This is a genomic window from Thermanaeromonas sp. DSM 22490 (assembly GCF_056378755.1).
In genome coordinates this window covers 1-57,671 of sequence record NZ_JBJHHE010000003.1, presented here as the reverse complement: position 1 = coordinate 57,671, position 57,671 = coordinate 1, and the positions used below count along the sequence as shown (strand labels likewise).

General features: G+C 50.6%; 55 protein-coding genes, 5 tRNA genes, 1 pseudogene, 1 riboswitch and 1 other annotated feature. Of the genes and pseudogenes, 1 reads left to right on the top strand and 60 read right to left on the bottom strand.

Annotated elements, in window-relative coordinates; all coding sequences use genetic code 11:
* Positions 1–4: 4 nt before the first annotated feature.
* From rpsT to AC1BI1_RS02830, 59 genes and pseudogenes are all read right to left on the bottom strand, one after another.
* Positions 5–274, bottom strand: a complete 270-nt coding sequence (gene rpsT / locus AC1BI1_RS03120) for a 30S ribosomal protein S20 (protein ID WP_476715810.1) — start codon at positions 272–274, stop codon at positions 5–7.
* Between the two features lie 57 nt (positions 275–331).
* The gene (gene uppP, locus AC1BI1_RS03115; RefSeq protein WP_476715809.1) at positions 332–1,117 is read right to left on the bottom strand and encodes an undecaprenyl-diphosphatase UppP; all 786 of its coding nucleotides are present in this window, start codon (positions 1,115–1,117) and stop codon (positions 332–334) included.
* Positions 1,118–1,207: 90 nt separating this feature from the next.
* Positions 1,208–1,831, bottom strand: a complete 624-nt coding sequence (locus AC1BI1_RS03110) for a ComEA family DNA-binding protein (RefSeq protein ID WP_476715808.1) — start codon at positions 1,829–1,831, stop codon at positions 1,208–1,210.
* A 48-nt stretch (positions 1,832–1,879) separates the two neighbouring features.
* Complete coding sequence (locus AC1BI1_RS03105; protein ID WP_476715807.1) at positions 1,880–3,337, bottom strand: sodium:proton antiporter; 1,458 nt, start codon at positions 3,335–3,337, stop codon at positions 1,880–1,882.
* 176 nt (positions 3,338–3,513) lie between these two features.
* Positions 3,514–3,840 (bottom strand): MTH1187 family thiamine-binding protein, encoded by a 327-nt coding sequence (locus AC1BI1_RS03100; protein ID WP_476715806.1) that lies wholly within the window; start codon positions 3,838–3,840, stop codon positions 3,514–3,516.
* A gap of 20 nt (positions 3,841–3,860) precedes the next feature.
* Positions 3,861–6,359, bottom strand: coding sequence for a leucine--tRNA ligase (gene leuS, locus AC1BI1_RS03095; protein ID WP_476715805.1), 2,499 nt, complete (start codon positions 6,357–6,359; stop codon positions 3,861–3,863).
* 19 nt (positions 6,360–6,378) lie between these two features.
* Positions 6,379–6,726 carry a ribosome silencing factor gene (gene rsfS, locus AC1BI1_RS03090; RefSeq protein ID WP_476715804.1) on the bottom strand — a complete coding sequence of 116 codons (348 nt, stop codon included), beginning with the start codon at positions 6,724–6,726 and terminating at the stop codon, positions 6,379–6,381.
* A gap of 18 nt (positions 6,727–6,744) precedes the next feature.
* Entirely contained in the window at positions 6,745–7,302 is a 558-nt protein-coding gene (gene yqeK / locus AC1BI1_RS03085; protein ID WP_476715803.1) for a bis(5'-nucleosyl)-tetraphosphatase (symmetrical) YqeK, read from the bottom strand.
* Positions 7,303–7,350: 48 nt separating this feature from the next.
* Positions 7,351–7,977 (bottom strand): nicotinate-nucleotide adenylyltransferase, encoded by a 627-nt coding sequence (gene nadD / locus AC1BI1_RS03080; protein ID WP_476715802.1) that lies wholly within the window; start codon positions 7,975–7,977, stop codon positions 7,351–7,353.
* 44 nt (positions 7,978–8,021) lie between these two features.
* Positions 8,022–9,278: a glutamate-5-semialdehyde dehydrogenase gene (locus tag AC1BI1_RS03075; RefSeq protein WP_476715801.1), complete on the bottom strand. Its 1,257-nt coding sequence runs from the start codon at positions 9,276–9,278 to the stop codon at positions 8,022–8,024.
* A gap of 19 nt (positions 9,279–9,297) precedes the next feature.
* Positions 9,298–10,434, bottom strand: coding sequence for a glutamate 5-kinase (proB, locus tag AC1BI1_RS03070; protein ID WP_476715800.1), 1,137 nt, complete (start codon positions 10,432–10,434; stop codon positions 9,298–9,300).
* A gap of 18 nt (positions 10,435–10,452) precedes the next feature.
* Positions 10,453–11,721 (bottom strand): GTPase ObgE, encoded by a 1,269-nt coding sequence (obgE, locus tag AC1BI1_RS03065; protein ID WP_476715799.1) that lies wholly within the window; start codon positions 11,719–11,721, stop codon positions 10,453–10,455.
* A 96-nt stretch (positions 11,722–11,817) separates the two neighbouring features.
* Positions 11,818–12,375, bottom strand: coding sequence for a Spo0B domain-containing protein (locus AC1BI1_RS03060; RefSeq protein ID WP_476715798.1), 558 nt, complete (start codon positions 12,373–12,375; stop codon positions 11,818–11,820).
* Positions 12,376–12,436: 61 nt separating this feature from the next.
* Entirely contained in the window at positions 12,437–12,718 is a 282-nt protein-coding gene (rpmA, locus tag AC1BI1_RS03055) for a 50S ribosomal protein L27 (protein WP_476715982.1), read from the bottom strand.
* Positions 12,712–13,056 (bottom strand): ribosomal-processing cysteine protease Prp, encoded by a 345-nt coding sequence (locus AC1BI1_RS03050; protein WP_476715797.1) that lies wholly within the window; start codon positions 13,054–13,056, stop codon positions 12,712–12,714. The genes rpmA and AC1BI1_RS03050 overlap by 7 nt, the downstream gene beginning before the upstream one ends.
* Positions 13,057–13,061: 5 nt before the next feature.
* Entirely contained in the window at positions 13,062–13,376 is a 315-nt protein-coding gene (rplU, locus tag AC1BI1_RS03045; protein WP_476715796.1) for a 50S ribosomal protein L21, read from the bottom strand.
* Between the two features lie 11 nt (positions 13,377–13,387).
* Positions 13,388–13,468, bottom strand: a sequence feature (ribosomal protein L21 leader region).
* 272 nt (positions 13,469–13,740) lie between these two features.
* A complete protein-coding gene (locus AC1BI1_RS03040; RefSeq protein WP_476715795.1) occupies positions 13,741–14,394 on the bottom strand; it encodes a TIGR03936 family radical SAM-associated protein in 654 nt (217 codons plus the stop codon).
* A complete protein-coding gene (locus tag AC1BI1_RS03035; protein ID WP_476715794.1) occupies positions 14,378–16,267 on the bottom strand; it encodes a TIGR03960 family B12-binding radical SAM protein in 1,890 nt (629 codons plus the stop codon). Before AC1BI1_RS03035 ends, AC1BI1_RS03040 begins: the two co-directional genes overlap by 17 nt.
* Before the next feature lie 61 nt (positions 16,268–16,328).
* A complete protein-coding gene (locus AC1BI1_RS03030) occupies positions 16,329–17,198 on the bottom strand; it encodes a M50 family metallopeptidase (protein WP_476715793.1) in 870 nt (289 codons plus the stop codon).
* A gap of 6 nt (positions 17,199–17,204) precedes the next feature.
* The gene (locus tag AC1BI1_RS03025) at positions 17,205–17,951 is read right to left on the bottom strand and encodes a M23 family metallopeptidase (RefSeq protein WP_476715792.1); all 747 of its coding nucleotides are present in this window, start codon (positions 17,949–17,951) and stop codon (positions 17,205–17,207) included.
* An 81-nt stretch (positions 17,952–18,032) separates the two neighbouring features.
* Positions 18,033–19,430, bottom strand: coding sequence for a [FeFe] hydrogenase H-cluster radical SAM maturase HydG (gene hydG / locus AC1BI1_RS03020; protein WP_476715791.1), 1,398 nt, complete (start codon positions 19,428–19,430; stop codon positions 18,033–18,035).
* A gap of 13 nt (positions 19,431–19,443) precedes the next feature.
* The gene (locus AC1BI1_RS03015; protein ID WP_476715790.1) at positions 19,444–20,226 is read right to left on the bottom strand and encodes a thiazole synthase; all 783 of its coding nucleotides are present in this window, start codon (positions 20,224–20,226) and stop codon (positions 19,444–19,446) included.
* A 322-nt stretch (positions 20,227–20,548) separates the two neighbouring features.
* Positions 20,549–20,749 (bottom strand): sulfur carrier protein ThiS, encoded by a 201-nt coding sequence (gene thiS / locus AC1BI1_RS03010; RefSeq protein WP_476715789.1) that lies wholly within the window; start codon positions 20,747–20,749, stop codon positions 20,549–20,551.
* Positions 20,750–20,768: 19 nt separating this feature from the next.
* Positions 20,769–21,371, bottom strand: a complete 603-nt coding sequence (gene thiE, locus AC1BI1_RS03005; protein ID WP_476715788.1) for a thiamine phosphate synthase — start codon at positions 21,369–21,371, stop codon at positions 20,769–20,771.
* A gap of 103 nt (positions 21,372–21,474) precedes the next feature.
* A riboswitch (TPP riboswitch) is annotated at positions 21,475–21,584 on the bottom strand.
* Positions 21,585–21,775: 191 nt separating this feature from the next.
* A complete protein-coding gene (gene groL / locus AC1BI1_RS03000) occupies positions 21,776–23,389 on the bottom strand; it encodes a chaperonin GroEL (protein ID WP_476715787.1) in 1,614 nt (537 codons plus the stop codon).
* A gap of 25 nt (positions 23,390–23,414) precedes the next feature.
* Complete coding sequence (gene groES, locus AC1BI1_RS02995; protein ID WP_476715786.1) at positions 23,415–23,702, bottom strand: co-chaperone GroES; 288 nt, start codon at positions 23,700–23,702, stop codon at positions 23,415–23,417.
* Between the two features lie 115 nt (positions 23,703–23,817).
* Positions 23,818–24,954 (bottom strand): rod shape-determining protein RodA, encoded by a 1,137-nt coding sequence (rodA, locus tag AC1BI1_RS02990; RefSeq protein ID WP_476715785.1) that lies wholly within the window; start codon positions 24,952–24,954, stop codon positions 23,818–23,820.
* Positions 24,955–25,133: 179 nt separating this feature from the next.
* On the bottom strand, positions 25,134–25,430 hold the full coding sequence (gene minE, locus AC1BI1_RS02985; protein ID WP_476715784.1) for a cell division topological specificity factor MinE: 297 nt from the start codon (positions 25,428–25,430) through the stop codon (positions 25,134–25,136).
* A 14-nt stretch (positions 25,431–25,444) separates the two neighbouring features.
* Entirely contained in the window at positions 25,445–26,239 is a 795-nt protein-coding gene (minD, locus tag AC1BI1_RS02980) for a septum site-determining protein MinD (RefSeq protein WP_476715783.1), read from the bottom strand.
* Positions 26,232–26,672 (bottom strand): septum site-determining protein MinC, encoded by a 441-nt coding sequence (gene minC / locus AC1BI1_RS02975; protein ID WP_476715782.1) that lies wholly within the window; start codon positions 26,670–26,672, stop codon positions 26,232–26,234. Before minC ends, minD begins: the two co-directional genes overlap by 8 nt.
* A gap of 169 nt (positions 26,673–26,841) precedes the next feature.
* Positions 26,842–28,920 carry a penicillin-binding protein 2 gene (gene mrdA, locus AC1BI1_RS02970; RefSeq protein WP_476715781.1) on the bottom strand — a complete coding sequence of 693 codons (2,079 nt, stop codon included), beginning with the start codon at positions 28,918–28,920 and terminating at the stop codon, positions 26,842–26,844.
* On the bottom strand, positions 28,887–29,390 hold the full coding sequence (gene mreD, locus AC1BI1_RS02965) for a rod shape-determining protein MreD (RefSeq protein WP_476715780.1): 504 nt from the start codon (positions 29,388–29,390) through the stop codon (positions 28,887–28,889). Before mreD ends, mrdA begins: the two co-directional genes overlap by 34 nt.
* Positions 29,317–30,234 carry a rod shape-determining protein MreC gene (mreC, locus tag AC1BI1_RS02960; RefSeq protein WP_476715779.1) on the bottom strand — a complete coding sequence of 306 codons (918 nt, stop codon included), beginning with the start codon at positions 30,232–30,234 and terminating at the stop codon, positions 29,317–29,319. Before mreC ends, mreD begins: the two co-directional genes overlap by 74 nt.
* Positions 30,235–30,249: 15 nt before the next feature.
* On the bottom strand, positions 30,250–31,290 hold the full coding sequence (locus AC1BI1_RS02955; RefSeq protein ID WP_476715778.1) for a rod shape-determining protein: 1,041 nt from the start codon (positions 31,288–31,290) through the stop codon (positions 30,250–30,252).
* 47 nt (positions 31,291–31,337) lie between these two features.
* A complete protein-coding gene (radC, locus tag AC1BI1_RS02950; protein WP_476715777.1) occupies positions 31,338–32,009 on the bottom strand; it encodes a RadC family protein in 672 nt (223 codons plus the stop codon).
* Positions 31,927–32,619, bottom strand: a complete 693-nt coding sequence (locus tag AC1BI1_RS02945) for a Maf family protein (protein WP_476715776.1) — start codon at positions 32,617–32,619, stop codon at positions 31,927–31,929. Before AC1BI1_RS02945 ends, radC begins: the two co-directional genes overlap by 83 nt.
* Before the next feature lie 2 nt (positions 32,620–32,621).
* Positions 32,622–33,275, bottom strand: a complete 654-nt coding sequence (locus AC1BI1_RS02940; protein ID WP_476715981.1) for a redox-sensing transcriptional repressor Rex — start codon at positions 33,273–33,275, stop codon at positions 32,622–32,624.
* A 64-nt stretch (positions 33,276–33,339) separates the two neighbouring features.
* Complete coding sequence (locus AC1BI1_RS02935) at positions 33,340–34,662, bottom strand: bifunctional folylpolyglutamate synthase/dihydrofolate synthase (protein ID WP_476715775.1); 1,323 nt, start codon at positions 34,660–34,662, stop codon at positions 33,340–33,342.
* Positions 34,663–34,674: 12 nt separating this feature from the next.
* On the bottom strand, positions 34,675–37,323 hold the full coding sequence (locus AC1BI1_RS02930; RefSeq protein ID WP_476715774.1) for a valine--tRNA ligase: 2,649 nt from the start codon (positions 37,321–37,323) through the stop codon (positions 34,675–34,677).
* Positions 37,324–37,416: 93 nt separating this feature from the next.
* A complete protein-coding gene (gene lon / locus AC1BI1_RS02925; RefSeq protein WP_476715773.1) occupies positions 37,417–39,807 on the bottom strand; it encodes an endopeptidase La in 2,391 nt (796 codons plus the stop codon).
* A 107-nt stretch (positions 39,808–39,914) separates the two neighbouring features.
* A complete protein-coding gene (gene lonB, locus AC1BI1_RS02920; RefSeq protein ID WP_476715980.1) occupies positions 39,915–41,549 on the bottom strand; it encodes an ATP-dependent protease LonB in 1,635 nt (544 codons plus the stop codon).
* A gap of 203 nt (positions 41,550–41,752) precedes the next feature.
* The gene (clpX, locus tag AC1BI1_RS02915) at positions 41,753–43,015 is read right to left on the bottom strand and encodes an ATP-dependent Clp protease ATP-binding subunit ClpX (RefSeq protein ID WP_476715772.1); all 1,263 of its coding nucleotides are present in this window, start codon (positions 43,013–43,015) and stop codon (positions 41,753–41,755) included.
* Positions 43,016–43,038: 23 nt separating this feature from the next.
* Entirely contained in the window at positions 43,039–43,638 is a 600-nt protein-coding gene (clpP, locus tag AC1BI1_RS02910; protein ID WP_476715771.1) for an ATP-dependent Clp endopeptidase proteolytic subunit ClpP, read from the bottom strand.
* Complete coding sequence (tig, locus tag AC1BI1_RS02905) at positions 43,598–44,938, bottom strand: trigger factor (protein ID WP_476715770.1); 1,341 nt, start codon at positions 44,936–44,938, stop codon at positions 43,598–43,600. Before tig ends, clpP begins: the two co-directional genes overlap by 41 nt.
* A 331-nt stretch (positions 44,939–45,269) precedes the next feature.
* Positions 45,270–45,345 (bottom strand) — tRNA-Lys (locus AC1BI1_RS02900).
* Positions 45,346–45,362: 17 nt separating this feature from the next.
* Positions 45,363–45,437, bottom strand: a tRNA-Gln gene (locus AC1BI1_RS02895).
* 17 nt (positions 45,438–45,454) lie between these two features.
* Positions 45,455–45,531, bottom strand: a tRNA-His gene (locus AC1BI1_RS02890).
* 40 nt (positions 45,532–45,571) lie between these two features.
* Positions 45,572–45,648 (bottom strand) — tRNA-Arg (locus AC1BI1_RS02885).
* A gap of 18 nt (positions 45,649–45,666) precedes the next feature.
* Positions 45,667–45,740: transfer RNA gene (locus AC1BI1_RS02880), tRNA-Gly, on the bottom strand.
* 77 nt (positions 45,741–45,817) lie between these two features.
* A complete protein-coding gene (locus tag AC1BI1_RS02875; RefSeq protein WP_476715769.1) occupies positions 45,818–46,429 on the bottom strand; it encodes an XTP/dITP diphosphatase in 612 nt (203 codons plus the stop codon).
* Complete coding sequence (gene rph, locus AC1BI1_RS02870; RefSeq protein WP_476715768.1) at positions 46,389–47,171, bottom strand: ribonuclease PH; 783 nt, start codon at positions 47,169–47,171, stop codon at positions 46,389–46,391. The genes AC1BI1_RS02875 and rph overlap by 41 nt, the downstream gene beginning before the upstream one ends.
* 31 nt (positions 47,172–47,202) lie before the next feature.
* A complete protein-coding gene (murI, locus tag AC1BI1_RS02865) occupies positions 47,203–48,012 on the bottom strand; it encodes a glutamate racemase (protein WP_476715767.1) in 810 nt (269 codons plus the stop codon).
* A 220-nt stretch (positions 48,013–48,232) separates the two neighbouring features.
* Positions 48,233–50,107, bottom strand: coding sequence for an N-acetylmuramoyl-L-alanine amidase (locus tag AC1BI1_RS02860; RefSeq protein WP_476715766.1), 1,875 nt, complete (start codon positions 50,105–50,107; stop codon positions 48,233–48,235).
* A gap of 151 nt (positions 50,108–50,258) precedes the next feature.
* The gene (locus tag AC1BI1_RS02855; protein WP_476715765.1) at positions 50,259–50,864 is read right to left on the bottom strand and encodes a GerMN domain-containing protein; all 606 of its coding nucleotides are present in this window, start codon (positions 50,862–50,864) and stop codon (positions 50,259–50,261) included.
* A gap of 70 nt (positions 50,865–50,934) precedes the next feature.
* The gene (gene hisC / locus AC1BI1_RS02850; protein WP_476715764.1) at positions 50,935–52,044 is read right to left on the bottom strand and encodes a histidinol-phosphate transaminase; all 1,110 of its coding nucleotides are present in this window, start codon (positions 52,042–52,044) and stop codon (positions 50,935–50,937) included.
* 15 nt (positions 52,045–52,059) lie between these two features.
* On the bottom strand, positions 52,060–52,491 hold the full coding sequence (locus AC1BI1_RS02845) for an ACT domain-containing protein (protein WP_476715763.1): 432 nt from the start codon (positions 52,489–52,491) through the stop codon (positions 52,060–52,062).
* A 15-nt stretch (positions 52,492–52,506) separates the two neighbouring features.
* Positions 52,507–53,805, bottom strand: coding sequence for a phenylacetate--CoA ligase family protein (locus AC1BI1_RS02840; protein WP_476715762.1), 1,299 nt, complete (start codon positions 53,803–53,805; stop codon positions 52,507–52,509).
* Positions 53,806–53,873: 68 nt separating this feature from the next.
* Positions 53,874–55,121: pseudogene (locus AC1BI1_RS02835) on the bottom strand (SpoVR family protein); the annotation flags it as partial.
* Entirely contained in the window at positions 55,121–55,318 is a 198-nt protein-coding gene (locus AC1BI1_RS02830) for a hypothetical protein (protein ID WP_476715761.1), read from the bottom strand. The gene AC1BI1_RS02830 and the pseudogene AC1BI1_RS02835, both read right to left, overlap by 1 nt.
* A 211-nt stretch (positions 55,319–55,529) precedes the next feature.
* Between AC1BI1_RS02830 and AC1BI1_RS02825 the strand changes: the two genes are divergently transcribed.
* Positions 55,530–57,047 (top strand): recombinase family protein, encoded by a 1,518-nt coding sequence (locus AC1BI1_RS02825; RefSeq protein WP_476715760.1) that lies wholly within the window; start codon positions 55,530–55,532, stop codon positions 57,045–57,047.
* 88 nt (positions 57,048–57,135) lie between these two features.
* Here the strand turns inward: AC1BI1_RS02825 and AC1BI1_RS02820 are convergent, their stop codons facing one another.
* Complete coding sequence (locus AC1BI1_RS02820; protein WP_476715759.1) at positions 57,136–57,576, bottom strand: sensor histidine kinase; 441 nt, start codon at positions 57,574–57,576, stop codon at positions 57,136–57,138.
* Positions 57,577–57,671 lie beyond the last annotated feature (95 nt).

Sequence of the window (57,671 nt, the reverse complement as noted above, 5' to 3'; positions counted from 1 at the left end):
ATTTTTAGCTAGCAACTGTACGGTTAAAGCGCAGCTGTAATCGGGATTTTTTCCTGGCCGCCGTATTGGGATGTAAAACGCCCTTGGTGACTGCTTTATCGATGGTCCGGATAGCTTGCCTTAGCGTCTCCCTAGCCTGCTCTATTTCACCGCCAGCTAGCGCTACCTCAAATTTTTTAATGGCCGTTTTTACCATAGATTTAATGGATTTGTTGCGCAAAGTGCGCTTCCGTATAATCTCGATGCGCTTTTTTGCCGATTTGGTGTTGGCCACTAATATGTCACCTCCTCCGGTGTATTTTATCACGCCTGGATTCCCTGCGCAACGGGGTCAGCCACGCCAGACTTCTACTATTAAAACCAAGGCAGCGAGTAAAAGGCGATACCAGGTGAAGAGTACATAACTGCCACGGCGCAAGTATTGTAAAAGAAACTTGATGGCCAGGAACCCCACTACAGCGGAAGTAATTACACCCACGGCAAAGGCTGCATTTATCTCCTGCCAGGCTAGATTTCTAAATTCCCATAGGGCTGCACCCGCAATAATGGGGATGGACATTAAGAAGGAAAAACGAGCTGCAGTTTCCCGGGTCATTCCCGTAAGAAGCCCCGCCGTCATCGTTATACCGGAGCGAGATACGCCGGGAATTATAGCCAACGCTTGGGAAAGGCCCACCAGGACACTATCTACTAGGTTAATCTCCTCTAGCTTTCTCCTTTTAGAACTTATACGGTCGGCTGCCCAGAGACCAATACCCATTAGGGAAAGGGTCAAGGCTATTAACATAGGGGTTCGAAAAACTGTTTGCGCCTGTTCTTCTAGCATTACTCCGAAAAGGGCTCCGGGAACAGAAGCCAGAACTATATAATAGAGCAGGCGCCCATCCCGATTGTGGGGCTGGCTTAAACCCTTACCTATTATCTCCAGCAATTCACGCCAGAAATGGGCCACCACCGCTACCAGAGTCCCCAGGTGAAGGGCCACATCAAAGGTGAGGCCGGGATCAGGCCAGCGAAAAAGAAAGCGAACTAATACCAGGTGAGCCGAACTGGAAATAGGTAAAAACTCTCCTAAACCTTGAATAAGGCCTAACACCAAGGCCTGCAAAATAGTCATTCTGCTTAACCCTTCCTCTTTTAAGACAAAATCACAGAGACAGTTTAGCTTGCTTTTAAGGGAGTTGTCAAGAAAAGACGAGCTAAAGCTCTACTGAACAGTAATCAAATCCTTTAATTCTTCAAACCGCTTGGCCCCGATGCCCGACACGTTTTGCAGGTCTTCTATAGAACGGAAAGGGCCATGCTGCTGGCGGTAGTCCAAGATCCGCTGGGCCAGTGCGGGTCCGATCCCAGGAAGACTGTCCAGTTCCTCCAGCCCAGCCGTATTAATGTTGACTTTACCTTTAGATTTATTACCTGTCGAACCGGGAGCCGCATCGGTACTCGCTTCTTCTCCTGCCCGCGGTACAATAATTTGCTGGCCATCTTTTAAAGGTGCAGCCAAATTCAAAGCATGAGGATTGGCTTCTGGCAGCGGCCCGGCCAGCTGGACTGCTTCGCTTACCCGGGCACCTGCCGGTAACTGGTAAACTCCTGGCCGCCCTACGGCTCCTGCTACGTGGACTGTTATGGTACCCTGTTCCTCTTTATTTTCCTTAGGCGTAGCCCCCATTTTATCCCCGGCAACCGATGACCCTTGCCCCTTCTCCACCACCGGCACCGTGGCTTCCTTCCCCAGGCGCCAGCGGTCATACTGCACGCCGGCTCCAAAGAGCAGGGCTGCTATGACCAGCAGCCCCGCCCAGCGCACTCGGTTATCCCACTCCCACATGCCCTTCACCCCGAGCCATAATAGTAGAGCCTTCCTCATTATACGTCATTACCGGAAAAATAGCAGGGTATCCAGGATAAATAACGGTATAAGAATAGAGATCGACCATCCCATGTAACCGAAGAAACTGGGCATCCTGATTTTGTTTTCCTCGGCGATGGAGCGCACCATGAAGTTGGGTGCGTTACCAATATAAGTGTTCGCTCCCATGAAAACCGCTCCGCAGGATATGGCCAGGAGCATCTTGGGGTCTACCAGGCCCAGAGTAGTCTGCACACCCGCGGTAGCCCCCAGGCTGGTGGCTGTGGTGAGGAATACCAGGTAAGTGGGCGCATTGTCCAGGAAGCTAGAGAGAGCTCCCGTGGCCCAAAAGAAGTGGGCTGGCTTGGTAAGCCCAAGCTCTGCCCCGCGGGCATGGAGGATAGCCAGGGCAGGAATCATGGTCATAAAAATTCCCGCAAAGAGGGTAGCCACTTCCTTAATTGGCCCCCAGGTGAAGCGGTTATCCTGGCGGATAACGTAGGGTGTAGTCCTGAGGGAGAGATAGGCGGCCAAGAGTATAACAATATCGCGGATGAGGTTAATATAGGGTAAAGTCAAGGTTTCCTCCCCATGGCGCCATAAACCGATACCATATAATTCTCCGGTCTTCTGGTCGGCGAAGGCCGGATTCTTAGCCAAAAAACCGCTTAGAATGACGGAACCCACAATCATGCCCAGGTAAAGGAGATTGTGCAGGCCTTCTACCCGGAGAGGTTCAGGGAATTGAGCCTTTACGGGAATATTTTCTTTGCGGTAATAATAACTATCTAGCAGGAAGTAAAGGGTCAGGAGGATTATGACGTTGAAGCCCATGGGTACTATAAGCTTCATGGTCCAGAAGAAGGGGACACCCCTTAGGAAACCTAAGAAAAGCGGCGGGTCCCCCAAGGGGGTCAGAGAACCGCCGATATTGGACACCAGGAAGATAAAGAAAACAATAATATGCGTCTTGTAGCGCCGCCATTCGTTGGCCCTTATGACGGGCCTGATCATCAGCATGCTGGCACCTGTAGTACCTACCCAGCTAGCAAGAAGGGTGCCTACCAGGAGGAGAAGGGTATTCACCGCCGGTGTACCTTGCAAAGTACCGCGCAAAATTATGCCACCGGATACCACAAAGAGCCCGAATAGAAGGATGATAAAAGGTATATAGTCGAGCAAGTAAACCTCTACTGCCTTAACAAGGGCGGTCTCTGCACCAAAATAAATTAAAAAGGGTACAAAAAAGACCAGGGACCAAAAAAGACTAACCTTGCCCATGTTATGCTCCCACCAGTGGGGGTTCAGCAGGGGGCAGATAGCAATGGAGAGCAACATGCCCACGAAAGGAAGCACACTCCATAAGGGTAGCAGATGCCCTAATTCCGTACCCCCTGAGGCCCAGGCCACACCTGGTACCAGTAGAGCAGCCCCCAAAGCAGCCAACGGTGGAGCTACAAAGAAGGCAAGGTGTCGACTATTCATGCTTGACCAATCCTCCCTAAGGTAATAAAGTTTGCTTTTCAATAGTTATTCCGCAATCCGTATATTAAAATTTTTGGGGCCTAGCCCAAAAGGCGCACAAGATTATTTAATTCTACTTTCGAGAAGAAAATCCTGCTTTTTTCCTCAAATTTCCTTAAATATAAGAAAAAGCGGGATTATATCCCGCCTTCTCCACCTTCTGCCAGCTTCTTTTGTACAGAGGCCACTTTCCCTTCTATAGTTACTTTTTTATCTACACGCTCATCAATACTAATGTTGGTCACTACCCTGAGGGCGCCTTTCTTAAAGGGCAGTTCGTGCATACGCCGAAAGACTGCAAAGAGCACATCTAATTCGCCCTCAATAATGGTAGACATGGGCGTAAGCTGGTATTTAATCCCTTCTACCTGGCTCAAAAAGCGGTGCAGGTCGGCCACATAGGAGCTCAGGCTGGGTGAACCCGGTGCTCCTATGGGTATGACCGTTATCTGGGCCACCGGCATATTAATCAACTCCTCCTTCTTTAGCCTGCTTTACGCACCACCAAATTCACCAATTTGTCGGGCACTACTATTATCTTAACCACCTGCTGTCCCTTCAAGAAAGCCGCCACCTTTTCCCTGGCCAGAACAGCCTGCTTCAGTTCTTCTTCCTCAAGCCCGGCAGGCACCTGAATACGATCCCGCACCTTGCCGTTGATCTGTACTACCACGGTTACTTCTTCGGTTACCAAAGCCTGCGGGTCATAGTCCGGCCAGCTTTCTAGATGCACGCTGGTTTCCTGGCCTATTCCCTGCCACAGCTCCTCCGCAATATGGGGAGCAAAGGGAGCTAGCAAGGTAATAAGCTTCGTTAAACCTTCCTTCACCAGAGGTAAGTTTTGTTCTTCTTCCGGCACGCTATCCTGATAATGGTAAAAGCCGTTTACCAACTCCATAATGGCGCTAATAGCCGTATTGAAGTTAAAGCGTTCCTCAATATCCTCGGTCACCTTCTTTATAGTGGCATGCAGCAGGCGGTACAATTCTTTATCCGCTTGGCTGGCCAAACTTATTTCACCTTTAGTTGGCTTTATCCCCCGCACCTTGCCGCTATAATTATAAATTAAGCGCCATACCCTATTTAAGAAGCGATAGCATCCCTCTACGCCCTGATCGCTCCATTCCAGGTCTCGCTCCGGCGGGGCCGCAAAGAGGATAAAGAGGCGTGCGGTATCGGCTCCATACCGCTCAATAATCTCTTCCGGGCTGACCACATTGCCCTTGGACTTGGACATCTTGCCGCCGTCTTTAAGAACCATCCCCTGGGTTAACAAGTTCTGGAAGGGCTCCTCCACCCCTACCAGGCCGAAATCATACAAGGCTTTGGTGAAGAAGCGGGCATACATGAGGTGGAGAATGGCATGTTCTACCCCCCCGATGTACTGGTCTACATTCATCCAGTAGTCAACCTTATCCCGCTCAAAAGGTTTATCCTGGCTGTGGGGGCTGGCGTAGCGCAAGAAATACCAGGAAGAGCAGACAAAGGTGTCCATGGTATCTGTCTCCCGGCGCGCCGGCCTTCCACAGGTGGGGCAAGTGGTATGGACGAACTCAGGACAATTCTTTAAAGGTGATTCCCCCGTGGGTTTAAATTCCACTCCTTCGGGCAGGATCACGGGCAAGTCTTCCTCGGGAACGGGCACTATCCCGCAATGGTCGCAGTAAATTATGGGGATGGGCGCCCCCCAGTAGCGCTGCCGGGAAATCAGCCAGTCACGCAGCTTATAATTAATTTTTTTGCTGCCTATTCCTTTTTCCTCTAGATACTCAACTATCTTCCGCTTACCCTCTTCGCTGGGCAGGCCGCTAAAAGGGCCAGAATTGACCATTATACCGGGCTCTACATAGGCTTCGCTCATGGTGGCACTGTCCAGTTCCTGGCCCGGCGGCTGAATTACTACCCTTATGGGCAGTCCATACTTGCGGGCGAAAGCGAAATCCCGCTCGTCGTGGCCAGGTACGCCCATTACTGCACCTGTACCGTATTCTATGAGGACGTAGTTAGCAATCCATATGGGAATCTTTTCCCCGTTGATGGGGTTAACGGCATAAGCCCCAATAAATATGCCTTCCTTTTCTTTTTCTGTAGCCGTACGATCTAAGGCGCTCAAATGGCGGGCTGCCTCTACAAATTGCCTCACCGGTTCTTCATAGGGCGTCCCCTTGGTCAGCTTCTCCACCAGAGGATGCTCCGGGGCCAGAACCATATAGGTTACACCAAAAAGGGTATCCGGCCTGGTGGTAAACACGGGAATCTTTTCCCCGCTACCGTGGACCTGGAAGACTACTTCAGCACCTATACTTTTGCCGATCCAATTTTCCTGCATGACCTTAACCTTTTCCGGCCAGCCGGGCAGTTGCTTAAGGTCGGCCAGCAGCCGCTCAGCGTAATCAGTGATGCGGAAAAACCACTGTTCCAAGTCCCGGTGGGTGACCAGCGTGCCGCAGCGTTCGCAGGCGCCGCCCACCACCTGCTCATTGGCCAATACTGTGGCACAGGAGGGGCACCAGTTGACGGCCGCTTTCTTCCGGTAAGCCAGGCCATGTTTATACATTTGCAGGAATAGCCATTGGGTCCATTTATAATAGCTGGGGTGGCAGGTGGCTATCTCCCGGTCCCAGTCGTAGCTTATACCCATGGCCATAAGCTGCCGGCGCATATTGGCAATGTTCTTCCATGTCCATTCCGCTGGATGGATGCCATGCTTTATAGCCGCATTTTCTGCCGGTAGGCCAAAGGCGTCCCAGCCCATAGGATGGAGGACGTTAAAACCTTTCATGCGCTTAAAGCGGGCTACTACATCCCCTATAGAATAGTTGCGCACGTGGCCCATGTGCAAGTTCCCCGAAGGGTAAGGGAACATTTCCAGGCAATAAAACTTGGGCTTGGAATCATCTTCGGTGACTTTATAAAGTTCGCTGGCTTCCCAGCGGCGCTGCCATTTGGGTTCAATCTCTTTAAAATTATACCTGGCCTCCATGATGCACCTTTTCACTCCTTTATCCTTCAAGTTCTATAACCTCAGCATCGCCCCAGAGGCGTTCCAGGTCATAAAACCGGCGGTCTTCTTCCAGAAAGACGTGGACCACCACGCCACCAAAATCCAGGAGAATCCAGCGCGCGGAGGCAAAACCTTCCCGGCGCAATAGCTCTCCTCCTGCCTCAATCACCTTCTCTTCTACTTCCCGAGCAATGGCCTGTACCTGAGTGGTAGAAGTGCCATGGGTGATAACAAAGTAATCGGCTATTAAAGAGATTTTCCGTATGTCAAGGATGACCACCTGCTGACCCTTTTTATCTCGAGCAGCCCGGGCAGCCACTTGAGCCACCCGCAATGTGTCCGTCAACCAAGCTAAACCCCCTTTTTATTTTAGCAGCAAGTAATTACGCGCCTCCACGGTGGCCGGATGCAAAGGCTGGCCCTTTTTAAGCACATAAAGGATGCTGCTTTCCAGGGCCTTGAGCAACCCCTGGTCCAGGTCTTCTTCGGCCAGGCGGCGCAGATCCTCTACTCCGGGATATTGACGACCCGGTTCTAAGGCATCAGCTAGATAAACAATTTTATCCAGTAGGCTCATGTCCGGGGCACCTACTGTATGCCGGCTAATGGCCTGTAAAATCTCCTCATCTTCGAAACCCAGTTCTGTCCTCAATAACCACGCGCCTACCGGTGCGTGTAAGAGTACCGGAAACCTTTTTTCTATCTCATGGGTAATTAGGCCCGCTTCCTCTCCTTGAGCCAGTAGTTCTTGCTCTGGCAGGTCTCGGGCATAATCATGCATCAAACCGGCCAGTTTAGCTTTATCTTGCGCAATTCCGTATTTAGCAGCCAGTTTCACCGCGTAAGCTGCCACCCCCTGGCTGTGGCGCCAACGCTGGGGTGACAACTTTTGGGCTAACAGCTCGGTATAATACTTTAACATTTTTAAGCAGCTCCTGCTTGAAGAAAAACCCCCTATTAAAATAGGAGGTTAAGCTAAGTATAAACCTTCTTGCCGTATATATTCTTCCACCGCCTCAGGTAAAAGATATTTTATTGTTTTTCTTGCCCTTACCCGCCGGCGAATGTCAGTAGAAGAAATGGCCAGAGCTGGCACCTCGATAATATGGATGCGGTCCCAACTCTCAAGGGGTAATTGGGGTTTCAAATCCTCAAGTTTTTCTAAAGGAAAACCGGGACGTGTGGCAGCTATGAACCGGCATTTTTTAAGGAGCGCACCCACGTCTTTCCAGTGTAAAATTTCTAAAATGGCATCGGCACCAGTAATAAAATAGAGCTCGGGTTCTGGACCCAGTAACTGGCGAAACTCTGTCACTGTATCTATCGTATATGACATACCTGCGCGTTCGATCTCTATCCGCGAAACTTCAAAAAAGGGATTGCTAGCTGTAGCCAGCACTGTCATGCGGTAGCGATGTTCGGCCGCGGTCACCTGGTAATCTTTCTTATGCGGAGGGTGGCCGGACGGAATAAAAATCACTTTATCCAGGCTAAATTCGCAGCGAGCGGCCTCTGCTGTAACCAAATGGCCGTAATGAATGGGATCAAAAGTCCCTCCCATTAACCCTATACGCTGTAAACCAGTAGTGGCGGCCATCTTTTCCTCCGGATCTACCTGCAGTACAAGTAGTATTTTAACAATTACTGGCGAATCTGTCCACTGCCCAAAACAATATATTTAAAGGTGGTAAGCTGCTCCGGCCCCATGGGTCCCCGGGCATGAAGCTTCTGGGTGCTGATGCCGATTTCCGCACCGAAGCCGTACTGGAAACCGTCGGTAAAGCGGGTAGAAGCATTTACATAAACTGCCGCTGCATCGACCCGGCGCAGGAACTCCATGGCCTGGGTATAATTATTGGTGACGATAGCCTCGGAATGCTTGGTACCATAGGTAGTTATATGCTCAATGGCTTCCTCCAGGTCCCTGACTACTTTAATAGCCAGGATCAAATCGAGGTACTCCGTAGCCCAATCCTCTTCCGTAGCTTCTTTAGCAAACGGAACCAAAGACCGCGTCTGTTCGCAACCGCGCAGTTCCACACCCAAATCCTTTAATTTTTCCGCCACTACCGGCAGGAAAGCCGGAGCTATATCCCGGTGTACCAGGAGGGTTTCCATAGCATTGCAAACTCCGGGACGCTGGGTTTTGGCATTAATGACTATGTTGGTAGCCATATCCAAATCCGCGTCTTTATCTACGTAGACATGGCAGTTGCCCACACCTGTTTCAATAACAGGTACAGTGGCATTCTCCACTACCGTACGAATAAGCCCGGCACCACCGCGGGGAATTAAAACATCGATATATTCGTTGAGGCGCAACATTACCTGTACCGCCTCGCGGTCGGTAGTCTCCACCAACTGAATGGCTCCTTCAGGCACGCCGGCAGCAATAGCTGCTGCGCTTATAATTCTGGCTATGGCCCGGTTGGAATTGATGGCTTCCGAACCGCCCCTCAGGATAACTGCATTGCCCGTCTTTAAGCAGAGGCCCGCTGCATCTACCGTCACATTAGGCCGGGCTTCATAAATTATGCCTATTACTCCCAGGGGCACCCGCATGCGGCCGATCTGGAGGCCGTTAGGGCGTGTCCACATGGAGGTTATCTCCCCTACCGGATCGGGAAGATTGATGAGGGCTTCCAGTCCCTCGGCCATCTCTTGTATACGCTTTTCATTAAGCAGCAGGCGATCCAGGAGGGCCCGGGAGAGCCCCTGGGCAGATCCTGCCTCCATGTCCACGGAATTGCTTTGAAGGATTTCGGCCGATCTCTCCCTTAAAGCGTCAGCCATGGCTTTCAGGGCTCTATTTTTAACTTCTGTATTTAAGGTAGCCAGCTTTTGGGCTGCTGCTTTAGCCCTTTTGCCCAGGGCTATTATTTCTTCCCGTACCGTCATTGCCTTAAAGCCACCCCCGTTATACCAGTACAATTAAATTATCCCGGTGTACTACTTCATCATAATCCTTATGGCCAAGAATTGCAAGAATTTCGCTTGTTTTCTTCCCCTGTATACGCCGTATCTCTTCCGCCGAATAATTGGTCATACCCCGGGCAATCTCCTTGCCTCCAGGTTCCACAATGCTCACTAAACTTCCCTGTTCGAATTCACCTTCCACCGCTGTTATGCCGCTGGGAAGAAGGCTTTTACCGCTGTGAACAATGGCCCGGGCGGCACCCGCATCCACCTGTATTTTGCCCTGAACCACCGGTCCATAGGCCAGCCACTTTTTACGCCCATGGGCCTTATGTTCCCGCGGCAGAAAAAGGGTGCCAACTTCCTCGCCCCGTAAAATGGCCGCTATCTGGCCGGGCAGCAGGCCGCTGGCAATAATTACAGGTATACCAAAGTTAGTGGCCAAGCGGGCGGCCTGTAATTTGGTGATCATGCCCCCGGTGGCCCAGGTGGAACCTGACCCGCCGGCCAGGGCCTCCAATTCCGGGGTAATTTCTTCTACCGCAGGAATAAGTTTGGCTTCCGGACAGGAGTGAGGGTCAGCGGTGTACAACCCCTGGTTATCCGTCAACAAAATCAATACATCAGCGTCTACTAAGCCTGCTACCAGGGCGGACAGGGTATCGTTGTCCCCTACACGGATTTCGTCTACGGCCACCGTATCGTTCTCATTGACGATGGGGAGGACACCTAAGCGCAACAGGGTGCCCAAGGTATGACGGGCATTGAGGTAACGCCGGCGATCGGCCAGGTCATCCCTCGTTAGCAAAACTTGAGCCACAATTAGCCCGTATTCCGCAAAAAATTTCTCGTACATATGCATCAACATACCCTGACCTACAGCAGCCGCCGCCTGTTTTTCCGGCAGGGTGCGCGGACGTTCCTTGAATCCCAGACGACCCATACCGGCTCCCACAGCACCGGAAGTAACCAGAATTACCTGCCGCCCGGCATTGACCTGATCAGCCAGCTCCCGTACCAACCGTTCTATGCGTTCCAAATTGAGCTTACCCGTCTGGTGGGTAAGGGTGCTGGTGCCCACCTTAACCACCAACCGCCTGCTTTCCGCCAGGGTCCGCCGACAATCACCTGCCGTCAAGGATTTCCCTCCCCTAATTTAGTCCTCCAGTTGAAACTCCTGGTCGCGGATGCGAACGGTATCGCCCGGGCGGGCGCCGGCGCGGCGTAAAGCTTCTTCTACTCCCAGCCGTTTCAAAGCCTGCTGCAAGCGCCGAACAGCCGCCTCATTGTTAAAATCGGTCATGGCCACCCTCCGCTCTACCTCGCGACCCGAAACTATAAAGACGCCCTTCTCCCGGGTGATGGTAAAAGGTTCTGTTGGAACCACCAAAGTTTTAGGAGTATCCACTTCAATTGCGGTTTTTGTTTCCGGCAAAGTATCCAGTAGCTCGGCTAAATACCACAAAAGGGGCTCGATTCCCTCGCCCTTTAATGCCGAAAGGGGGAAAATACGGTAGTTATCCCCCAGCTTCTGGGCGAGATACTTTACGTTTTCCTTCCCTCCTGGCAAGTCTATCTTGTTGGCGGCAATAACCTGGGGTCGCTTGAGGAGTTCGGGGCTGTAATGTTCTAGCTCTTTATTTACAATTTCCAAGTTACGCAACACCTCTTCTCCGCTGGTCAGCCCCACGTCCAAGACATGAACCAAAACTTTGGTTCTTTCAATATGGCGCAAAAACTTTAAACCCAGGCCTGCACCCCGGTGTGCCCCTTCGATAAGACCGGGAATATCGGCCACCACAAAGGAGCGTTCTTCATCCAGGCGGACCACGCCTAAGTTGGGAGTTAGGGTGGTAAAGGGGTAGTCGGCAATCTTGGGCCGGGCCGCCGATATGCGGGAAATCAGGGTAGACTTTCCGGCATTGGGGAGGCCTATAAGGCCCACATCAGCCAATAACTTCAATTCTAACAGAATCCAGCATTCTTCTCCCGGTTCCCCCTTTTCGGCAAAGGTTGGGGCTTGCTCCCGAGCATTAGCAAAGCGGGCATTTCCCCTCCCGCCCCGACCACCGGCAGCGACCACTGCCCTCTGGCCAGGGGTAACCAGATCGGCCAGTACTTCACCTGTATGGGCATCGCGGACCACGGTGCCTACAGGCACCCGTAAAACTAAGTCGGGCGCGCTCCGGCCGTGCTTGTTCTTGCCCTGTCCGTGTTCACCTCGCTCCGCCCGGTAATGGGTACGGTAGCGGAAATCGACCAGCGTCCGCAGGCCCGGATCTGCTTCCAGAATTACACTACCGCCCCGTCCGCCATCCCCACCGCTGGGACCACCTCGGGGCACGTATTTTTCCCGGCGGAAGGCAACGGCGCCGTTGCCTCCATCGCCACCGCGCACATAAATTTTAGCTTCGTCGTAAAACACGGGCTATTATCCCCCGTTCCAGGGCTTAAGCACTGAACTCTCCCCGCTTTTGGACCCAAGCAGGCCTCGCCAGCGAAAAATGCTGATAAACCTGGCTTAAGCAGCATTTCGTGGTAAAACTAAGGTCAGTTCAAAAATCTGGGGAGACCAAGTAAAGGGAACACCATATTCCTCCGCCCGGTCATTTAACTCGGCCAGAACAGGAGCGACTTCCTCCCCGGCCGGTCCCGGCACTCCCGCAAAGCGCCAGCTATAACCCTCTTCTGTTTCCTTGATCTCCAGGGTTAAAAGCCCTTCCCCTTCTTTTCCTTGGGCGGCCAACAAGGCTAGATCCCAGGCGATATCCAAAAGCCTGGTCGCTTCTTCCCCGTTCAAAAGCAGACGATCCATTTCCGTATCCATTTCCACTTCTACTTTAATTTGTCGCCAGGCCGCCTCTTCCAGCTTAAATTGGCTCTGCAAAGCCAGTTCCGGCGGTTTTAAGCGCATCAGCCGCCCAAGTTTCTCTAGCCGCGAAGCAACCTCTTTAGTATAGGCCAACGCCCGTTCGGGCTTGCCCAGCTGCAAAAAGCCGGAAATCACCTGTAGGTGATTGAGGAAGTCGTGTTTCTGCCCCCGCAGTAGCCGCAAGATATCCCCGGTCTCCCCTAGCATAAATAATACACCCCAAAGTATTTATTGACCCCTGGAAAGTTTCCAGGGGTCTCAAGAAGCTTTAAGCATAAGCATAAACGCTGACTTGCTTTCTGTCTTTGCCTTTGCGCTCAAACTTCACATAACCATCGATGAGGGCGTACAAGGTATCATCTTTACCTATGCCCACGTTGCGGCCCGGGTGGATTTTGGTCCCCCGCTGGCGCACGATGATGTTTCCTGCGGTAACAAATTGTCCATCGTATCTCTTGACACCTAAACGCTTGGATTCGCTATCACGACCGTTGCGGGAACTGCCTACACCCTTCTTGTGGGCAAATAGCTGCAGGTCCATTTTCAACAGCACCTTTTACACCTCCTCGTTTTAACCTGAACAAAACGTCCATAGCTTTCAGCTATGGCCTTAAGTCCCAGTTCCAAAGTCCCTAAAATGATCTCTGCCTTGTCTCGATCCGCTGGTGACAAGTTCTCGGGCAGGAGGCATTTAAGTCTCCCTTCCCCGATCTCTACTTCTGGCGTTATACTTAAAAATTCTTCCAGCCCCATAACCGCTGCCTGGGCCAGGGCCGATACTGCAGCGCAAACTATATCCTGCCCCCGCGGGCGATAGCCGGCATGGCCGCAAACCAAGAAACCTACCGGCCGGTCTCCCTCATCACGCCAAAGGGTTACCTGGATCATTTTAGTTAAGAGATCTCAATCTTTTCAATCCGCAGAGCAGTAAAGGGTTGACGGTGTCCCTGCTTGCGCCGGTAGTTCTTTTTAGGCTTGTACTTAAAGATAATAATCTTTTCCCCTTTGCCGTGGGCTTCCACTTTGCCTATAACTTTAACGTTGGCCAGGTAAGGTCTGCCGACCTGTAAACCGTTATCGTCCTTCACTGCCAAAACTTTGTCCAAAACCACAGTTTCTCCGGCAGCAACCGGTAGTTTCTCTACCTTAAGAACATCTCCTTCACCAACCCGGTATTGCTTGCCGCCTGTTTCAATAATAGCGTACATTCCCTTTCTCCTCCCAAGCTAAGACTCGCCGGGATAAGGTATCCTGCCAGGAACAGGAGTTTGCCACCTCTCCCGAGCGGTTTAAAACTTGAGCTATGCTCGCTTTTGCAGTGTAGCATATTTGCTAAATGCCTGTCAAGCCAATGGCGCGCTGGGAAGCTGTCAAGTGTATCTAGGTAATTTTTTGATTGTAGATCAACAGTTAGTGGGCTCTGGTAAATATCTTTTTCGCTGAATCTATTTCGCTAGATAGCGAAGACCCTCTCCGCTTCCACTCCGCTTCAACTCCCCTTTCACTCAAGTACTAGCGAAAAGTGTTTTCGTAAATACTGACGGTCCTAGGCCCTAACCAAGTTTATCCAGGCTAATCCAGGGGAGTGGTCAGCCCGTTGTTACACACGGTATACAGTTCAGTCCGCCGGATATTTTTAATCTTTAACTCGGGCGCCAGCGCCCTCACCACTTCCTCCGGCCGCACAGTACCTTGAGGGCTACAGGCTAAAAGCATTTCCAGGACATTATCCCCTTCCAGCTCCAGCCGGTAGAGGCCGGGCCGGATATCAATCTCACGAGTACCGTTTTTAGTGCGCCGCCATACCAGTACTTGGTTTTTCCCCAATAGCTCCTTTATAGCTTGCTGTAATTCTAAGGGAGATAATCCCTCTACCTCTGCCCGGTACTCCGCGCACCGTATAGCTTCGGTCAAGGCCAGCGCTCCGGGTGGAAGGGCTTTAACTGCTAATACTTCAAGGCCTACCGGCAGTTGCCGGGCCAGGGAATTTAGTACCTCACTGGCAGACCGGGGCTCTTTCAATTCCAGGTCCAAGTATTCCGCCTCGCTTTCGATACCCACCGCCAGGGCGGGGCCGAAGGAAAAACGGGGATGGGGGTTAAAACCCTGGCTGAAAGCCAGGGGCAAACCCGCCCGGCGCGCAGCCCGGTGAAAGCTGCGCATTACTTCCAACTGACTCAAGAACCGGCCTACTCCTGTCTTGGCAAATTTAATCCGCAGCCGCAAAACTTCTGGCCTCCCCCTTGAGCTTCAAGCTCACCTTTAATCCCGGACATACTCCACAGCTCGCACAGCGGCCAGAGCGGCAGTCGATGGTTATTTTACCCTCTAGCGCTCGCCGGTGCTCATCTATAAGAAATTCTTTGCTCACACCAAAGTCCAGGTGATCCCATGGCAGCTTTTCTTCGTAGTCCCGGCGCCGGTAAGCGTAGAAGGCCGGGTCTATGCCGCAACTCTCAAAGGCCCTCTGCCAAACATCATAGCGGAAGTGCTCGGACCAGCCTTCCAGTTTAGCTCCTCCCTGCCAGGCCTGCAGCAGCACCTGCGCCAGCCTCCGGTCCCCCCTGGCCAAAACCGCTTCTAAGAAACTCATCTCCGGCTGGTGCCAGCTAAATTGTAACCCCGGCCCTTTGAGACGTGAGCGCAAGAAATTCTGTTTTTCTTTAAGTTCGGCAAGCCTGGCCTGGGGCTCCCACTGGAAGGGAGTATGGGGTTTAGGCACAAAGGAGGAAACGCTCACTGTGACTGTGGGTTTTTTGCCTCTATGCAAGCGCCGCCCCTGTTCCAGCACCTGCCGGGCGAGATCCACTATATTTTCCAGGTCCTCCTCTGTTTCCGTGGGCAACCCGATCATAAAGTAAAGTTTGATATTATGCCAGCCGGCGGCAAAGGCCTCTCCTGTCGCCGCCAGCAGGTCCTCGGCCGTCACCCCTTTGTTGATGACATCCCGCAAGCGCTGGCTGCCGGCTTCCGGAGCAAAGGTAAGGGTGCTTTTTTTACGGAAGCGTTGGAGGGCTTGAGCTAATCTAACACTGAAGGCATCCACCCTTAAGGAGGGAAGGGAGATGCTTACCCCTTGCTCGGCATAAGCCTCGGCCAGGGCCCGGGCCAGAGCTTCTACGCAAGAATAATCGGCCGTGCTCAAAGAAGTAAGGGAGATCTCTTCGTACCCGGTATGCCGGACCAGCTCGGCCGCCTGGCGTAATAGGACCTGTACATCCCTTTCCCGTACCGGCCGGTAAATGGCCCCTGCCTGGCAAAACCGGCAACCCCTGGTACACCCCCGCATAACTTCCAGCATAATGCGGTCATGGACTACATCCAGGAAGGGTACGATAGGCCTGGTGGGAAAGTAAGCCGTATCCAGATCGCCGACTACAGCTTTTTTTACGGTCTCCGGAGCTTCCGGCCTTAAGGGTTTTATTTCGGCTATGGTTCCCTCTTCTTGATAGCTAACCTCATAAAAAGACGGAATATAAACGCCTGGCAATCCAGCTGCGCGGCGTAAAAACTCCTTCCGGTCAACTCTGGAACCAGGAGAACCCTTTAGTTCTCCAAGGAGTTCCAGTATTTGCGGTAAAACTTCTTCCCCGTCTCCTAGGACAAAACAATCGAAGAAGGGCGCCAGCGGCTCGGGATTACACGCTCCCGGGCCTCCGCCGATGACCAGCGGATGCTCGGGGCGGCGTTCCGCTGCCAGCAAGGGTATACCCCCCAGATCAAGCATATTGAGAATAGTAGTATAACTCAGCTCGTACTGGAGGGTAAAACCGATAATATCAAAGTCGGCCAGCGGCCTGCAAGACTCCAGGGAAAACAAAGGAAGCCCTTCTTCTCGCAAGATGGCTTCCAGATCTGGCCCGGGGGCAAAGGCGCGCTCCATAAGCATGCCTTCCCGTTCATTGACCAGGCCATAAAGGATAGCCAGGCCCAAATGGGACATGCCCACCTCATAAAGGTCGGGAAAGGCGAAGACCATGCGTACCGGTGTTTTTTCCCAGTCCTTATGTACGCTGTTCCATTCTGTCCCCAAGTAGCGGGCCGGCTTCTCTACCCGGGGGAGTATTTTTTCTATTATATGGTCTCGCAATAGCCTCATTCTCTCCTTTAAAGAAGTTCGTTTCTAGTATAGCAAAGATCTTTCAATGAATATACCCTAATTAAAGTAGTTTCTCTACCGGTTCAGCGGATTGGCCATTTAAGAGGGCCCGGAGGATCTGCCCCTCTCCTACCAGCCCTTTTACCTGGCCGCCGGGCCCTATAACTACCACCAGATTATATTTCCCAGGCTTAAACCGCTTCACAATATAGGCCAGGGGTTGTTCTCCGGTGACGGCCAGCCAGAAAGCCTCCCCCAGTAACCCCTTTTCTTCCGGTTGGCGCCCTCGCCAAAACTGCCGCCAGAACAAGTAAGGATAAGCCTCCTTTTCCCTTGTAGCCTCGCGGAAAATAAAAAAAGCCAGGATGACACTCTGCAAATCTGTCACCCGCAGCCAAAAACCTATTATACCGCCAATAACCAAACACGCCGCCAGGACCTGTCCCAAGGCAGCGCTTTCCCACGTAGCCCGACCTGCACCAGCATGCAGGCTGCGCCAAGCGCGGTAAAGGCGCCCGCCGTCCAGGGGTAAGCCGGGAAGAAGATTAAAACATCCCAGGAATAGATTTACCTGAAGAAAAAACTGAAGCCACGCAGCCTCCCCGTCCAGTATCCAAGTAACTATGCCCATAAAAAGGGCTAAACCTAGACTCCCCAGGGGACCGGCCAGAGCTATTCTGGCCTCTCGGGAAGGATGAAAAGCCAGAGGGACCGAAAAACGGGCTACACCGCCAAAGGGAAATAATTCTAGACTGCTAGGGGGAAAGCCTACTTTAAAGGCCGCAAGAACATGACAGAATTCATGCCAGGCCACGGCGGCAAAAAGCAACAGAGCTTGGGGTAACACGCCCAGTAAAAAGTAAACACCTAGGAGTAAGACAAAATAATCGTTAAAGATAATGTCCAGTCCTGCCATTTTCCCCAGGCGCATGGCTTTTTAGATCTCGTCGGTAAGTGCCAGATAAGGAAGGGGGTCCACGGTCTGCCCGTTCCTTCGAACTTCAAAATGAAGCTGAACAGCCTGGCCGGACGCCAAGATTGCTATAGTATCTCCCTGGCGCACCAATTGTCCCGGGCGCACATAAATCTTTCCCAAGGTACCATATACAGTGACTAAACCTACCCCGTGATCTATCTCTACTACTTGGGCCAGAATAGGGTCTTCACCGGCCCGGATAACCCGCCCATCCAAGACGGCCTTCACAGGGCTCCCTCCCCTGGCCTTGATATCAATACCGTTATGAAAATACTTCCCTTCTGCCCCCTGCACCCAGCCATAAGTCTTAATAATTTCTCCGGAAACAGGTACGGCCATCTGGGGATAATCTTTCATTTTATCTTCTGGCTTAAAGGCCGGCACCGAATTGTTTTCCGGCTTAAAACCATGGAAAACCCACCGATCGTAGGTATCTAGCCACAGCACATTTTTAATGACTTCGGCCACCTTGGGGGTCTGGTCGGCAGCCGGGTCCCTTAAGTAATAACGCAGGGATGCTTGCAGCCGGCCGGCTCCGGTTCCTTCCAGCCGAAAAACAAAAGTAATGACCAGGAAAAGTAAGCCGGCAGCCAATGTTTGCTTTAGAAGCTGCCGGGGAAAACGAGAAGGAGGCAAGGAGCGCCCCGGGCCTTTCACTTCCCCCAGCGGCGCACCTTTAAATTCTTCCCAATTCCAGTTATAGCGCATTATCTTTAGCCCCCCTGGACAGGCATATTTCTACCTAAATGTTTATGCATGTCCCTCAGGGGTATGACTATAGTAGTTAAATCAAAAATGAAGATCCCTTTGTCCTTGCTCAACTTGTTCCAGTTTTTCTTCTGTAGCCCGGCGTAAAGCGCCATCCTCAATTTCCGCCAGGGCAGCCTGAATGACTGCTTCCCCTCGTTGCCGCAAATGAGCAGGTGCCCTTTCTAAAAGATACTCTTTAAAGCTTAAAAGAGCATTGGGCAGGCAGAAGCGCTGAATGTCGCCCTGGCGGGCAAGACTGGTAAAACGAGAGCCCGTACGCCCCACACGATAACAAGCCGTGCAGAAGCTGGGAAGGTAACCCCGCTCGAGGATAACCTGAACAATTGCTTCCAGCGGCCGGTGATCGTCCACTTCAAATTGGGCCGCCAGTTCTTCCGCCTGGGCATAACCGCCCGGGCTTACGCAAGAGCCGGCTGACATTTGGGAAACCCCTATATCGATCAATTCATCTCGCAGCTCCGGGCGTTCCCGGGTCGAAAGCACCAGCCCTACATAAGGAAGGGCCAGGCGGTAGATGGCCACAACTTTGCGGAAGTCAGTGTCGGTTAAAGGATGGGGAATATCGGTCAGGGCTGCGCCGAGGGCTGGGCGGAGCCGCGGTACCGACATGGTATGCGGGCCCGCTCCAAACTCCCTTTCCAGAGCCGCAGCATGGCTTAAAGCGGCCAGGACCTCAAAGCGGTAATTATAAAGCCCCAGTAAAGGGCCCAGGCCCACATCGTCAAATCCCGCTTCCATGGCCCTATGCATAACTGTCAGGCGCCAGCCGTAATCAGCTTTAACCCCGCTGGGATGCATGATTTTATAAGTATCCGGGTGATAGGTTTCCTGGAAGCACTGGTAAACCCCTGCTCCGGCTTCCTTTAACCGCCGGAAATTGGCCACCGACTGCGGTGCCACATTGAGGTGAACTATTCTTAAAGGTGAATAGCGGTAGACAGCCTTAATGGCCTCCACCAAATAGTCCACATCAGATCCTTCCCGGCCTTCCCCTGCCACCAGAAGCACGCGCTGGAACCCTTTTTCGGCTAAAGCCTTAGCTTCTTTACCTATTTCCTCCGGAGTTAGGCTTTTGCGCTTAAGGGAAAGGTTGTCGCGCCGGAAACCGCAGTAAAGGCAATTATTGCTGCACCGGTTGCTGATGTACAAGGGAGCGAATAAAACTGTACGGCGTCCGTATACTTTTCTTTTTACTTCACCTGCGGCAGCATAGACCGAGGTTAAAAGATGGTCATCTTCTAAATTCAGCAAAGCTGCGGCCTCTTCCAGGCTTAATCCCTTAAGATTTCTGGCTTTCCTTAAGATATCATTAAGGGCTGTCGGTGCAGGCGGCGGTGTAGTCAACAACTCTTCAATTTCTTGGGGATTAACTATAGAAGTAAGTTCCCGGTTAAGGCCTTCTACTACTACGGCCACAAGTTATCCCCCCTTAAGCCTTGGGCCGGCCTATCATCCCCTCGGTGGGGCTGCTGGGACTGGCGAAGGTCCTCTTGGGTATGCGGCCGGCTAAAAATCCCTTGCGCCCGGCTTCCACCGCCAGCTTCATGGCCTCGGCCATGAGGACTGGATCTTTGGCCTGGGCAATAGCCGTGTTGATAAGGCAGGCATCCGCACCGATTTCCATGGCCAAAGCTGCGTCAGAAGGTGCTCCGATACCCGCATCTACTATTACAGGTACATTCACCCGGTCAATGATCAGCTTAATATGCTCGAAGTTGGGCAATCCCTGACCGGAACCTATGGGAGAACCCAGGGGCATAACGGTAGCTGCCCCGACTTCTACCAGGCGCCGGGCCACCACCGGGTCTTGGGTGGTATAAGGTAAAACAATAAATCCTTCCTGCACTAAAATTCGGGTGGCTTCAATAGTAGCTACGGGGTCGGGGAGCAACGTCTCTTCATCCCCTATTACTTCCAACTTTATCATGTCCGAAAGACCGGCTTCCCGCGCCAGCCTGGCCAGACGCACTGCCTCATCCACGGTATAAGCGCCGGCTGTATTGGGCAAAAGGGTGATCTTTTTTAAGTCTAGATAATCCAGGATGGAAGGCTCGTTGCTACCCAAATTTAACCGCCGCACGGCTACAGTAACGATTTCAGCTCCCGAAGCCTCAATGGCTTTCTGCATAATCTCCATACTGGCATATTTTCCGGTGCCCACCATGAGCCGGGAGTTAAACTCCCTACCGGCAATAACCAATTTATCGCCCATCGCTGTTACCTCCTGGAAAAATTCTCTTCAAATATTCAAAAACCTGAGTTATCCCCACTTTTTCAGGGCAGGCCTGCTTGGGCTTGGAAGCGAGCGACTAAACCCGAGCGGTAGCCAAACTTAACGAAGCCGAAAGCGGAGGCGGACCCGAGGCCATGGATGGCCGAGGCCGGCAACTGAGACAGGATGTCGAATTTGCCGGGAAGTCCGCCGGAGCTTGAGGCTGAGTGATAGTTTGGCCCGCGAGGGTTTCCGGAGCGAGCGAAAGCCAAGCAGGCCTAGGATCAAAACTGGGGATACGCCAGTTCAAAAACCCTTGGGCTTAACCCCCGCCTACAAAGCGAACAATTTCTATCTCATCCCCTTCTTCTAAAATTACTTTGTCATAATCCTGCTTGGGCACAATGGCACGATTGCGTTCCAGGGCCATATAACGATAATCTATCCCCAGTTCCTTCAGTAAATCGGCTACCGTCATCCCCGGGGGGATTTCTCTTTTTTCCCCATTAAGAAGAATCTGCACTTCGCTTGTGCACCTCCTTTTATTCCTGATCTAAACTTTTGCGGAACTCCTGTACTGCTCCTTGGGGATCAGGAGCTGCCATAATAGCCGACATGACAGCTACGCCTTTAGCACCTGCCGCGAGGCAGGCGTGAACCTTATCTACTGTAATCCCTCCTAAGGCCAAGACTGGTATACCAACACGGCGCACAACTTCCTCTAACGCTTCTAACCCCCGGGGTGGTACATCCTTCTTAGAATCGGTGGCAAAAACATGTCCGAAAAGGAGGTAATCGGCTCCGGCTGCGGCAGCTACTAATGCTTCAGGCACATTATGCACCGAGACTCCTATCAATTTACCAGGACCTAAGAGTCTGCGGGCCACTTCCACCGAGAAAGAGCGTTGCCCTAAGTGGACTCCATCAGCATTGGCAGCCAAGGCTATGTCTACCCGGTCATTGATTAAAAGCTTAGTAGTGGCAGGTAAAGCTTTTCTTAACTTACAGGCTAGGCTGTATAGCTCGTTTCCCGGCAAGTTTTTTTCCCGCAACTGGAAAAAATCCACTCCGTGCATTTGACCTGCCATCACCTCCAGGGGATATCTCGTAAGATCCTGGTTGCTTATTACATAGAGCCAGCCCATGGGATAAGACCCCCTCGATTTACAGGGAAGAGGTGAACCTCACAGAGAAAGCGCGGGGCTAAAACTAAAAAGGGTGCACCTCCGCAAGGAAAATGCACCCTTAATAGCTAGGCCCTTTTTTCCCTCCGCAGGCATTATCCTGAACAGGTTCAGCGGGTCAGGTGCTTACTAGCCCTTTCTCAGCCCCTAACAGGAGCTCCCCGTTGTTTTATTATTAGTAGTATTATTATAAACTGCCTTTTTCTCTTCAGCAAATTCTTTTTACGAGTACCATAAATTATTTTTGGACTTCCTAGGAGCTTTATGGCACTATTGCATCATTTTGTACGTTATTTTATTGATTCTTGGCAAGTAAAAGAGGATACCCTACCTCAGGGTATCCTCTCCTTAAAGCTTGCTCTCTTTTAGTAATCCATGTTAGGTGGCATGGGAGGGTTCTTCTCTTCCTTCGGAATTTCTGAGACCAGCGCTTCTGTGGTGAGAAGCATAGAAGCGATACTAGCTGCATTCTGGAGAGCGCTCCGGGTGACTTTTGCCGGATCCACAATACCGGCCTTGATCATATCCACATACTCTTCGGTGACCACGTCAAAACCGATGGAAGACTTTTCATTCTTCACCCTTTCCACAATCACCGAGCCTTCCAGGCCGGCATTGGCGCAAATCTGACGCAGCGGTTCCTCCAGCGCCCTCTTAACAATCTTTACGCCCACAGCCTCGTCGCCGTCAGCTTGAATGTTATCGAGCACCGAGATGCAGTGGACCAAAGTCGCGCCTCCGCCCGGTACGATACCTTCCTCTACTGCCGCCCGGGTAGCAGCCAGGGCATCTTCCACACGGTGTTTCTTCTCTTTAAGCTCGGTTTCCGTAGCTGCACCAACCTTAATAACAGCTACGCCGCCAGCTAATTTGGCCAGGCGCTCCTGCAATTTTTCCCGGTCATAATCGGAATCGGTCTCTTCAATCTGCTTCTTAATCTGGGCCACCCGGCCAGCCACCGCTTCCTTACTGCCATAACCTTCCACGATGGTGGTCTTTTCTTTAGCAATCTTGACTTTCTTAGCGCGGCCGAGCATATGGAGTTCTACATTTTCCAACTTAACTCCCAGGTCTTCGGAGATAAAGGTACCGCCCGTCAAGATGGCAATATCTTCTAACATGGCCTTACGGCGATCACCAAATCCAGGAGCTTTTACCGCAGCGCAAGATAAAGTACCGCGCAATTTGTTGACCACCAAGGTGGCCAGGGCCTCGCCCTCTACATCTTCCGCAATAATCAATAAGGGCTTGCCCGTGCGCACTACCTTTTCCAACAGGGGGAGGAGGTCATTGATAGCCGAAATCTTCTTTTCGTGAATAAGTATATAGGGATCCTCCAGCTCGACTTCCATGGCCTCGGGATTGGTAACGAAGTAAGGGGAAATGTAGCCGCGGTCAAATTCCATACCTTCCACTACTTCTACCGTAGTGGTGGTACCTTTAGACTCTTCGACGGTAATGACGCCGTCTTTGCCCACTTTCTCCATGGCTTCGGCTATGAGTTCACCGATGCCCGTATCGTTAGCCGCAATAGAAGCTACATGAGCAATACTTTCCCTGGATTCTACCGGGATGCTCATCTTCTTAATCTCTTCTACCACCGCCTCCACGGCACGATCGATGCCCCTCTTGATGAAAATGGGGTTAGCGCCAGCCGTGACGTTCTTTAAGCCTTCGAGCATGATAGCCTGGGCCAAAACCGTGGCTGTAGTAGTACCGTCGCCCGCCACATCATTGGTTTTGGAGGCTACTTCCCGGCAGAGCTGAGCACCCATATTCTCAAAGGGATCCTTAAGCTCGATCTCTTTGGCTACAGTCACGCCGTCTTTAGTAATTACCGGCGAACCAAATTTGCGCTCCAGTACTACATTACGGCCTTTAGGACCCAGCGTAACCTTTACCGCTTGGGCAACAGCGTTGACACCCCGCTCCAGGGCTCGCCGCGCTTCTACATCAAAGGCTAATTGTTTGGCAGCCATTGTTCGCCAACCTCCTTTAAGCTATTTATTTTTCTTTCACCGCCAGAATATCGCTCTCGCGAATTATTAAGTATTCTTCTCCATTCACCTTTACTTCAGTACCGCTATACTTGGCAAAAACTACCCTGTCACCCACCTTAACTTCCGGTGCAATTCTAGTACCGTTATCCAGGACCCTGCCCGGACCTACAGCTACTACTTCACCTTCCTGGGGTTTTTCCTTGGCAGTGTCCGGCAGAACGATGCCTCCTTGGGTCTTCTCTTCCGTAGAAACTACCTTAAGTACTACCCGGTCACCAAGAGGCCGGAGCATGGAGCTATGTCCTCCCTTCAGCATATATATTTGTTAGCACTCACCTAAGGTAAGTGCTAACAGCCAAGTATTATAATAATACAAGGATTTTTTGCTTGTCAATAGGTTGGAGGGTTTAAAAAAGAATTTTTTGCCTCCGGAGGTTAACATTGATGACTAGGCCCAACGCCAGCAAATTGGTCAGCATAGAACTCCCTCCGTAACTGAACAAAGGGAGGGGAATACCGGTAACGGGCATAATGCCGATAGTCATACCCACGTTCACCAGCAAGTGGAAAGTGAACATGGAACAAATACCGACAACCAAGAGCACACCAAAATAATCCTTGGCTTGGTAAGCAATCCGAATCATCCGGTAGAGGAGGAGAAAATATAATCCCAAGAGCCCCACGGTGCGGAAAAAGCCCAGCTCCTCTCCCACTACGGCAAAGATAAAATCAGTATGGTGTTCCGGCAAGAAATTGAGCTGCACCTGGGATCCTTGGTACAAACCCTTGCCCCAGAGTCCGCCAGAACCAATGGCGACCTGGGATTGAATGATGTGGTAACCTGCGCCACGGCCCCCTTCACCGTCATTGTAGGGGTTTAGCATTACCACTAACCTTTTGAGCTGGTATTCCTCCAGGGGCAGGGGTAGGCCCCAGCGAAAGTGGGCAAAAAGGGACAAAACAACGGCCAGCGCGCCGCCGCTCACCAAGCCCCAAAAAAGACGAGTGTTGACGCCACCCACATATAGCATACCGCAAAAAATGGCCATAAATACCAAGGCTGTCCCCAGGTCTGGCTGTTTTAGAACTAGGAGCATGGGCACTACCACATGCAAGAAGGGGATAAGCAAATCTCGCAAACGGTTTAATCGGCCCTGGCGGCTTTCTAACAAACGGGCCAGAGTAATAATTACTATTAACTTGCTAAACTCCGAGGGTTGAAAAATAAAGGGGCCTAGACTTATCCATCGCTGGGCTCCTTTAGCTTCGCTACCTACTACCAGCACGGAGGCCAGAAGCAAGAGATTGAGGATATATAAGGCCAGGTGGTAGCGTTTAAGCTGCTGATAATCTATGGAAAGAATTACCAGCATACCGAGTAGCCCTATGACAATCCATAGGATCTGCTTTTTTACATAGTAATCTGGACGAGCGGTAATGCTCGCGGCTGCGCTATCCAGAACTAAAAGGCTTATACTCAAAATAGCTGCCACTGTAAAGACCAACACATAATCCAGATTACGCCAAAGCTTACGATTAAACATGTCCTTCGCCTCACCGCTTCCATTATACAAAAAAATAAGCCCTGCCGGTAGCTCAGCAAGGCCAGAGGCATCCTCAATTTTTAGCCCCCTTTGGCTCCAGAAGAAGCCCAGGTCAAGCAGGCTTGAGGGCCAGAATTGGGGATAGCCTCAATAGCGAAGCAGAGAGGCTCTCTTGTAATCTAATATGTCACACTGTGTTCACCACTCGTTTTGAAGGTCCGTTTAATGCGCAAAATGGGAATATTGGCCACCAGAGCTACAGTATCGTTTTCCCGGCTCAAGCTCACTTCCAGCCCTGCTGCGTCTATCTCCAGGTATTCGGAAATGACTTTAATTAAATCCTCTTTAAGGGCCTCCAGAAGGTGAGGCGATACTCCCACCCGGTCATGGACTAGGACCAAGCGCAACCGCTCTTTGGCCACTTTTTTACTGGCAGTCGTTTCCCGTCCCAAGAAGCGCAATATAAAATCTAACACTGCTGGTCCCTCCTTTAAGTAAGGCCAAAGAGCTTTCTCAGTTTAGCCACTAATCCTTCGCTGCCTTCCAAGTTAAGTAAAGGTACTTCTTCCCCCAGGAGGCGTCGGGAAATATTATAGTAAGCCTGTCCAGCTCGAGAACGTTTATCCAGAATAGCCGGCTCCCCTTTATTGGTGGAAACCACAATCATTTCGTCCTCCGGCACCACGCCCAGGAGCTCAATAGCCAGGATTTCCAACATATCATCGATGTCCATCATATCGCCCCGGCGCACCATATCCGGGCGAACGCGGTTAATTATAAGGCGAGGTGCTTCCATCTCGGCCGCCTCTAAAAGGCCGATAATGCGGTCGGCATCGCGCACGGCAGCTACTTCCGGCGTGGTGACTACCAGCGCCTTTTCGGCACCGGCGATGGCATTCCTGAAGCCCATCTCGATGCCCGCCGGACAATCAATAAGTACAAAGTCGAAATCCTCTTTGAGCTGGTCACAGAGGTCCATCATTTGATGGCGGGTTACCGCCGTCTTGTCCCGCGTCTGGTTGGCTGGCAAAAGGTACAAGTTTTCCAATCTTTTATCCTTGATCAAAGCTTGCTTTAAGCGACATCTCCCTTCCACCACATCCACCAGGTCATACACAATACGGTTTTCTAATCCCAGCACTACGTCTAAATTGCGAAGCCCTATATCGGTGTCCACCATTACTACCCTTTTGCCTAGCATGGCCAAACCGGTGCCCAGATTGGCCGTAGTAGTTGTTTTGCCGACGCCGCCCTTACCGGAGGTGATAACTATTACTTCACCCATCTTGTTCCTCCTCTTTAGTAAGATTACCTGGATTTAAGTAGCGCCTCTCTCCACCAGGTTGATATCTTTCGATTATTACGGCCCCGTCCTGCACCCTGGCAATCTCAGGTTGTTTGAGGGGCTTGTCCCCTCCATCGGGAGGGCGAGCAATATATCCAGCTATGCGCAGCTGGGTTGGTTGTAAGTCAAAGGCAATAACCACCGCTCCCTCATCACCCTCTGCTCCGGCATGGACTATACCCTTCAAGGTGCCCATAACAATCACATGACCTCCTGCCACCACTTCACCGCCGGGGTTAACATCTCCCATTATCACTACATTCCCAGGATAGTCAATACGTTGACCCGAGCGCACCGTACGCCGCACCAGCAAGGTTTGTCCGGAAGGATGGGAGGAGTTCCCCAAGCGAATTGTTCCTTGAGAAGACACCATACTCTCCTCCATAAAGTATGGATGATGTTTTCTTCTTTCTACGCACCCTTAGGTAAATCCTGCCGTAAGAGGAAAAAAGACGGGAGCTTTTTTCTTCTCCTTTCCCGCAAGATACGACAAAAATTCCGCCTCTTCCAGCCTGCTTAGCTCGCCCTCCCAGAGCCACAGCTTATTCCGTTGCTGCTCCTCCCGGGCCTGTCCGGGAAAGTTGCTCGGTCAAGCCAAAATAACGAGCAAAAACCTCGCGGGCTACTATCCCTGCTGAGTCGCCCCCATGGCTCGCGTATTCAATAACTCCGGCAAAGGCAATTTGCGGATCATCATAGGGAGCAAAGGCAATAAAAGTACCATAAAAATCGCGGCTTTTGTCGTCTCCGGCTAAACCGGTCTGGGCCGTTCCCGTCTTAGCAGCGACTTTAATATAAGGGGGAAAATCGCGAAAAAGAAAGGAAGCAGTACCTTCGGGTGACTGGGTTACGGCCAGCATTCCCCGGCGCACCTCTTCTAAAATATTCGGAGGAACATTCACTTTTTGGATTGCCTCCGGATAAAATTCCTGTTTTACCTGGCCCTCTGGAGAGACGACTCTTTTGACTAGATAAGGCCGCCAGCGGGTACCCCCATTAGCCAGGGTAGCCACATAATTGGCCAGCTGGAGGATGGTATAATTATTGGCTCCCTGTCCTATAGATGTATTATAAGTATCGAAAGGCTGCCAGCTGGTTTCAAAGTTAAAGTTTATTTCAAACTGGGCTTTTAGCTGGCGCAGTTCTTGCTCCTTTTGGCGTATTAAACGTTCCTTGTCCCTTTCCGCAGCCGAGGCTAGGGCGTCAGCATATTTTTTCTCAATTTCTGCCTTCCGCCTCTCCAACCACCTTTGTAGAATAGCTTCATTTACTTTTCTCTTCCACTCAGGGGAGGGCAAGATGCCTTTAGCTTCTCCTAAAATGCCTATGGAGCCGGTAGGAGAACCCAGGCCAAACTGCCCGGCTATAGAATCGATCATCTCAATACCGGCCATCTCGCCAGCCCACTGGAAATAAGTGTTGCAAGAAACAGCCAGGGCCCGTTCCAAATTTACGCGACCATGGGGCTGCCAGCAATCTAGTCCTCCGTTTTTCCAGTAACGTCCGCTACAATAAATCGTATCCTTGGGGTTTACGGCCCCCGACATTAAGGCTGCTATGGCTGTTATGGGTTTAAACGTTGAGCCAGGGGGATAGGTGCCCTGGGTAGCGCGATTAAATAAGGGCTTGAGCCGGGGATCATTGTAATATGCCTGCTTTTTCGCAAAGGAGCCGTTAACAAAATCATTGGGGTCCATGTCCGGCTTGCTGGCTATAGCCAGAATAGCACCTGTCTTAACATCCAACACTACTGCTGCCCCAGCACCTGCTTTGGGATTCTTCTTTTTTGCTTCGGCTATGACCCGGTCCATAGCCTGTTCTAAGGTTCTCTGGAGATCCAGATCCAGGGTAAGCTCCACGTTATCGCCAGGAGCAGGAGGAATTGTGAGGAGATCCCTGATTTTGCGGTTAAAGGCATTTACTTCCACTTGCTCGGCACCATCCTGGCCCCTAAGGCCTATACGCAAGTCCCCCCGCCTTTCATATTCTAGCAAACGTTCAATACCGCTCTTGCCAATTTTATCGTTAAGGCGGTAATTATCCCCTTGCCGCTCTTCCAGTTCTTCCTGGGTGATCTGGCCTACAAAGCCCAAGATATGCCCGGCCAGAGGACCGTTGGGATAGAAACGCTGGGGCTCGGTAGTGATGTTAACCCCGGGGAGCTCCAGGCGCCTTTCCTCCAATCTGGTGATAATAGCCATGCTTTCCAGTCCTGCCGGTAATCTTTTAATAACCACGGGCTCATAACGGTAAGGATTGTTCTTTAATTTTTCCCAGATAGCCTCGGGCGTCAGTTCCGGATCGGCCAAAATCTCAGCTAAACGCCGGATAACAACGTCCATGTCCTGATTGGGCACGTTACTTAAAGTCACAGCGTAAACAGGCTGGCTGGTAGCCAAGACTCTACCTTTGCTGTCCAGAATGTCGCCACGCCTGGCTTCGATAGGAATAAGTCGGATACGATTTTCTGCTGACTGGCGGGCAAATTCTTGGGCATTTACTACTTGCAAAAAAAAGAGGCGGGCGGTAAGGACAAAAAACCCAAAAATTAAAAAGGCAAGATAGCCGTTTAGACGGCCGTTTAACCTCAGCTTCCAAGGCTCCTTTTCCTGGCTACCCACTCTACTCTCCTCCGGTAAAAGCTCTGGCTCAGAAAGGTAAGGGAGGTATTATAGACGGAGGCAGGCAATACCACAGTTAATAATCCCGCTGACCAGGGGTAAGCTATCCCTCCCAAAGGGCCTAGGAGCAAGAATAATAACCCTGCCCCTAGACTTGCTCCCCAAGCAAGAATAACTGGTACCAAGGGATTATCCCGGTTTAATTTACCTTGGCCTAACCCTACAGCATACCCCACCAACATTTTGGTCAGAGCATTTAGCCCTAAAAACCTGCCTTCATAAAGGTCTTCTAACAAGCCGTAGATCATTCCCAGCACTGCTCCCTGGTTGGCGCCGTGTTCTAAGCTATAAAATATTAATAGCAGCAACAATAAGTCGGGTTTAACGCCTGCTATTCTAAAGAATTCCAGCAGGGTGGCTTCCAGGATTATACCACCCATCCCCGCTAATACTAAGAACAGCATCTGCATCGTCAGCGACCCCTCGATATACCTCGGTTATCACCAAAACCTCTTCCAGGCGGTCAAAGTCGACAGCAGGAGCAATGATAGCCCGTTTCATCAAGCCATCAGTTTCTGGGAGAATTTCTACCACTTTCCCTATAAGCAACCCTTTGGGAAAAATTCCTCCCAGGCCCGAAGTTATTATTATTTGATTCTTTTCTACGGGGGCATCATGGGCTAGGTGGATCATCTGGAGGTAGCCTTTGTAATCGGGGCTGGCCTCCACTACTCCGGGCACACGGGTGGCTTGGACCATGCCGCCCACCGCACCTTCCCGGTCCAGAAGTAAAAGCACCTCTGCTGTCCGGGGGGTTACGCTGATGATGCGACCTACCACCCCCGCTGGAGTAACCACTACTTGATCTTTGCGTAACCCTTCATCAGCTCCAAGGCCCAAGGTAAGGGTGCTAAACCAGTTACCGGGATTCCTATAAATAACAGGTGCCGCTTTTAATTGCCAGCGCTGCTTGGTGGCCTCTTTATAAGCCAGCATTTCCTTTAGCCGCTGGTTTTCCTGGCGGTATTCCTCCAGCTGGACTATTTGTCCCTGAAGTTCAGCGACCTGTCGCTTTAAACGCTCATTCTCAGCCTCTAACCTGCCCAAGCTAAAAAACAACTGTAACAAATTTTGGCCCTTGTTTCCGACTAGGGTTACGGCCCTGGCCAGGGGTGCTATTACCTCTTTTAAAGCCCCCCCGGCAGGACTCAAACGCTCTCCCACAGGTGCTGACCAGCGCAGCAAAAGGATTAACAACCCGGCGGCTATACTTAGAGTCAAAAGGGGCATTAACTTCCGCCAAAGCCGGCCCAATAAATAACACCTCTCTTACCCCGGACGCCGCACGGCAAAAAGCACCCGCTTCAATTCCTCCAAATTCTCCAGCACCTTGCCGGTACCTATGGCTACAGCAGTCAAGGGGTCTTCAGCCATGTGTACAGGCATTCCTGTTTCTATACTAACCAGCCTGTCCAACCCCCAAAGTAAAGAACCCCCGCCGGCCATGACGATACCCCGGTCCATCAAATCTGCTGCTAGTTCTGGAGGCGTCCGCTCCAGACAAAGTTTAATGGCTTCCAAAATGGCAGCGACCGGTTCGGCCAGAGCTTCTTTAATCTCTTCCGCTGTAACTTCAATGGTTTTGGGCAAACCGGTAACCAGGTCTCGCCCCCGCACCGAATAGGTACGGTTACGCCGTGCCTCATCCTCGGGTGTGTCGCCAAAGTAGGCTGCACCTATCTCGATTTTGATCTCTTCAGCCGTTCGTTCACCGATCATCAAATTATAATTGCGCTTAATGTGCTGCGCAATGGCCTCATCCATCTCATCCCCGCCGATGCGAATGGAGCGGCTGGTAACAATACCTCCCAGGGAGATTACTGCCACCTCAGTAGTGCCGCCCCCAATATCTACTATCATGTTCCCTGTGGGTTCGTAAACAGGCAACCCGGCGCCAATGGCTGCTGCCATAGGTTCTTCAATGGGATAGGCTTCCTTGGCTCCCGCCTGAATAGCTGCTTCCCTCACGGCCCTCTCTTCCACAGCAGTGACACCTGAAGGGACTCCTACTACTACCCGGGGCCGGACAAGGAAGCCCTTCGGAATGGCCTTCTGTATAAAGTAACGTAACATGCTTTGGGTTACATCAAAATCAGCAATGACGCCATCCTTTAAAGGGCGTATAGCCACAATATCGCCCGGCGTACGCCCGATCATTCTCTTGGCAGCTTCCCCTACTGCCAACACTTGACCGGTCCCCCGCCGGATGGCCACCACCGATGGTTCGCGCAGGACAATACCTTTCCCCCGTACATAAACAAGGGTATTGGCAGTACCTAGATCAATCCCGATATCGCGGGCAAAGACCATAACCTTTTACTCCTTCCTCGCTATATTGCGACACTGTTTTATACGACTTAAAGTAGTCCTTTTTCTCTCATGCTTATAAAAGAACCATCGCCTACGATTAAGTGGTCCAGCACCTCAATCCCTAAAAGCCTACCGGCTTCCACCAGCCGCCTGGTAACCTGTATATCCTCTAAACTGGGAGAGGGATCACCGCTGGGATGGTTGTGCACCAGGATTATGGCCGCTGCACTCCTCTTCACCGGCCCCTTGAAAACTTCCCGCGGATGGACCAGGGAGGCATTAAGGCTTCCTACAGCCACATTATCTATAGCCAAAACGCGGTTCTTAGTGTTTAGGGAAACGGTACGAAAATGTTCCCGGTCCAAGTACCGCATTTCATCCATAAGCAGACTGGCCACATCACCGGGATGCTGTATGACGGGCCGGTTGGCGATATAAACAGACAGGCGCCGCCCCAACTCAATAGCTGCTTTGATTTGGGCTGCCTTAGCCAAGCCTATTCCCTTTTGTTCTTTAAGTTCTTCCAGCGAAGCCTCGGCAAGATATCGCAGGCCGCTAGGCTGGGATAACAGCCTCTGGGCTAGCTCCAGGGCTGTTTCCTGAGGAGTACCTGTGCGGAGGAGAATAGCCAGCAACTCAGCATTGGAAAGGGCCTGCGCCCCGACTGCCAGCATCCGTTCTCGCGGCCTCAAGTCTTCCGGCATTCGTTTGATGGTCATCCTCCGGTCTTCCTCCACCGTACCTCCAGGGTCTGCCCCAAATATTAATCCCAAATTCCTCCAATAGCATAGCCGTTTTTACCAGGGGCAGGCCGACTACATTAAAAAAGTCGCCGTTAATGCCCTCCACCAATAACGCCCCTAGCCCCTGTATACCATAAGCACCGGCTTTATCCAAGGGTTCACCGGTGGCGATATAAGCTTTTATTTCCCGCTCGCTAAGCTGTCGAAAGCGCACTTCTGTGCGTTCCCAGGCTTCCCTGCAGATCCTACCCGGCACACCAATAACAGCTACCCCAGTATAAACTTCATGGGTTTTCCCGCTTAAGAAATTGAGCATGGCTTCTGCTTCGGCCTTTGACGCAGGCTTGCCGAGCACTTGGCCCTGGCACACTACGAGAGTATCAGCGCCCACCACCACGGCCTCTGCTAGACCTTGAGCTACCGCCTCTGCCTTAGCCCTGGCCAGCGCCGTTACCCGGGCCGCAGGGGGCAAATGGGCATATTCCTCTTCTTCAATATGGCTAGGAACGATTACAAAATCCAGGCCGAGCTGGCCCAAAAGCTTTCGCCGCCGGGGCGAAGCTGAAGCTAGAACCAGCTGGGGCATGTTTAAGCCTCCTGGTAAGATTTAAAGGCCCGCCGGAAGGCTAGATTAAAGGTTAGAATTTCTAGATTAACCGTAAGATCTACATTGCGTACCTCAATATGCTCGGGAACGTTGAGCACCCGCGGAGCAAAATTTAAGATACCCCGGATCGAAGTTTTGGACAGTTCATCGGCCACAAACTGGGCCTGGTCTGCCGGTACAGCAATAATAGCAATCTGGGCCTTTTCCTTCTCTATTATTTCGGCCAGCCTATCCATGCTGTAAACTTCCACCCCATTTAAGCGATAGCCAATCTTGTGGGGAGCGATGTCGAAGATGCCGACAATCTTAAAGCCCCTCTCCCGGAAGCCTCCGTACATGGATAAGGCCGTTCCTAAATTACCGGCACCGATGATAACCATGGGCCAAGTGGTGTTCAGGCCCAAGATCTTAATAATATGCCAGTAAAGGTCTTTTACATTGTATCCTACACCGCGGGTCCCAAATTCACCAAAATAGGCCAAATCTTTACGAACCTGAGCCGGGCTCACTCCTACTCCTTCCGCTATTTCACCCGAAGAAATAGTTACTATTCCCTGCCGATCAGCCTGAGCCAAAAAACGAGAATATACCGAAAGCCGAGTGATAGTGGCCTCAGGAATCTTCAAGGTCTTCAACAATTGAGATCCCTCCTTAATGAAGTTTATACGTTTTTCACAAACTCTGTTTTTGTCCTATTCGCTATTTAGTCGCAAAATCCTCTTTTTTGTTCATTAGAAACCATTCCCTGGCGTCAGCTACCATGTACAAAGATCCAGTAGCGCAAATCAAGTCCTCAGGCTCTGCTAAACGTAAAGCTGTTTCCAAAGCTTCGGGAATGTTCCTAATCACCCTTACCTCCGGAACAAAACGGCGCGCATAGAGGCCCAGCATTTCCCAGTCTCCCGCCCGGTAACTATTGGGCCGGGTTACAATAACCGCCTGGGCTAGGGGAGCTAAGGTAGCTACCACCTTTTCCCTCTCTTTGTCCGCCAGCATGCCTAAAATTAAAATCAGGCGGCGGTAAGAAAATAGCTCTTTTAAGGCCTGCTTTAGAGCCAGAGCACCGTCGTGGTTATGGGCTCCATCCAGAACCACTAAGGGATTACGTCTCACTATCTCCAGGCGGCCAGGCCAGAAAGCCTCGTTTAAGCCCTGCCTGATGTGCCGTTCTTCTATAAAAAGATTATGATGATAACGGGCTGCTTCCACGGCAGCCACCGCCAGAGCGGCGTTGGATAGCTGGTGACGTCCTACCAGGGAAATAGAAAGGCCCGGATAAAATTTGCCTAATCCCTGCCAGTCCAATTTCCCTCCGCGCAAGGAGATCTCCCGCTCGGCAAAGAAAATCTCTTTACCCAACCGGTAGAGGGTAGCCTGCTTTTGCCGGCAGACCTCTTCAATTACTTCCAGGGCTTCGGGTTTATCCGCCCCGGTGACCACTACGCCCTTTTCCTTAATAATACCTGCCTTCTCCCTGGCGATCTCGGCCACAGTGGAACCCAGGTACTCCATATGATCGAGGCCTACATTGGTAATGACGCTGACCAAGGAGGTGGGGATTACATTGGTAGAGTCTATAGTTCCGCCCAGGCCCACTTCCAGGACCACATAATCCGCCTGAACATTAGCAAAATATTGCAGGGCCAGGGCAGTGCTCACCTCAAATTCCGTAGGGTGCTCATAGCCTCCTTTTACCATGTCCTCCAAAAGAGGACGCATGGAGCTCAGAAGCAGAGCCACTTGTTCCTCGGCTATCTCCTGGCCGTTCAAGCGAATGCGCTCCGTATAGCGGTGCAAGTGGGGAGAAGTAAAGAGACCTACTTTATAGCCGGCAGCCTGGAGTATAGCAGCCACCATAGCCGCTACCGAACCTTTTCCGTTAGTGCCTCCGATATGAAAAAAACGGAGCCGGCGGTGGGGCTGACCCAACCGCTCCAGCAGCTCCTCGATACGACCCAGGCCCAGATTAAAGCCAAACTTAGTGAGGTCATGCAAGAATCTTAAAGCCTGCTGGTAGTTCACACCCTTTCACCTCTACCCTTTGAGGGAGCGCAGTCGCCCGAGCAAGGCCTGTTCTTTATCTCCCAGCTCATCCTCTTTCGCCTTCTCTTTGGCCACTACTTCGGCCGGCGCTTTGGCCATAAAGTCTGGGTTGGCCAGCTTCCGGCGCACCCGTTCCAATTCTTTTTGGGTAGCGGCCAGTTCCTTTTCCAGCCGCGCCATTTCTTTCTTTAAATCTATTAACCCTTCCAGGGGCAAATAAATTTCTACACCACCGGTGACCGCCGCAGCCGCCTTAACCGGCGGTTGGACCAGAGAAGCAACTATTTCCACCGGTTCTGCTTGGGCTAGGGCCGACAGATAAACCCGCGCCTCTTCTAGGATTTTCCGCGTGGTGGCTGAAGGAGCTACCAGCACCACACGTGCCTTTAGGCCCGGAGTTACCCGCATTTCGCTGCGCAGGTTGCGGATAGCCCTGATCACCTCGATTACTAGTGTCATGGCTTCTTCGGCTAAATCATCGTGCCCTTCCGGCTTAGCTTTCGGCCAGGGGCTTATCACTATACTGGTCTTATCCCCGGGAAGGTGTTGCCAAATCTCTTCCGTAATAAAAGGCATAAAGGGGTGCAAAAGCTTTAAGCTTGTCCCTAAAACTTCCACCAGAACCTGCTGGGCTGTAGCTTTAGCTGCAAGATCGCCGCCGTAGAGGCGTATTTTGGCCAGCTCAATATACCAGTCGCAGAATTCTCCCCAGAAAAAGTCGTATAGCAACCTAGCCGCTTCACCGATTTCATAGGCTTCCATATTAGCTGTTACCTGTTGGACCAGGGTGTTTAACCGGCTTAAAATCCACCGGTCGGCTAGAGTATATGGGGCCTTTTCCCTGTCAGGATCATAATCTGTTAAGTTTAACAATACGAAGCGAGCGGCGTTCCAGATTTTGTTGCAGAAATTCCGGGTGCTTTCCAACCGCTCAGGGTGGAAACGCAAGTCGTTACCTGGAGTGTTACCAGTCACCAGCATAAAGCGCAAGGTATCGGCCCCGTATTCCTCAATAACTTCCATGGGGTCTACACCGTTCCCCAGGGATTTGCTCATCTTGCGCCCCAGGGCATCCAAGACCAGGCCGTGGATAAGCACTTCCCGGAAGGGTACGTCTTCCATAAACTCCAGGCCCATAAAAATCATGCGCGCTACCCAAAAGAAAATGATGTCCCTGCCCGTGACCAGTACCGAAGTGGGATAATAAATCTCCAGCTCCCTGGTCTTTTCCGGCCACCCCATGGTGGAGAAGGGCCAGAGGGCCGAGCTAAACCAAGTATCCAGAACATCGGGGTCCTGCTCCAGAGCCGTGCTGCCGCAAGAGGGGCATTCGGTGGGATCTGTGGTACTGCAGATCACTTCCTCACATTGCTGGCAATACCAGACCGGGATCCGGTGCCCCCACCAGAGCTGGCGAGAAATACACCAGTCACGGATGTTTTCTAGCCAGTTTAAATAAATTTTGGTAAAGCGTTCAGGTATAAACCGCACCCGGCCCTCTCTCGCCGCTTGTATCGCAGGACCCGCCAGGGGTTTCATACGGACAAACCACTGGGGTAACACTAGAGGCTCGATGACAGTATCGCAGCGATAACAATGACCAACGGCGTGGGTATGGTCTTCTACCTTCACCAGGTATCCCTGATTTTCCAGGTCCTTTACCACTTGCCGGCGACAGGCGTAGCGGTCCATACCGGCGTAAGGACCGGCTTCCTCGGTCATGATAGCCTCTTTGCCGATGACCGTAACCGAGGGCAGCCCGTGCCTTTGTCCCACTTCAAAATCGTTGGGATCGTGGGCCGGGGTAATCTTGACCGCACCGGTTCCAAAGTTAGGGTCCACGTATTCATCGGCTATCAGGGGTATTTCCCGGTTGATAAGCGGTAAAATAAGGGTTTTTCCAATAAATTTTTGATAGCGCTCATCTTCCGGGTGCACGGCTACCGCCGTATCGCCTAGCATGGTTTCCGGCCTGGTGGTGGCAATAGTTATACTGCCTGATCCGTCTTTAAAGGGATAGCGGATATACCACAGGTGCCCGGCCTCCTCCTCATGCTCCACTTCAATGTCCGAAATAGTCGTACGGCAACGGGGACACCAGTTGATGATATAGTTGCCGCGGTATATCAGCCCTTTCTCATATAGGCGCACAAAAACTTCGCGCACTGCCCGGGAACATCCTTCGTCCATGGTAAAACGCTCCCGGCTCCAGTCGCAGGAAGCACCCAGCCTTCTCAACTGCTGGGTAATACGGTTACCGTACTCCTCCTTCCAGGCCCATACCCTCTCCAAGAATTTCTCCCGGCCCAAATCGTACTTGCTCAAGCCCTCTTTAGCCAATTCTTCCTCTACCCGGGCCTGGGTAGCAATTCCGGCATGGTCGGTACCGGGTATCCAGAGGGTGGCATCTCCCCGCATGCGATGCCAGCGCACGAGTATATCCTGCAGGGTGTTATCCAGGGCGTGTCCGAGGTGCAAACTCCCGGTGACGTTAGGGGGCGGCATCACAATACTAAAGGTAGGCCGCCCGTCTACATCCGTTAGCCCGCGAAAATAGCCTTCCTTTTCCCAAACTTGATACCATTTCTGTTCCACTTTTTGAGGATTATAAACAGGTGGTAATTCGTGAGCCGCAGGCACGCCTGTTTCCTCCTTATGCTTTTAGAAAAAAACCCTCATCCGCCCTTGCCGGACGAGGGAACTAGTTATAACTGTCTTGTAATATATTACCGATTAAAGGCAAGGTGTGTCAAGGGCTGTCGCTACTGGTGCCTCTTCCCGGAGCTCTTTTTGTTCCTCCAGCTGAGGGCTAGAGCGCTCCCCTTGCACCAGGGCCTCCTTTAAGACCTCATCCATGTGTTCTACCAGGACAAATTTTAGCTTGCGCTTAACCGGGGCAGGTATCTCTTCCAGATTTTTTTCGTTGTCCCGGGGTAGTATAACAGTTTTGATCCCAGCCCGGTGGGCGGCTAAGACCTTTTCTTTGATGCCCCCTACGGGCAACACCCTGCCCCTCAAGGTTATCTCCCCGGTCATGGCTACATCGCGCCTGACGGGGGCTCCAATCAGTGCCGAGGCCATGGCGGTAGCCATGGTTATGCCGGCCGAAGGGCCGTCTTTCGGAATAGCTCCTTCCGGAACATGGATGTGAATATCATATTTCTCGTGGAAATCAGGAGCTAAACCTAAATCTTTCGCCCGGGAGCGCAGGTAACTGAAACCGGCATAGGCTGACTCCCTCATAACTTCGCCCAGTTTTCCGGTCAAGGTGAGATTGCCCTTGCCGTTCAAGACAGCTACTTCTACATTGAGAACTTCACCGCCTACTTCTGTCCAGGCCAGTCCCCGGGCCACACCTACTACTTCCGCTTCCTCAGCTAAAGTATGGCGATAGCGGGGTATGCCCAAAAAGGCATCCACGTTTTGGGCTGTAACTTTTACCTCCTGCGCTTTGCCGCTCACAATGTCCCGCGCCGTCTTGCGGCAAAGGGTGGCAATTTGGCGCTCCAAGTTGCGTACCCCGGCTTCCCTCGTATACTCCCGGATAATGCGGCGCAAAGCATTTTCCGAGATAAAAAGTTGTTTTTCTTTAAGCCCATGTTCTTTAAGTTGCTTAGGAACGAGGTGGAGCTGAGCTATTTTAACTTTTTCTTCCTCGGTATAGCCAGGTATACGGATCACTTCCATCCGGTCTAACAGCGGCCGCGGAATAGAATATTCTACGTTAGCTGTGGTAATAAACATTACCTTGGAGAGATCAAATGGAACCTCAATATAGTGATCACTAAACATATAGTTCTGCTCCGGGTCCAAAACCTCTAGTAGGGCCGAAGAAGGGTCCCCGCGGAAGTCGGAGCTCAATTTATCAATTTCATCCAGCAAGAAGACCGGATTCTTACTGCCGGCCTGCTTCATGCCCTGAATGATACGCCCCGGCAGGGCGCCCACATAGGTGCGCCGGTGGCCGCGTATTTCCGCTTCATCCCTGACACCGCCTAGGGAGATGCGCACAAACTTCCGCTGTAAAGCCCGAGCAATGGACTTGGCCAGAGAAGTCTTGCCCACTCCCGGCGGTCCTACAAAGCATAAGATAGGACCCCGCATTTTTTTAGCCAGCTTGCGTATGGCCAGATATTCCAGGATACGCTCTTTAACTTCTTCCAACCCGTAATGGTCCTCATTTAAGATTTTTTCAGCCACCTTGATGTCCAGCCGGTCCCGCGTTTCTTTTTGCCAGGGAAGGGCCAGCAGCCAGTCCAGGTAATTGCGTACTACCGTGGCCTCTGCTGCCATAGGAGGCATTTTTTCCAGGCGCTCTACTTCTTTGAGAGCACGCTCTTCTATCTCTTTGGGTAATTTGGCCTTAGCAATCTTTTCGCGCAGCTCTTCTGCTTCGGCCAAGCGCTCATCCTTCTCGCCCAGTTCTTTTTGGATGGCTTTGATCTGCTCCCGCAAGTAGTACTCTTTTTGCGTTTTCTCCATCTGCTTGCGGACGCGCAAATTGATTTTGCGTTCTAGCTCTAATATTTCCTTCTCCCGGGCCAGGATCTCGCATAAAAGCTCCAATCGTTCTTGAATATCTATAGCTTCCAGGACGGCCTGCTTGTCAACCAGCTTGAGAGTTAAATGGGAGGCAATGACATCGGCCAACCGCCCCGGCTCTTCCAGGCTCACTACCGCTACCACGGTTTCCGGGGGGATCTTTTTGGACATTTTAACATAGTGCTCAAATTCATTAATTAAAGTGCGCATGAGAGCCTCAATCTCATTATGGGTAGACGTTTCGTCACTATATTCCTCTATTTCCACCGCCAAATAAGGATCATAACTGAGATAGCGGAGAATTTTTCCCCTCCGGAGGCCTTCTACTAGAATTCGAATGGTCCCACCCGGCAACTTTAATAACTGTTTGATCTCGGCCACCGTGCCGGTAGTATAGATATCTTCCTCTCCCGGCTCATCGGTCTGGGCTTCCTTTTGCATGGCCAGGAAAATCTCTCTATCTCGGATCATGGCAGCCTCAATGGCGTTAACAGACCGCTCGCGCCCTACATCCAGGTGCAGTACAGTATAAGGAAAAACAATAACCCCCCTTAAGGGAAGTAAAGGAAGAGTTCGACTCAAAGTTTACACCTCCAACAGGTCTCCCCCGTACCACTTCTCCTCTCCAGGTCTTCATTATATTCTACGAGATATTGAATTCCTCCGCAATAGAAAAAAACGGTTAAAATCTAATGGTGGGAGGTTAAGGGAGAAGCGCTCAAAACTTGTGGATGGGAGGACAAGCCTTCGCGGTTGGTGAATTTCTCCCGGCATAAGACCTCCTCGAGGGCTTCGTTTACCCAGCGTACGGGGATTACCTGGACATCTTTAAGATGGCGGAAGCTCTCCTGCCAGTTATCGAAAGGTATTAATACTTTCTTAACACCGGCCAGCCGGGCTGCCTCTACTTTGGCCACTATACCGCCCACCGGTTTTATAGCGCCTCGAATAGACACTTCCCCTGTAATGGCTACCAGATTGTTAACCGGTATGCCGGTTAGGGCTGAATAGATGGCTATAACCATACTGATCCCTGCCGAGGGCCCATCTACGGGAATACTGCCGGGAAAGTTGAGGTGAATGTCATAGTCCAGAGGGTCGATATTCAAAAGAGAGCGGACAACAGTTAAAACGTTATCTACGGCATTGCGGGCCATACTTTTTCTTTTTAGCCGGCGGCCATCCTGGCTGCCCATTTCTTCTTCCTCTATCACCCCCGTTACTTTAACCTGGCCGCGACGATTGCCTACGAAATGAACACAAGCCTCCAGTTCCACCAGAGTACCCATATTGGGTCCATAGACAGCCAACCCATTTACTACCCCCACCTGGGGTTCGCGGGGAATACGACATTGCTGTCTGGGTGAGTATTGACCGCTGCTTACTACCCATTCTACATCTTCTAGGCTAATGTGGTTGCGGCGGTCGGTTATGGCCAGGCCGGCGGCCAGCTGGACTATATTGACAGCCTCCCGGCCGTTGGTGGCATAGCGCTTAATTATCTCTACTGCTTCCTCCCGGATTGAAAGACCGATTTTCCTAACGGCATTCTTAACAATAATGCCAATCTCTTCCGGCAAAAGGGGACGAAAATATATTTCCAGGCAACGGGAGCGGATGGCAGCCGGTATTTCGTGGGGAAGCCTGGTAGTAGCTCCCACTAACCGGAAGTCAGCCGGCAGTCCGTTCTTAAAGATGTCATGGATATGGCTAGGAATGTTGGTATCCTCGGAGCTATAATAAGCGCTCTCCAGCAGCACTTTGCGATCTTCTAATACTTTGAGGAGTTTATTAATCTGGATGGGATGCAGCTCTCCGATCTCATCGATAAAAAGAATCCCTCCGTGGGCTTTGGTAACAGCTCCTGGCTTGGGCTGGGGAATACCGGCTAAGCCTAAAGGGCCAGCTCCTTGGTAGATGGGGTCATGGACTGACCCGATAAGGGGATCGGCAATGCCCCGTTCATCAAAGCGAGAAGTGGCGCCGTCTACTTCTACAAACTGCGCATCTTCTTTGAAAGGTGAAAGGGGATTCTTCTTGGCTTCCTCCAGCACCAACCTGGCCGCTGCCGTTTTACCTACTCCTGGTGGACCGTAAATAATCACATGTTGAGGGTTAGGACCGCACAGAGCGGCGCGCAAAGCTTTCAAGCCCTCTTCCTGGCCGATAATTTCGCTAAAAGAGGAAGGGCGAGTTTTTTCGGCCAGAGGTTCCGTTAAAGAAATTTGGCGCAGGCGATGGAGTTTCTCGAGTTCTTTGCGAGATTCCCTTTCTACGGCTACCCGGTTGCCCTGTTGGTTCTTAAGCAAATTCCAGAAATACATACCGATAACCACGGCCAGGAAAACCTGTAAAAAAGTTAAGATCCCACCCAGGTTAGGATTTCCTTCCAGCACAACTTCAGCCCCTTTCCGGAGAGTTTCGTTTTAAAGCTTGCTCCAGAAAGGTACATTTTATCCATACCAGCCTTAAACCCAAAAAAAAGGTGGTAACCGTGGGGTACCACCATTAGAGTTTATTTTAAACTTTAGGCTGTTTCTTCTTTCCTTTTTTTGCGTTCTACTGTAGTAAGGAGGAGAGGTTCTTCTTTGCGCAAGATAACGTCTTTAGTTATGATACACTTGGTGACATTGCCGCGGGAAGGTATTTCATACATTACGTCCAGCATGACCTCTTCTAAAATGGCCCTTAACCCCCTGGCTCCTGTCTCCCGTTTAATAGCCTCTTTGGCCACAGCTACCAGGGCATCCTCTTTGAACTCTAATGTCACACCGTCCATCTCGAAGAGTTTCTGGTATTGCTTTACTAGAGCATTCCGCGGCTCTGTCAATACTCGGATAAGGGCTTCTTCATCCAGGGCATCCAGAGTAACTATTATGGGAAGCCTACCGACAAATTCAGGGATAAGGCCGTACTTCAACAGGTCCACCGGCATAACGTGCTTTAGGATATCGCCGATCTGGACGTCTTTCTTACCCTGAATTTCAGCACCAAATCCCATGGTCTTCTTGGCAATGCGATTCCTGATTATCTTATCCAGTCCTTCAAAAGCTCCGCCACAGATAAAGAGAATATTAGTAGTATCTATCTGGATAAATTCCTGGTGGGGATGCTTGCGCCCTCCCTGGGGAGGTACGCTGGCAATGGTGCCCTCCAGGATCTTCAGCAGAGCCTGCTGTACACCTTCCCCTGACACGTCCCGGGTAATGGAAGGATTTTCAGATTTACGGGCAATCTTATCTATCTCATCAATGTAGACAATACCCTTCTCCGCTTTCTCTACATCGTAATCAGCTGCCTGGATGAGTTTGAGCAGGATATTTTCTACATCTTCACCGACATACCCTGCTTCTGTTAGGGAAGTGGCGTCAGCAATAGCAAAAGGTACATTTAGGATCTTGGCCAGCGTTTGGGCCAAGAGCGTTTTCCCACTGCCCGTAGGGCCGATCATGAGGATATTGCTCTTCTGGATTTCCACATCATCGAGTTTTATACCCAAATTTATGCGCTTATAATGGTTATAAACAGCAACAGACAAGGCTTTTTTAGCCTGGTCCTGGCCAATAACATACTGGTCGAGGATTTCTCGAATTTCTTTCGGCTTCGGAATCTCTCCCAATTCCAGGCTCAAATCTTCGTTTAATTCCTCTTCGATAATTTCATTGCAAAGCTCTATGCATTCATCGCATATATAAACGCCCGGCCCGGCGACCAGCTTTTTCACTTGATCCTGCAATTTGCCGCAGAAGGAACATTTGAGCTGTCCCTTATCATCGGTATATTTATACATGAAAAGTCACCTCGCTGTCGTCCCTATTTGGCGGGCAGCTGGCGTCTGGTGATAACCTCGTCGATAAGGCCATAATCTTTGGCTTCCTCGGCAGACATGAAATGGTCGCGGTCTGTGTCTCGAGCTATTACCTCCACAGGCTTGCCGGTAATATCGCTTAGAATTTGGTTTAATAAATCCCGGATTTTTATAATCCGCTTGGCATGAATTTCAATATCCACCGCTTGGCCCTGGGTGCCTCCCATGGGCTGGTGTATCATAATTTCACTATGCGGGAGGGCGTATCTTTTCCCCTTGGCTCCCGCTGCCAGCAGAAAAGCAGCCATACTGGCAGCTAGCCCCACACAAATAGTGGATACGTCGGGCCGGATATATTGCATGGTATCGAAAATAGCCATACCAGCTGTGATAGAGCCTCCCGGACTGTTGATATAGAGGTGGATATCCTTATCCGGATCCTCTGCCTCTAAAAACAGCATCTGCGCAATAACCAGGTTGGCCACGTGATCATCAATAGGGCTGCCCAAAAAGATAATGCGATCCTTCAACAAGCGCGAATAAATATCGTATGCCCGCTCTCCCCTACTCGTCTGTTCCACTACTATCGGTACTAGAACCGACACCTTCGGTTCCACCTCCGTCTACAGAAATACTGTGGTCTACCAAGAAGTCAATGGTTTTTCTAATTATAATATCATATTTCAGCCCTTCCAGATCCTTTCCCATTTTTTCCCGGACTCTTTCTGGGTCTTGCTTAAGAAGGCTGGCCATTTTCTCTACTTCTTTATCAATATCTTCCTGGGTAACCTCAATATCTTCTGCCTTAGCTATAGCTTCCAAAACTAATTCGGTCTTAACATCCTTCTCCGCCTGGGGTCTAAAATCCTCCTTCAATTGTTCTATAGTTTTCCCCGATTTTTCAAGGAGTTTATCTAAGGTCAAACCTTGCGTCTGAAGGCGTAAAGCCATATCGTTAATCAAAAAGGCGACTCTCCGCTCTACCAAAACATGCGGCAATTCCACTTGCGCATTTTCTACAGCCTTATCGACTACTTGACGACGTACCTCAGCCTCTGCCCTTTGACGTTGTTGGGCTTCCAGCCGTTTTCTGATGTCTTCCTTCAGTTCTTCTAAAGTCTCAAACTCACTGACGTCTTTGGCAAATTCATCATCGATGGGAGCTAATTGTTTCCGCTTGATTCCCCGCACTTTAACCATGAATACTGCTTCTTTACCGGCTAACTCCTCCCGGTAATAATTGGCAGGAAAAGTTACCTTCACCTCTCGCTCTTCATCTATTTTGGCACCAATTAATTGAGCCTCAAAGCCGGGAATGAAAGTACCCGAGCCGATTTCCAAAGGATAGTTTTCCCCTTTTAAGCCCGGATAATCTTGCCCATCGATCTGCCCTTTAAAATCAATCGATACAATATCGCCCTCTTCTACCGCGCCATCTTCTATGTCCTTTAGCTGGGCAAATCTTTCCTGCAAACCTTTAAGGTAGGCTTCTATGTCTTCTTCCGTAACTTTAACCTCCGGTCGCTGCACTGGAAGCCCCTTGTATTGGCCCAAGTTTACTTCGGGCTTGACTTCCACTGTGGCTTTGAAGATGATAGGTTGACCCTCTTCTATCTGAACGATTTCTACTTCTGGCTGATCAATAGGCTCAATTTTTGTTTCTTCTACAGCTTGCTTGTAAGCTGCGGGGATAACCATGTCTATAGCTTCATGGTAGAGAGATTCTTTACCCAGATAGCGTTCCAAAATAAACCGGGGGGCCTTGCCTCTGCGAAATCCAGGAATATTGACCTGGCGAACTAGCTTGCGATATGCCTTATCTAAAGCTTGCTCAAGCTTTGGAGCTTCTACCTCCACTTCCAGGACCACCCGGTTTTTCTCTAGCTTTTCCACTGTTGCTTTCATTTATGCCTTGCTCCTCCTCAATTGCGACACTTGTTCATATTTTACTGGAAGCCAAAGGATCATTTCGCTACGGCGCTTGGCTTTTCCTGCCACTAAAGCAGAGAAATTATTCTCTTCACTAGAATAATACCTCGGCCGGGTAGATACCTTACGCCGAGGTTATAAAGTAGCCCACTCTTGACGGGAACCTTTGCTTCGTAGCCGAATTTTATCAGATAACTCTCAGAGCTGTCAAGCTATAACAGGCTCTACGAGAAGAATCCGGGCTATTGCCCGGAAGCCCTTAAAAGATTAAAGGGCGGGCGGTAACCCTCCGCCGCGCCCATTCCCTTGGTGAGCCATGGAGGAATCGAACCTCCGACACCCTGATTAAAAGTCAGGTGCTCTACCTACTGAGCTAATGGCTCATGGTGTCTCATGAAAATGGCTGGGGCGGCTGGATTCGAACCAACGAATGACGGATCCAAAGTCCGTTGCCTTACCGCTTGGCTACGCCCCAGCACTGGTGCTCTAAAGTGGGGTGGGTGAAGGGACTCGAACCCATGACCCCCAGGGCCACAACCTGGTGCTCTAACCAACTGAGCTACACCCACCACGAGTTTTATTTAATTATTTAATTTTTAACTTTCCACATGGCGCGCCTGGCAGGATTCGAACCTGCGGCCCGCGGCTTAGAAGGCCGCTGCTCTGTCCAGCTGAGCTACAGGCGCCCTCGTAAATTGCATTTTTGGAGCGGGTGATGGGAATCGAACCCACGCAACCAGCTTGGAAGGCTGGGGCTCTACCATTGAGCTACACCCGCTCGAGCACCATTTATTATACTTCATAAACCTTCTGTCGTCAACTGTGCGTGATCACTCGTTTCAAATATTACCCCGTTCAAGAGCTCTCGCCAGCAAAAACTCTTACTAAAACGGGCCATAATCCCTGGATAGCCCGCGCCCGGTGACTGATCCTGTTTTTAATTTCGGGCCCCAGCTCGGCAAGAGTTTTGCCCCATTCAGGTACTAAAAATAAAGGATCATAGCCGAACCCTTCTTCGCCTCTAGGCTCCTCCGCGATTACTCCTTCCAGGGTCCCGGAGGCCGTATAGGTATCCCCTTGCGCAGTACATAGTGCCAGAACACAGCGGAAACGAGCTCCACGTTTCTTCGCAGGATAAGGTCTAAGTAAATCCAACAATTTTTGGTTGTTTTCTTTCTCATTGGCCCCTGCCCCGGCAAAACGGGAAGAATAAACCCCGGGTGCGCCCCCCAAAGCATCGACTTCCAGACCCGAATCATCTCCTAAAGCGGAAAGGCCTATCAGGCTGGACACGAAGCGGGCTTTGAATACGGCATTTTCTTCAAAGGTACGGCCCGTCTCCGGCGGCAAGGATATCGCTGGAAAATCGAGCAAAGAATATACCTCTAAATTAAGGGGCTTTAAAAGTTCTTTAAACTCTTCAACTTTACCCCTGTTGTGCGTGGCCAGCACCAGCTTTTTCTGCACTGCCCTCTCCCACCCGAGCTGCTAAATTTCCTAAAACTTCCTTCTGCACCTTTATAAGCTGCTCAATGCCGTACCAGGCCAGGTCCAGCATCTCCTCCATTTCCACCCGGGAAAAGGTGCCTCCTTCCGCCGTACCTTGAACCTCTACTAGCTGCCCCTTACCGGTCATAACTATATTCATATCCACCTGGGCGTTAGAATCTTCCTCAAAAGCTAAGTCCAGCAGAATTTCGCCCCCCACCTTACCCACACTGGTAGCTGCCAAGAAATCTTGCACCGGTAAATAAGGGATAGCGCCTGCCTCTACCAGCTTGGCCAGGGCTTCAGTTAAGGCTATAAAGCCCCCGGTGATGGCAGCCGTTCTCGTTCCCCCGTCGGCCTGGATGACATCGCAGTCAATCCAGATAGTCCTTTCTCCTAAAGCCGCCAAATCTACCACGCTTCTTAAAGCTCGACCAATAAGTCGCTGGATCTCATGAGTGCGACCGCTCAGTCTCCCTTTAGTAGCTTCCCTGACCGTTCTTTCTTTGGTGGAACGCGGTAACAGGGAATATTCAGCCGTTACCCATCCCTTGCCGGTCCCCTTTAAGAAAGGCGGCACTTTTTCCTCCACACTGGCGCTGCAAAGCACCTTGGTTTCACCCAGGCTGATCAAGGCTGAACCCTCGGCATATTTAAGATAATGGAGTTCGATGACCACCGGCCGCAAATCCCGCGGCCCTCGGCCATCACTTCTGGTCATACTCTTCACCATCACTTTCTTTACTCAAAAATTAATCTATCAATCTGAGCTGGCGCACGCCCTTGAGTTCCGGCCAGCCCACCAGCTTTTGGGCTACGCTGCGAAAACTTTCCGCCGCACCGCTAACAAAAAAAGTATGAACTTGAGAACCATGGATAGTGCGCAATCCACCCTGCTCCCTGAGAATTTCTGCTAGTTCCCGTACTGTGCTAGCCGCCGGGTCCACCAGAATAACCTGCGGACCAGCCACTTCTTGAATTAGAGGGGCTAAAAAGGGATAATGGGTACACCCTAAAATTAAAGTATCAATACCCACTTCAACCAACGGCTTTACATATTCTGTCACTGCTTCCCGGGCCTCTGATCCTTCTATTATTCCGGCCTCTACCAGGGGTACCAGCCGGGGACAGGCCTGCGGATAAACCTTTACTCTAGGTTCTAGCGATTTAAGCAGCCGTACATGGACGCCACTGGCGATGGTCGCTTCTGTGGCTATTACACCAATATTACCGTGGCGAGTTACTGCCAGAGCCTCTTTTACTCCTGGTTCAATAACTCCCACAATAGGAAGGCTATATTTCTTTTTCAGATAACCTAGAGCTACGGCCGAAGTAGTGTTACAGGCATCCACAATAGCTTTAACTCCCCGTTCCACGAGAAAGCGTACAATGGCATCTGCATAGGCTACCAACTGTTCTACTGTTTTAGAACCATAGGGTACATGGGCTGTATCTCCATAGTAAATAATAGTTTCTGCCGGGAGCTGACGAACTATTTCACGAGCAATGGTCAATCCACCCACACCAGAATCAAAAACTCCCACTGGCTGTTCTGGCAGCACCCTCGTTCATCTCCTTAAAAAATGCCCTTCGCTGCAGTGCTAATTGCCTACTAAACCCTATATTATATATGTAGCGCGATTGCTATATAACACATATAAAAGTACAGTAAAAATGAAGCTTTTATATCCCCAAAGGCACACCTCATTGTAACAGAGAAAATAGCTGGTTGCAAGGGAGCTGCCGTCTAAATTGTCAACAGTCGATGCCCCACAGGTGCCTTCAATTGAAATATCTCTTTAATCCTTGTAAAATACCGGATGCTGCCCTGGCCTGGAAGGCAGGGTTGTTCAATAGCTGTTCCTCTTCTGGATTAGAAATGAAGGCTACCTCTACTAAAACCGAAGGCATATTGGTGTGCCTCAAAACAGCAAAGTTGGCTTCCAAGACGCCAATATTCCGGCGCCCGAGGGCTGCTACCAGAGCCTCTTGAATGCTGCGGGCCAGGCGCAGTCGCTCTTCCCTCTGCTGACCCAGTTCGGTATCTGGCGGTGCGTAAATATAAGTAGCAGTCCCCCCTACCTCTGGGTTTAGGGAAGCATTGCTATGAATGCTGATAAATACATCGGCACCTAAAGTGTTGGCGTAACGAGCCCTCTCTACCAGCGTATAAGGAGTATTTTCTCCGCTGCGGGTTAAGTAAACTTCAGCTCCTTCAGCCCGCAAAAGATCAGTCAACTTTAAAGCTATAGCCAGGTTGACATCTTTTTCCTTGACTCCCGTAGGTCCGATGGCTCCGGGATCAGAGCCCTGGGGGTCCGTACCATGCCCTGGGTCCAGCACAATTTTGCTGTTTTTGAGAGAAGTTTTATACAGATAAAAGATTTGCCCTTTCCCTTCGGGTGCTGCTGCCACTGTAAACTGAAGGGAAGCCATTAAATCAACTACTATTCGCACCGTGTCTGACGTATACTGGCTCATCCTGACCCGGGCCACATCGTTTCTTCCCACTTCTACCTGCAGCTTATCCTGGGAAAGGCTAAGGTTAGCTCCGGGGATATCCCAAACCAGTCTTGGCGGATTATATAACCGCAAGGTATTATAGTTAAAAGCTTTCGTCCCCTGTACCCAAAGCTGTATTCCTTCCGGCACCATCTTTACTTCTATGCCGGTGATTAGCAAAGATCCTCCGCTGCTCCCGCCCTCTTCACCGCTTTCCAAGGGTTTAAGGGTAACTAAACTGGCTGGCAACCAGCCCGCAAGGCCTCCTTCCAGTTCCACTTTTAGCCAGCCTTGTTGCTCATCTTTTACTTTTAACCGGGAACCGGCGGGAGCTATACCTACCTGACGATAGATAGGACCTGGACCTGCTAAGATGGCTATAGGATTACTACCGATTGCAGCCACATAGTTCTCAAGTCTCTTTCCGGCATCTCCCTGCCTATCATTGCCGCCAGTCGAAGGGAGGGTAGTTAAGATATCTACCAGGTCGGCGTGAATCCACCCGAGCCTGTTGTCAGCTAATTGTATCTGGTACCAGCCAGGAACAGCGCCCAAGACCGGAAGGATGGTACCTTTTTTAACGACATCTAAAGGAGGATTATATTCCAAACCAGGACCGGGACGGATATTAACATAGCTTCCTCGTACCCTGACCTGTTTAACGCTCACCTCATCAGCTAGCCAAATGCGCACGCTCCAGGAGGAGGGGTCCCAATCTACCCTAGCGTTAAAGCTTTCGGCGATCACCCGCACCGGTACCATGGTAGTACCCTGCCGCAGTACCGGCTCTGTGTCCAGTTGCAGGGTTTGGCCGTTAAGCTTGGCTATTCGCCTACCTATCCACATTTCCAGGGTGGCAGTGCCCCGCTGTATTCGTACCTTTTGTTCCGCTTCTATCCAGTCGACGCGGGCATTCATAGTCTCCATAATAACCCGAATGGGTACCATGGTGCGCCCGTTAGTATCGATATAAGGCGCTACCACCGGATTTAGCAGGTTACCGTTAAAATAGAGATTAATCTTATTGGGAGCTGCCACAGCCGGCAAGTTTAAAAATATACTTGCAGCCATATAGAAAAATAAGCAAAAGGTAAAGGCCAACACCTGCCCCCACGGTTGGCGGTAGCCCGCTCCACACCGCCGCCCTTTCGACACTCTCCTCTCTCCTTTCTGGTAAACCTGGTAACAAGAAACTAATTCGCTATTTATGTCGACTTTCCTCCCCAACCCTAGAATTGGTAAAAAATAAAAGGAGTGCCTATGCACTCCTATGGAACATGCCATTTTTTAATCGGCGCAGAGCCCTTTAATCTTTTTTAATTATAGCCTCATTCCGCGTCATGGCTGAAGAGACATTCAAGTGGCCTGCAATGGTCTCTACATATTGCCCTTCCACCAGTATTTGTACCTGCTTAACAGTGGGAAACTGAGTCAAGGTGTTGACAATGGAATAAACTGTCAAACTTTCGCCTAAAGAACCGCCGCTATGGTTAGTTACCAACTCTTTGCTGAAATCCACCCTCGCCAATCCATCAGGCCGGATGTTGATATCTTTAAGTACAGTCCCTTTGGGGATGGTAGGTAGCAGTTGTGATCCCGGCGCCGGTCCCTTAATTAATTCTTCCACAGTGGCCCGTGCGATCCCCTCTACTTTAGGAATGACACGCTCTTCGGCCACCAACTTTTGTCCCGTAGGGTCGGCAAAATAAAGTACAACTTTCCTCGTTTCTTTACTCTCAGATACTTGAGGACTTTCCGGCCGACTAAGCCCTGGCCCTGGCTGAGGCGTTTGTATCTCAACCTGAGAATCTTGTTTACCGCTCAAGCGCCTGGCCAGGCCGCAGCCGCTAAGTACAGCTACTAGTAAGGAGAAAATTATTCCCGCCGCCCAAATTTTAGTCCACCGCTGCAAAGAAATCCCTCCTTCCGGATCCTGCTATTTCATTAATATCCGTCAAAGGAGGGATATATTACTAATTTTTTTAGGGCTGTTCAGCGAGAACCTCGCGTAAAGCGTCGATTAACCTTTGGTTTTGGCGCCGAGTACCTATAGTAATGCGTAGGAAAGTGGGGTAGCCAAAAATATCCCCTGTCCGGACAATAACTCCTTTTTTGAGCAGTTTGGTAAAGACCTCTCGGCTATCCCGCACTATATCTACAAAAATAAAGTTAGATTCGGTAGGTACATACTTTAACCCCAGAGCCTGGAGTTGTTGGTAGAGAAATTCTTTGCCTTCTGTATTCACCTCTTTACTTTTAGCTACATGGTACTCATCTTTGAGAGCCGCAATAGCCGCTACCTGGGCTAAGAAGTTAACGTTGAAGGGTTCCCGCACCCTGTTTAAAGCCTTGATAATCTCCGGATGGGAAATGCCATAGCCCACCCTTAAGCCGGCTAAGCCATAAATCTTGGAAAAAGTCCTGAGGACAATAACGTTCGGCTGACCCGCCCGAACATAGCCCAGACTATCCGGGTAAGCGGGAGAGGTTACGTACTCATTATAAGCTTCATCTAAGACCACCAGGATGTGGGAGGGTACCTTAGCCAGAAAGGCGTCCAACTCCTGCTGTTCCACAATAGTGCCCGTGGGATTATTGGGGTTACAAACAAAAATCAGGCGGGTGCGCTCGGTGATGGCCGCGACCATGGCTTCCAGGTCGTGACGGAAATCGCGACAGGGCACTTTAATAGCTCGTCCTCCCATCACTTGAGCAGCAAATTCATACTCCGAAAACGTGGGATCAGCCACTACAATTTCATCACCAGGATCTACAAAGGCTTCGGCCAGCATCTTTAAGATTTCATCTGTACCGTTGCCTATAATAAGTTGATCCGCGGATACCTCCAATTTGGCCGCTAAAGCTTCTTTCAGATAATAACAATTTCCATCAGGGTAAAGGTAAACTTTTTCTGCCGCTTCGCGCAAGGCCATGACAGCATCAGGAGAAGGGCCCAAGGGATTTTCATTAGAAGCAAGCTTTATAACATCTTTGATGCCCAATTCGCGCTGTACCTCTTCAATGGGCTTACCCGGAACGTAGGGTTTAATCTCTAAGATGGCCTCCCGACAACGGGGAGCAAACTTATCCATAAATGTGGTCACTCCTTATAAAGAATAGATTTTCTCTTCGTCTACGAGTTTAACACCCTTAGCCGATAAAATTTCAATGGCTTTATTCAAGTCTTCCACCCGGAAAATAACTAGGGCGCCGTTGTCGCCTTTGCCCAGGAAAGCATAAAGATACTCTATATTTATACCTGCTTCCTCCAAATGGGTAAGGATATTGCTTAAGGCCCCGGGACGGTCTGGCATCTCCACCCCCAGGACCTCGGTCAGGCTCACAGTGAATCCGCCTTCTTTGAGGGCCTGGTAGGCAGCATAAGGATCGTTAACAATGAGGCGTAAGATGCCAAAATCGGAAGTATCCGCAATGGATAGAGCGCGGATGTTAATACCTTTAGCCGCCAGAAGCCGTGTAACCGCTGCCAGGCGGCCGGACTTGTTCTCCAAGAATACCGACAGTTGCTTGATTTTCATTATATCCCCTCCCCCTTAAAATTTCCGTTTATCAATAACTCTCTTGGCTTTGCCTTCGCTACGGGCAATGGTTTTGGGTTCTACCAGAGTAACTTTAACGCTTATGCCCAATACACTTTCCAGTTCTTGATGAATGCGGTGTTCCAAGTCCTCCAGCCGACGCACTGCATCGGAGAAAAGGCTTTCGGAAACCTCTACCTGGACTTCCAGGGTATCGAGGCTGCCTTCGCGATCTACAATGAGCTGGTAATGGGGTTCTGTACCTCCTATTTCCAGCAGTACACTTTCCACCTGGGAGGGGAAAACATTAACGCCGCGAATGATGAGCATATCATCGGTGCGGCCGGTAATGCGAGCGATGCGTACTCCGGTGCGGCCGCAAGGGCACTCCCCGGGTAAAATAGCCGTCACGTCCCGGGTACGGTAGCGAATTACCGGTAAGGCTTCTTTAGTGAGGGAAGTGAGGACCAGTTCCCCTACCTGGCCGGGCGGTAACACCTCCCCCGTAGTAGGATCGATCACTTCTGCCAGGAAATGATCCCCGTAAATGTGCAGCCCGTTCTTCTCCTGGCACTCAATGGCCACACCGGGCCCGATCACTTCGCTCAACCCATAAATATCCACGGCGCTGATCCCCAGTCGCCTCTCAATTTCTCGTCGCATATTTTCGGACCAGGGCTCAGCGCCAAAGATGCCTGCTTTTAGCTTGAGCTCTGCCGGGCTTACACCCATTTCCTCCATCACTTCAGCGATATGCAAGGCATAAGAAGGGGTGCAGGTTAAAATGGTGCTGCCAAAATCCCTCATTATCATGACCTGGCGTTTAGTATTGCCGCCGGAAATAGGTATTACCGAAGCCCCTAGGCGTTCAGCACCATAGTGTACCCCTAGACCGCCCGTAAAAAGCCCATACCCGTAAGCATTATGGATAATATCGTTGCGGGTAGCCCCTCCACATACCAGAGCCCGGGCCATGAGCTCGGCCCAAATATTGATATCCTGACGGGTATATCCTACCACTGTAGGCTTACCCGTAGTCCCCGAAGAAGAATGAATGCGGACAATTTCGCTCATAGGAACGGCAAACATGCCGAAGGGGTAATTTTCCCGCAGTTCATCTTTAGTAGTGAAGGGGAGCTTTTCTAAATCCTCCAGGCTCTGGATGTCTCCAGGTTCTAACCCTATTTCTTGAAAGGCTCGCCGATAATGGGGTACATTAAAAAAAGCCCTTTCCACTGTAGCCCTAAGCCTTTCAAGCTGAAGCTGGTGCAATTCTTCCAGCGGCAAACATTCGTATTTGGGATTCCAGTACACGCTACGCCCTCCATCTTTAATTGTGTTAGATTAATTAAGTTCCACACTTAAATCTAGTTTCCTGCCATTTAGAATTGGCGCCTGGTATTTTTCTTCCCATCATAGCTGAAAACCGCCTTTTTGCCTTCTACTACTGTCTCTAGGTGCACCGGTCGCCCCCATAAAAGGTAAACATGCTGGAGGGTTTTTTCGAGATAAGGAATGTCTAACTCTAACCCTTCATAGCAATGTTTAAGATATAGTTCACCTCGGCGCCCGTAATCCCCGTCTTCCACCACAATATAGGGATAACCGCAGTTAACTAAGCGCGATACCAGGCCATCCCTTACTTTTTCCCAATCCTTTTCCACCACCACCCATTCATGCCCTACTCTTTCGTATAAATAAAGGTCCAGTTCTTCTACTAGCTCTTTGGTAAGGTAGTTGCGTATGAAAGAAAGATCATTTTCCAGGCTGCGCACCTCAAAAATTTTTTCCCGGCCCTGGCCGCTTTTGCGCTCCGGGTCGCGGCGTTTCTCCTCTTCAGTAGGATTGTCCCAGCGCCTCTCAATATCCTCAAAAATTTTTAGACCTACGTAATAAGGATTGATATGGGTCTTGCCCGGCTGCAGGACTGCTGCGTGAAGGCGGGCAAATTCCACAGCTTCATCTTCGGGTAGGTCCAGCTCTCGCATAATGCGCAGGTGCCAGTAAGTTGCCCACCCCTCGTTCATAATTTTGGTCTCTAGCTGAGGCCAAAAATAGCCCATCTCTTCTCGTAGCATGGCCAGAATATCCCGTTGCCAATCTTCTAGCTCCTGACTATGGCCCATGATAAAACCTAGCACATCTTTTTGCGGTCTGAGTGGTATCTTTTTCTGTCGCTCCCTAATGGAGGGTTTTACCTCTTTTTTATCAAGGGCCCATAAATCGTCATAGGGAGTCTCCTTTATCGGGTTTATGTTATTATCTGTTTCTTCTCCATCTTCTAGGTCCTTTAGTTTGTAAGGTCTCGGGGGATCTATATGTTCTTGAATCGCCAGGGCCGCATCCAAAAAAATTTCTACTTCCCGTCGCCCGTATTTAAATTCATATTCCCTTATTTTGGCAGCATGGACAGCCATGGTTTCTACCATTTTTCTAGAAGTGCGGCTAAAATAATGGTTATTCTTAAAGAAATCGCTATGGGCAAAAACATGGGCAATGACCAATTTATTTTGCACCAAGGAATTCCCGTCCAGCAGAAAAGCATAACAGGGTTCGGAATTGATCACCAGTTCATAAATACGGCTTAAGTTATATTCATATTGCATCTTCATTCGGTAAAACTGTTTGCCTAACTTACCATAACAGACAAAAATTCTTTAATGTCCCTTTGGCATTGAGTTCGCTTGATTTGCTCTTTTTCCTGCCATATCAGAAAGCCACAAACCAGGTATGCGAGCTTTTCGTTAAAAGCCTGCATCTGTTCTTCCGTGGGGTGTTCAATCACCTCCCCCGACTGGGTTACAAATCTCCGGGTAACCCTGGCCAATGTAAATACCTCCTTCCCTCCCCCTCTAGGCGTTGCTCTTATTCCCCCAATCGACTCGCCTGCAATTAATTAAGGAAGAAACGCAAAAAATACCCCGCACTATAAACTATTCAGCGGGGAGTTTGTCCTATTAGCCAGATTGAGCAGGTATTTTTGTGCCACTGGAGAAATTAATTCACGATATGCTGTTACATAGAGGACGGTGAAAAGCGTGAAGCGTGCCCTGGGAATAGTCCGCGTCAGCAGCCAAGAACAAGCCAAAGATGAGAGATACTCGATCCCGCACCAGAAGGCTCACATCGCAGAAGAATGCCACCGCAAGGGGTTGGACCTGGTACATATTTTGGAGTTTGTGCAAAAAGGCTCCAGGGTGCTGCGGGGGACCAGTAAGGAGCGGGAAACAATCCTTAAGTTCATCTCCCAGCACGATATTAATGTAGTTATCGTTCATGAGCTCGACCGGCTGGCCAGGTCCATGCTTGATACCCTGTTATTCGTGGATGAGCTAAATAAGAGGAACATCATCTTCATGTCAGTTCATGACGGCTTCGACACCTCCACCGCCCAAGGCCAGCTCCAGATGCAGATCCTCGCCGCCTTCGCTGAATATTTCCGCGCCCAGTTGGCCTCAAAAGTACTCGGCGGCATGATGGAACGGGCCAGGCAGGCCAAGCCCCTAGGTCGCCGCCCGTTCGGATATCAATATTCCAAAGAAGGCTACGTCATCGACGAATCAGAGGCAGCAATAGTCCGGTGGATATTTACAGCTTACGCGCGGGAGAATATGGGACTAAGAAGTATTGCGGAAGCTTTGAACAAGCAGGGGCTCAGGACGGTGGCAGGGATGGCCTGGTCCCACGTCACCGTAAAAAATATACTAGATAACGAGTTATATGCCGGAACATTTAAGTGGCGCGATATCTGTCTGGTTGACGCAGTACCCAAAATAATCGACCGGGAACTTTTCGAGGAGGCCCAGGCCAGGCGGCGGCGCAAAAAAGAACTGGGCGGCCGCAGCCAGAACTCTTCGAATCTCTTGTCGGGCCTCCTGCGGTGCGGCAATTGCGGGGGAGCACTGGTGGGGTCCATGAGGAATCACAAGTATAAAGCTATTAACGGCGACACGCACATCTATACCTACCGCTTTTACAGGTGCCAGAACTATGTTACCCGGGGCAAGACCTTCTGCCCGGCAGGCGAGTTCGCGGCACACGAACTAGAGCAAAGGGTGATATCTGATTTCCTGGAAATGATATCGTCGGTTTCCACTACTACGTTTAAGAAAGGTATTACACGGTTTGTACAGCCATCCGAGAAAGAGATGCTGGAAAACCAGCTAACTATCAAGCGAAGGGAGTTAACCCGGCTGGAGAGCATGCTGGTACGGGCCGCGGAGGCCTTCGAGGCGGGAGAATATGATTTGGGATTTTTTAAGAAACGAAAAGAAGCAATTATAGACCAAAAAAATATTGTTCTTTCCGAAATAGCCCAGCTAGAACAGCAACTAAACTCCGGGCTATCTGAACAGGAGATCGTAGCGCGGGTACAAAAACTACTTGATGCCCATAACGGTATCCTTGAAGTCTTAAAAGACCTCAAAGACATTCAGAGAGCAAGCGAGGAAAGCAGGATACAACTTAAATTAATACTCCAACAGGTAATCGATAAAATCGAAGTGAACCGGGACACCGAGAATAATACCAACATCTGTATTTACTACCGGCTCTGAAGCCTGTTGCAAACCCCTTCTCCCCGTCTCTCCGGGGCGGATTTTCGCCCGCTACTAAGGAGGCGAAGCTAGAAACAAGACTCAATACCTATCGTCTTGGGATCTTGGGCAACCTGACTGTAAATACGGTTATTCCTTCCTCAAGGCGTGAGTCAAAATAAATGTTTCCACCGTATTCATTCACCAAATTCTTAACAATAAACAGACCCATGCCAGACCCTTTTTCTCCTTTGGTGGTGAATCCAGGTTCAAAAATCCTGTTTTGAATTTTAGGTTCAATAGTTCCAGGATTAGTTATTTCCAATACAAACCAATCCTCTTCTTCCCCAATCTTTATTTTAATCCATTTCTCGTCATAAAAGCTCGCCTCATAAAGGGCATTATCCAGTAAGTTGCCAAGAATGCTTACCATCTTTTCCGGAGGTATCGAAAGTCCGGCCAGGTCGGTGTTTATCTCCAAGGAGGCTTGCAGATAGCTGATACTCGCCAGCTTGCTGCTGATGAGTGCGGCGACCTCCGGTCTTTCCAAAGAAACCAGTTTTTCTATAAGTGATGTGATAAACCCCTTAAATCAAGGCTAATTGCAGTCGAAAACACGAGATAAATAATAGGTGATGTTTAAAC

Bases quoted from the DNA above. Each gene is read 5' to 3' on its own strand.
- uppP (WP_476715809.1), bottom strand. From the start codon at position 1,117: ATGACTATTTTGCAGGCCTTGGTGTTAGGCCTTATTCAAGGTTTAGGA.
- AC1BI1_RS03110 (WP_476715808.1), bottom strand. From the start codon at position 1,831: ATGTGGGAGTGGGATAACCGAGTGCGCTGGGCGGGGCTGCTGGTCATA.
- AC1BI1_RS03105 (WP_476715807.1), bottom strand. From the start codon at position 3,337: ATGAATAGTCGACACCTTGCCTTCTTTGTAGCTCCACCGTTGGCTGCT.
- AC1BI1_RS03100 (WP_476715806.1), bottom strand. From the start codon at position 3,840: ATGCCGGTGGCCCAGATAACGGTCATACCCATAGGAGCACCGGGTTCA.
- leuS (WP_476715805.1), bottom strand. From the start codon at position 6,359: ATGGAGGCCAGGTATAATTTTAAAGAGATTGAACCCAAATGGCAGCGC.
- yqeK (WP_476715803.1), bottom strand. From the start codon at position 7,302: ATGTTAAAGTATTATACCGAGCTGTTAGCCCAAAAGTTGTCACCCCAG.
- nadD (WP_476715802.1), bottom strand. From the start codon at position 7,977: ATGGCCGCCACTACTGGTTTACAGCGTATAGGGTTAATGGGAGGGACT.
- AC1BI1_RS03075 (WP_476715801.1), bottom strand. From the start codon at position 9,278: ATGACGGTACGGGAAGAAATAATAGCCCTGGGCAAAAGGGCTAAAGCA.
- AC1BI1_RS03060 (WP_476715798.1), bottom strand. From the start codon at position 12,375: ATGCTAGGGGAGACCGGGGATATCTTGCGGCTACTGCGGGGGCAGAAA.
- AC1BI1_RS03050 (WP_476715797.1), bottom strand. From the start codon at position 13,056: ATGATCCAGGTAACCCTTTGGCGTGATGAGGGAGACCGGCCGGTAGGT.
- rplU (WP_476715796.1), bottom strand. From the start codon at position 13,376: ATGTACGCTATTATTGAAACAGGCGGCAAGCAATACCGGGTTGGTGAA.
- AC1BI1_RS03035 (WP_476715794.1), bottom strand. From the start codon at position 16,267: ATGAGGCTATTGCGAGACCATATAATAGAAAAAATACTCCCCCGGGTA.
- AC1BI1_RS03030 (WP_476715793.1), bottom strand. From the start codon at position 17,198: ATGCGCCTGGGGAAAATGGCAGGACTGGACATTATCTTTAACGATTAT.
- AC1BI1_RS03025 (WP_476715792.1), bottom strand. From the start codon at position 17,951: ATGCGCTATAACTGGAATTGGGAAGAATTTAAAGGTGCGCCGCTGGGG.
- AC1BI1_RS03015 (WP_476715790.1), bottom strand. From the start codon at position 20,226: ATGGGCGATAAATTGGTTATTGCCGGTAGGGAGTTTAACTCCCGGCTC.
- thiE (WP_476715788.1), bottom strand. From the start codon at position 21,371: ATGGGCTGGCTCTATGTAATAAGCAACCAGGATCTTACGAGATATCCC.
- groL (WP_476715787.1), bottom strand. From the start codon at position 23,389: ATGGCTGCCAAACAATTAGCCTTTGATGTAGAAGCGCGGCGAGCCCTG.
- groES (WP_476715786.1), bottom strand. From the start codon at position 23,702: ATGCTCCGGCCTCTTGGTGACCGGGTAGTACTTAAGGTAGTTTCTACG.
- rodA (WP_476715785.1), bottom strand. From the start codon at position 24,954: ATGTTTAATCGTAAGCTTTGGCGTAATCTGGATTATGTGTTGGTCTTT.
- minD (WP_476715783.1), bottom strand. From the start codon at position 26,239: ATGGGTGAAGTAATAGTTATCACCTCCGGTAAGGGCGGCGTCGGCAAA.
- minC (WP_476715782.1), bottom strand. From the start codon at position 26,672: ATGGTGTCTTCTCAAGGAACAATTCGCTTGGGGAACTCCTCCCATCCT.
- mreD (WP_476715780.1), bottom strand. From the start codon at position 29,390: ATGCAGATGCTGTTCTTAGTATTAGCGGGGATGGGTGGTATAATCCTG.
- AC1BI1_RS02955 (WP_476715778.1), bottom strand. From the start codon at position 31,290: ATGGTCTTTGCCCGCGATATCGGGATTGATCTAGGTACTGCCAATACC.
- radC (WP_476715777.1), bottom strand. From the start codon at position 32,009: ATGACCATCAAACGAATGCCGGAAGACTTGAGGCCGCGAGAACGGATG.
- AC1BI1_RS02945 (WP_476715776.1), bottom strand. From the start codon at position 32,619: ATGCCCCAGCTGGTTCTAGCTTCAGCTTCGCCCCGGCGGCGAAAGCTT.
- lonB (WP_476715980.1), bottom strand. From the start codon at position 41,549: ATGTATTTCTGGAATTTGCTTAAGAACCAACAGGGCAACCGGGTAGCC.
- clpX (WP_476715772.1), bottom strand. From the start codon at position 43,015: ATGTATAAATATACCGATGATAAGGGACAGCTCAAATGTTCCTTCTGC.
- tig (WP_476715770.1), bottom strand. From the start codon at position 44,938: ATGAAAGCAACAGTGGAAAAGCTAGAGAAAAACCGGGTGGTCCTGGAA.
- rph (WP_476715768.1), bottom strand. From the start codon at position 47,171: ATGACCAGAAGTGATGGCCGAGGGCCGCGGGATTTGCGGCCGGTGGTC.
- hisC (WP_476715764.1), bottom strand. From the start codon at position 52,044: ATGGATAAGTTTGCTCCCCGTTGTCGGGAGGCCATCTTAGAGATTAAA.
- AC1BI1_RS02845 (WP_476715763.1), bottom strand. From the start codon at position 52,491: ATGAAAATCAAGCAACTGTCGGTATTCTTGGAGAACAAGTCCGGCCGC.